The sequence below is a fragment of the Streptomyces vilmorinianum genome (assembly GCF_005517195.1).
Lineage (GTDB): Bacteria > Actinomycetota > Actinomycetes > Streptomycetales > Streptomycetaceae > Streptomyces > Streptomyces vilmorinianum.
In genome coordinates this window covers 2,649,827-2,705,243 of record NZ_CP040244.1, presented here as the reverse complement: position 1 = coordinate 2,705,243, position 55,417 = coordinate 2,649,827, and the positions used below count along the sequence as shown (strand labels likewise).

The following is a 55,417-nucleotide window of genomic DNA, read 5'->3' as shown; positions in this document are numbered from 1 at the left end:
CCTCGGCGTCCTCCGGCAGGGCGACCGCCCCGCCGAGCCCCCGGTCCTCGGTGAGGGCCCGCTTCAGCAGATCGCGCAGGTCGTCGTCGGTGAGCGGTTCGAGCGTGAGCAGCAGGGAGCGGGAGAGCAGGGGGGAGATGATCGAGAAGTACGGGTTCTCCGTCGTCGCGGCGATCAGCGTCACCCAGCGGTTCTCCACCGCCGGGAGCAGCGAGTCCTGCTGGGCCTTGGAGAAGCGGTGGATCTCGTCGAGGAAGAGGACGGTCTCCTTGCCGTAGCCCCCGGCCGCCCGGCGGGCTCCGTCGATGACCGCCCGGACCTCCTTGACGCCCGCCGTGATCGCGGAGAGCTCCACGAAACGCTTGTTGGTCGCCTTGGAGACCACGTACGCGAGGGTCGTCTTGCCGATGCCCGGCGGCCCCCAGAGGATCACGGACGAGGCGCCCGCCGGACCCCCGTCGCCCTCGCCGACGAGCCGGCGCAGCGGCGACCCCGGCTTCAGCAGGTGCTTCTGGCCGAGGACCTCGTCGAGGGTGCGCGGACGCATCCGGACGGCCAGGGGGCTGCTGGACGGGTCCTTCTCCTGGCGTTCTTCGGCGGCTGCGGTAAAGAGGTCGGGCTCCACGGTCATGAAGCCTAGGTCACGCCACTGACAACACGGTCGGCCGCGACGGCGGTCAGCTGGTCCAGAAGTCCCACCAGCGCGTCAGGATCAGCATGCCGATGATCCCGACGTGCAGGACGGGCAGCACCCAGGTGAACTCGTCGAAGAAGGTCTTCAGGCCGCCGGGGGCGGGGATGACACCCTTGCGGACGTTGTGCGAGGTCACGTACCAGAACATGACGATTGTGGCGACCCAGGCCAGGGAGCACCACAGGCAGAGCGCGTTGATCTCGTACAGCGACTGGTACATCAGCCAGGTGCAGAAGCCGACGCCGAACAGCGTGCCGGCGTTCAGCCCCAGCCAGTACCAGCGGCGGTAGCGGGCGCCGGCGAGGAGGCCCACGCCGATGGCGATCACCATCGCGTAGGTGACGAGGCCGAGCATGGGGTTCGGGAAGCCGAAGGCCGAGGCCTGCTCGCTCTTCATGATGTTGCCGCAGGACACGATCGGGTTGAGACTGCAGCCCGGGGTGAAGTTCGGGTCCTCGAGGAGCTTGAACTTGTCGATCGTGATGATCCAGGAGGCGAGCAGTCCGGCGGCCCCGGTGATCACCAGCAGCCAGGCGAGAGCGCGGCTCGCGCCGATCGTGCCGCGTGCCGGGTCGTCCACCGCTGCGTTCGTCATATCGCCGTTCCATCACTCGCTGGCTGCTGGGCACGGTCATTGTGCCGTACAAGGGCCCCCGTCCACCGTTCGATGGACATAAGAACGAGGGCCGCCGGCCACACCTCTGGAGTGATCTGCCTCACATGCTGTCACAGGGATCGATCCTGCGGTGTCTAGAGGTCGAACCCACGTGAAGCGGAGGAGACACCATGACCGGGAACACCGATGTGGTCGTGATCGGCGGCGGTTACGCGGGCGTCATGGCGGCCAACCGTCTGACGCAGCGCGGCGACGTGACCGTGACCCTGATCAACCCGCGCCGGACCTTCGTCGAGCGGATCCGCCTGCACCAGCTGGTGGGCGGGTCCGACGACGCGGTCGTCGACTACCGGGAGGTGCTGCGCGAGGGCGTCCGGCTGGTGGTCGACACCGTGACCTGGATCGACGCCGCCGGGCGCAGCCTGGCGCTGGCGTCGGGCGACACGGTCGGCTACGACTATCTGATCTACGCGGTGGGCAGTGGCAGCGCCGACCCGCAGGTGCCCGGGGCCGCCGAGTTCGCCTACCCGATCGCCACCTTCGAGGAGGCGGAGCGGCTGCGGCCGATCCTCGACGCCGCGCCCGCGACGGCCGCGGTGACGGTCGTCGGAGCCGGTCCGACCGGCATCGAGACCGCCGCCGAGCTGGCGGAGGCGGGCCGTACCGTGACCCTCGTCTGCGGCGGGGTACTCGGCCCGTACCTGCATCCGCGAGGCCGGCGCTCGGTGGCCAAGCGGCTGACCGAACTCGGTGTGACCGTGCTCGACGGTCCCGACACCAAGGTGACGGCCGTGAGCCGCGACACCGTGCGGCTCGGCGACGGCCGCGAGCTGCCGAGCAAGGTGACCATCTGGACCGCCGGATTCGGCGTGCCGGACCTCGCCGTGCGCAGCGGGCTGAGCACCGACGCCCTGGGCCGCCTGCTCACGGACGAGACGCTGACCAGCGTGGACGACGCACGCATCGTCGCGGCCGGCGACTCGGCGGCGCCGTCGGACCTGCCGCTGCGGATGAGCTGCCAGGCCGCGATGCCGCTGGGCGCGCGGGCCGCCGACACGGTGCTCAGCCGGATCGCGGGCGAGCGGCCCTCGACCCTCAACCAGACGTTCGCCGGCCAGTGCATCAGCCTGGGGCGACGCGCCGGCATCTTCCAGTTCGCCCACCGGTACGACGTCGCGGTGTGGTTCCACATCGACGGTCGCCCCGGCGCGAGGCTCAAGGAGTTCGTGTGCAAGGGCATCGTCAAGCATCTGGCCGACGAGGCGCACAAGCCCGGCTCGTACGGCTTGCACCGCGTGTCAGGAGGTGCCAAGCGCCGGCAGATCCTGCAGGCCAGGCGCGGCGAGGCGCCTGCCACCGCTGGACGGACCGCCTAGCCAGGAAAGGGGTCGAGAGATGAGCGACCATCCCACCACTGACCCGGCGACCGAAGCGTTCGTCGCCCACCGCAATCTGCTCTTCACCGTCGCGTACGAGATGCTCGGCTCGGCCGCCGACGCCGAGGACGTCCTCCAGGAGACCTGGCTGCGCTGGGTCAAGGTCGACCTGGAGCAGGTGAGCGACCAGCGCGCCTACCTGGTCCGGATCACGACCCGGCAGTCGCTCAACCGGCTGCGCACCATGAAGCGCCGCAGGGAGGCGTACGTCGGCCAGTGGCTGCCCGAACCGATGCTCACGGCGCCGGACGTGGCCGAGGACGTCGAGCTCGCCGAGAGCGTGTCGATGGCGATGATGCTCGTCCTCGAGACGCTGTCGCCGACCGAGCGCGCCGTCTTCGTGCTGCGCGAGGCCTTCGACGTCGGCTACGACGAGATCGCGGCCGCCGTCGACAAGAGCCCGGCGGCCGTCCGTCAGATCGCGCACCGCGCCCGCCGGCACGTCGACGCCCGGCGCCCTCGTACGGTGGTCTCCCCGAGCGAGACCCGGGCGGCTCTGGAGTCGTTCCACCGGGCGCTCGAGACCGGGAACCCGCAGGACCTCCTCGACGTGCTCGCCCCGGACGTGGTCCTGGTGAGCGACGGCGGCGGCGTCAAGCAGGCGGCGCTGCGGCCGATCACCGGCGCCGAGAAGGTGACCCGCTTCGTGCTCGGCGGTCTCAGCAAGAACAAGCTCCCGATCACCGTCGCTCCCACGGTGGTCAACGGCAGGCCGGCACTCCTCGTACGCCTGGACGGCGAGTTCGACGGCATCATGGCGGTCCATGTCGAGGACGCCCGCATCACCGGCCTCTACTACGTCCGCAACCCCGAGAAGCTGACCCACGTCGCATCCGAGACCCCGCTCACCCTGCGATGAACCCCGGTGGCGGGTCTGGCACTCGGGCCGGACCCGCGGAGCCGGACGGAAAGGGGCCCGGGCCGCTTGTCGCGGTCCGGGCCCCTCCATGCGTACGGACGCGGGTCAGGCCAGCTTCGCCCGGACCGCCTCGACCAGCGCGCCCAGGGCGACCGCCTCCTGCTCGCCGGACTCCATGTCCTTGAGCTGGACGACTCCCTCGGCGAGGTCGCGCTCGCCGGCGACCACGGTGAAGCGCGCTCCCGAGCGGTTGGCGTCCTTCATCGCGCCCTTCAGGCCCTTGCCGCCGAAGGCGAAGTCCGCGGCGATCCCGGCCTTGCGAAGCTCGGTGACCTTGCCGAAGAGGACGCGGCGCGCCTCCTCGCCGATGGCCACCGCGAAGACGCTGGTGGTCGCCGGAATGTCCAGCTCCACGCCCTCGGCCTCCAGGGCGAGGACCGTGCGGTCCACACCGAGCGCCCAGCCGACCGACGGAAGCACCGGGCCGCCGATCATCTCGGAGAGGCCGTCGTAGCGACCGCCGCCGCCGACCGCGGACTGCGAGCCCAGGCCGTCGTGGACGAACTCGAAGGTGGTCCGCGTGTAGTAGTCCAGGCCGCGCACCAGCTTGGGGTCGTCCTCGAAAACCACGCCCGCCGCGGTGATCAGCGCGCGCACCTCCTCGTGGTACGTCTTGCACGCGTCGCACAGGTAGTCGCGCAGCAGCGGCGCGCCGACCAGCTGCTTCTGCACGGACTCGCGCTTGTCGTCGAGGACCCGGAGCGGGTTGATGTCGGCGCGGCGCAGGGTGTCCTCGTCGAGGTCGAGGCCGCGCAGGAAGGTCTGCAGGGCCTCGCGGTAGACGGGGCGGCACTCCTTGTCGCCGAGCGAGTTCAGCAGGATGCGGAAGTTCCGCAGGCCCAGCGAGCGGTACGCCTGGTCGGCCAGGATGATCAGCTCGGCGTCGAGCGCCGGGTCCTCGGCACCGATGGCCTCGGCACCGACCTGGGAGAAGTGCCTGTAGCGGCCCTTCTGCGGACGCTCGTAGCGGTAGTACGAGCCGGAGTACCAGAGCTTGACCGGCAGGTTGCCCTGCTTGTGCAGGCTCGCCTCCAGGGCGGCGCGCAGCACGGAGGCGGTGCCCTCGGGGCGGAGGGCGAGCTCGGAGCCGCCCTTCGTGGTGAGGGTGTACATCTCCTTGGTCACGATGTCGGTGGACTCGCCGACACCGCGCGCGAAGAGGTTGACGTCCTCGAAGCCGGGGGTCTCGATGTAGCCGTAGCCGGACTTCCGCAGCGGTCCGGAGATGGCGTCCCGCACCGCCAGGTACTTCGCGGAGTACGGCGGAATCAGGTCGTACGTGCCCTTGGGGGCCTTGAAGGTGCTCACGGCGTTCTCGTCACATTCCTCGTCGGGGAGCCTTCGTGCTGCCCCGCTCTCGGCGGCCTACGGCCACGTCCCGCAGATACGGGTTGGTGGCGCGCTCCTGGCCGATGGTCGTCTGGGGACCGTGTCCCGACAGCACCACGGTCGAGTCCTCGAGCGGCAGGCACACGCGGGCCAGCGACTCGAGCATCTCGTCCATGTCACCGCCGGGCAGGTCGGTGCGTCCGATGGAGCCGGCGAACAGCAGATCCCCGGAGAAGAACACGGAGGGAATCTCCGGATTCGCGGGCATCCTGAACGTCACCGACCCCTTGGTATGACCGGGCGCATGGGCGACGGAGAACTCCAGTCCGGCGAGGTCCAGCTTCGCGCCGTCGGTGAGCTCGTGCACGTCGTCCGGCTCGCCCACGGTCAGCTCGCCCATGAGGGGCATCCCGATGGAGCGGCCGAGGGCCTTCTCGGGGTCGCTCATCATGTACCGGTCGGCGGGGTGGATCCACGCGGGCACGTCATGGGCGCCGCAGACCGGGACGACGGAGGCGACATGGTCGAGGTGTCCATGGGTGAGGACCACGGCGACGGGCTTGAGCCGATGCTTCTTGAGCGTCTCCTCGACTCCCTGGGCGGCCTGGTGGCCCGGGTCGATGATCACGCACTCCTCGCCTGCGGCGGGGGCGACCAGATAGCAGTTGGTCCCCCAGGCCCCGGCGGGGAACCCGGCAATCAGCACGATCGTCCTTAAATGTCGTCCGGCGCAGGGGTGCGACGGAGCGGAAGCGGCAGATCAGAGCCTACCGGCGCTGCGTATTCCACAGCCAACCCGTATACGGTACGGGCACACCCGGCCAGGACAGGAACAGACGAGCGACAAGGAGCAGACCCGGTGGTCAGCAGCGATCAGCGACGGCGGCAGCTCGCCAGGGAGAAGTACGTACGGCAGCAGCAGCGGCGGCAGGAGGCGCGGCAGAAGGCCCGGCGCCGCAACACGGTCATCGCCGCCTCGCTGGCCGTCGTGCTCGCCGCCGGAGGCGCGGTCTACGCCTCGGTCTCGCTGACCGACGGCGACGGCAAGGGTGCCGACGACGCGGCGGGCACCCCGACGCCCTCGGCGAGCGCGTCGGCGACGCCCGAGCCGGCGATGGCCATCGACCAGAAGGCCACGTACACGATGTCCCTGAAGACGAACGAGGGCGACATCAAGGTCACGATGGACGCGGCGAAGACCCCGCACACCGTCAACTCCTTCAAGTACCTCGCGGACAAGAAGTACTTCGACGGGACGAAGTGCCACCGGCTCACCACGCAGGGCATCTTCGTCCTGCAGTGCGGTGACCCGAAGGGCGACGGCACCGGCGGCCCTGGCTACACCATCCCGGACGAGAACCTGGACGCGCTGGGCAAGGCGGGCGCGGACGGCTCGGTCACCTTCCCGGCGGGGACCGTGGCGATGGCGAACACGATGCAGCCGAACACCGGCGGCAGCCAGTTCTTCCTCGTGTACAAGGACACCAAGCTGCCTCCGCAGTTCACCCCCTTCGGCACGATCGACGCGGCCGGTCTGAAGGCCGTCCAGGAGGTCGCGAAGGGCGGTGTCGAGGGCGGTGCCACCGACGGCGCGCCCAAGAAGGCCGTCACCGTCGAGAAGGCCACGGTCGTCAAGCAGTGATCCGAGGCGCGACCGTCCAATTTCGGTCGCGCTGAGTGCGGACAGCCGGGCGACGGTTCGCCTAGATTGGCGTTGTGGAGGGCGGGCGCTGCCCGCCCCGGAAAACTGTGGACGATGCCCAGGGGGCACAACCCCCTCGTCGGCATCATGTGGAGGAGGCGCTGTGAGCAGCGACCCGTGGGGCCGCGTCGACGAGACGGGCACCGTGTACGTGCGTACTGCCGAGGGCGAGAAGGTCGTCGGATCGTGGCAGGCCGGCACTCCCGAGGAGGCACTGGCCTACTTCGAGCGCAAGTACGAGGGCTTGGTTGTCGAGATCGGCCTCCTCGAGAAGCGGGTGAAGACCACCGACCTCTCGGCGAAGGACGCCACTGCCGCGATCGACCACATCCGGCAGCAGGTCGACGAGCATCACGCCGTGGGCGACCTCGCCGCGCTGAGCGCACGGCTCGACAAGCTGGTCGAGACGGTCGAGTCGCGCCGCGAGGAGCGCAAGGTCCAGAAGGCCAAGCAGACCGACGAGGCGCGCGGCGCCAAGGAGGCTCTGGTCAAGGAGGCCGAGGAGCTGGCGCAGAGCGAGCAGTGGCGGGCCGCCGGCGAGCGGCTGCGCGCGCTCGTGGACACCTGGAAGGGCCTCCCCCGGCTCGACCGGAAGTCCGACGACGAGCTGTGGCACCGCTTCTCGCACGCCCGCTCGGCGTTCTCCAAGCGCCGCAAGGCGCACTTCGCCCAGCTGGACGCGCAGCGCGAGGAGGCCCGCAAGGCCAAGGAGAAGCTGGTCGCGGAGGCCGAGTCGCTCTCGAGCTCCACGGACTGGGGTGGCACGGCGGCCCGCTACCGCGAGCTGATGGCGGAGTGGAAGGCCGTGGGCCGCGCCCAGCGCGAGCACGAGGACGACCTGTGGAACCGCTTCCGCGGCGCCCAGGACGTGTTCTTCGCGGCGCGCGGCGAGGTCTTCGCCGAGCGGGACGCGGAGCAGACCGAGAACCTCAAGCTGAAGGAGGAGCTCGCGGTCGAGGCCGAGAAGCTGGTGCCCGTGGCGGATCTGAAGGCGGCGCGTGCGGCCTTCCGCTCCATCAACGAGCGCTGGGAGGCCATCGGTCACGTTCCGCGCGACGCCCGGCCGAAGGTCGAGGGCCGGATGCACGCGGTGGAGCGGGCGATCCAGGAGGCCGAGGAGTCGGAGTGGCGCCGGACGAACCCGGAGGCACGCGCGCGTGCCGCGGGTCTGACGGGCCAGCTGCAGGACGCGGTCGACAAGCTGCAGAAGCAGATCGACACGGCCCGCGCGGCGGGCAACGACGCCAAGGCCGACAAGCTGGCGCGTGAGCTGGAGGGCCGGCAGGCGCTTCTGGACCAGGCGCTGAAGGGCCTGCAGGAGTTCGGCGGCTGACGTAGTTCCCGTACGTACGAGAAGGGCCCCGGTACCTCCGCACAGGTACCGGGGCCCTTCTCGTACACGCCGTGGGCGCCGTACGCGCCGTACGCGCCGTACGCGCTGTTACGGCCGGCGGGCCGAGGTGACGCGGTAGACGTCGTAGACGCCCTCGACGCCCCGTACGGCCTTCAGGACGTGCCCGAGGTGCTTCGGGTCGCCCATCTCGAAGGTGAAGCGGGACGTGGCCACGCGGTCCCGGGAGGTCTGGACGGCCGCCGACAGGATGTTGACGTGCTGGTCCGAGAGGACCCGGGTGACGTCGGAGAGCAGCCGGGAGCGGTCGAGCGCCTCGACCTGGATGGCGACCAGGAAGACCGAGGACTGGGTGGGCGCCCACTCGACCTCGAGGATGCGCTCCGGCTCGCGCGAGAGCGACTCGACGTTGACGCAGTCGCTGCGGTGAACCGATACGCCACTGCCGCGGGTGACGAAGCCGATGATCGGGTCGCCGGGTACGGGAGTGCAGCAGCGGGCCAGCTTGACCCAGACGTCCTCGACGCCCTTGACGACGACACCGGGGTCGGCGCTGGAGCGGCGCTTGGTGCGGCCGCGCGTGGGCGGGGCGGTCTCGACGAGGTCCTCGTTGGCCGCCTCTTCGCCGCCGAGGGCCTGCACCAGCTTCTGGACGATGGACTGGGCCGTGACATGGCCCTCGCCGATCGCCGCGTACAGCGAGGAGATGTCGGTGTACCGCATCTCGTGGGCGAGCGTCACGAGCGAGTCGCCGGTCAGGATCCGCTGGATCGGCAGGTTCTGCTTGCGCATGGCCCGCGCGATGGCGTCCTTGCCCTGCTCGATCGCCTCGTCGCGGCGCTCCTTGGAGAACCAGGCGCGGATCTTGTTGCGGGCCCGCGGGGACTTGACGAAGCCGAGCCAGTCGCGGGACGGGCCGGCGCCCGCCGCCTTGGAGGTGAAGACCTCCACCAGGTCGCCGTTGTCGAGGGTCGATTCGAGCGGGACGAGCCGCCCGTTGACCCGCGCTCCTATGGTGCGGTGGCCGACCTCGGTGTGGACGGCGTAGGCGAAGTCGACGGGGGTGGCCCCGGCCGGCAGCGCTATGACATCGCCCTTGGGGGTGAAGACGAAGACCTCGTTGCGCGACAGGTCGAAGCGCAGGGACTCCAGGAACTCGCTGGGGTCCTCGGTCTCCTTCTGCCAGTCGAGCAGCTGGCGCAGCCACGCCATGTCGTTGATGTGGTCGTCCTTGCCGGCCTTCTTCGGCACATCCGTGCGCACCTTGGAGGCGCCGGCGACGGCCTCCTGCTTGTACTTCCAGTGCGCGGCGATGCCGTACTCGGCCCGGCGGTGCATGTCGAACGTACGGATCTGCAGCTCGACGGGCTTGCCGTTGGGTCCGATGACCGTCGTGTGCAGCGACTGGTACATGTTGAACTTCGGCATCGCGATGTAGTCCTTGAACCGGCCGGGGACCGGGTTCCATCGCGCGTGGACGGTGCCGAGGGCCGCGTAGCAGTCGCGGACGGTGTCCACGAGGACGCGGATGCCGACCAGGTCGTAGATCTCCGCGAAGTCACGGCCGCGGACGATCATCTTCTGGTAGACGCTGTAGTAGTGCTTGGGCCGGCCGGTGACGGTGGCCTTGATGCGGGCGGCGCGCAGGTCGGACTGGACCTCGTCGGTCACTATGGCGAGGTACTCGTCGCGCTTGGGCGCGCGCTCGGCGACGAGCCGGACGATCTCGTCGTACATCTTGGGGTAGAGGATCGCGAAGGCGAGGTCCTCCAGCTCCCACTTGATGGTGTTCATGCCCAGGCGGTGGGCCAGGGGCGCGTAGATCTCGAGGGTCTCGCGGGCCTTCTTCTCCTGCTTCTCCCGCTTGAGGTAGCGCATGGTGCGCATGTTGTGCAGGCGGTCGGCGAGCTTGATGACCAGGACGCGCGGGTCCTTGGCCATGGCGACGACCATCTTGCGGACGGTCTCGGCCTGCGCGGCCTCGCCGAACCGGACCTTGTCGAGCTTGGTGACGCCGTCGACGAGGAGTGTGACCTGGTCGCCGAAGTCGCGGCGCAGGTCCTCCAGGCCGTACTCGGTGTCCTCGACGGTGTCGTGGAGGAGGCCGGCCATCAGGGTCGCCGGGTCCATGCCGAGCTCGGCGAGGATGGTGGTGACGGCGAGCGGGTGGGTGATGTACGGGTCGCCGCTCTTGCGCTTCTGGCCGCGGTGCCAGCGCTCCGCGACCTGGTAGGCCCGCTCGATCTGGCGCAAAGTGGCCGTTTCGATCTTGGGGTCGTTGGAGCGGACGATCCGCAGGAGCGGTTCGAGGACCGGGTTGTACGGGGAGGAGCGCTGGACGCCCAGGCGGGCGAGGCGGGCGCGCACGCGGTTGGACGAGCCGCCGGAGCGGGTCACGGGGGCGGGCGCGGGCTTGGGCGCGGAGGCGGGTGCCGGGGCCGGTGCGGGGGCGGGCGCCACGGGCGCGGGCGTGCTCTCCGCGGGCTTGTTCTGGGGCGTCGCGGGTCCCGCCGCGGCCTTCTCGGCCTGCGGGTCGGGCTGCGCGGCGGAGAGTGGCTGGGCCTCGTCTGGCAAGAGCGCTCCTCGTGCGGTACCGGGTCCCCCGGTCAGGCCCGGAAAGGCCATCGTATCGACCCGGGAGCCGCCGTGCTCACGCGTGCAGTCGGTGAGACGGGCACCACGCGCGTCAACGGTCCCGTTCCGGGACATACCGGGAAAACGGCCGGGGCGCCCCGGGGATTCCCCGGAGCGCCCCTCACCCCACGCTTCGCGTGTGGTGTCAGACCGTGATCAGCGCCTCCAGCGGAGCGCCGCGCAGGGCGGGCTCCAGGCGGGCCCGCCCGGGCAGGAAGCCGAGCTCCATGAGGACCGCGACACCCGCGACCTCGGCGCCGGCCCGCCGGATGAGCCCGATGGAGGCCTCGGCGGTGCCGCCGGTGGCGAGGACGTCGTCGATGACCATGACGCGGTCGCCCGCGGCCAGGTCCTCGGCGTGCACTTCGATCTCGGCGGTGCCGTACTCCAGCTCGTACGCCTGCTTCAGCGTCGCGCCGGGCAGCTTGCCGGCCTTGCGGACCGGGATGAAGCCCAGCCCCGCGCGGACGGCGACCGGTGCGGCGAGGATGAAGCCGCGCGCCTCCAGGCCGACGATCTTCGTCGCGCCGTGCGTGGTGCACAGCGTGGCGAGGGTGTCGGTCAGGGCCGTGAACGCCACCGGGTCCGCGAGCAGCGGGGTGATGTCCTTGAACAGCACACCCGGCTTCGGGTAGTCGGGGATGTCCCGGATCCGGCTGAGCAGCAGACCGGCGGTGTCCTGCGCCTCCGCGGTCATCCCCGGCGCTCCGAGGGGCGGCCACGACGTGCGCGCTGGCCGACGACGGCGGTCTCCGCCTCGTCCTCGAAGCCCGCGTCACCGTCGGTGCCCTCGTCTCCGTCCAGGGGCTCGCCCTTCGCGGCCGCGGCGGCCCGCTTGGCGAGCACCCGCTTCTTGAGCGCCCGCATCGCCGGCTCGCGCTCCTTGAGGTCGGCGACGAGCGGGGTGGCGATGAAGATCGAGGAGTACGCGCCGGCGGCGAGGCCGACGAACAGCGACAGCGAGATGTCGTTCAGCATGCCGGCGCCCAGGACACCGCCACCGATGAAGAGCAGACCGGCGACCGGCAGCAGGGCGACGACGGTGGTGTTGATCGAACGGATCAGGGTGCCGTTGATCGAGCGGTTGGCGATCTCGCTGTAGGTGAAGCGGGTCTGCTTGGTGATCCCGTTCGTGCCCTCCTTGAGGGAGTCGAAGACGACCACTGTGTCGTAGAGGGAGTAACCGAGGATGGTGAGCAGACCGATCACCGTACCGACGGTGACCTCGAAGCCGACGAGCGAGTAGATGCCGACGGTGATGGTGAGGTCGTGGATCAGTGCGACGAGCGCCGCGGCGGCCATCCGCCACTCGAAGGCGATGGCCAGGTAGATCACCACGAGGAACATGAAGACGCCGAGGCCGGTCCACGCCTTGTTGGCGATCTGCTCACCCCAGCTGGGACCGACCAGCTCCGCCGCGATCTTGCTCTCGGGGAGGTTCAGGTCCTTGGCGAGCTCCGCGCGGACCTGGTCGGACTTCTCGGTGTCGAGACTGCCGACCTGGATGCGCAGGCCGCCGCTGCCGAGCTTCTGGACGACCGCCTCGTGGCCGGAGGCCTCCTCGGCGTACTCCTGGGCCTGCGAGACGGAGACGTCCGACTTCGGGGTGGTGAAGACGGCGCCGCCCTGGAACTCGATGCCCATGTTCAGACCGCGCACGGCGAGGGCCACGATCGCCGTGATGGTGATCAGGATGGACAGGCCGTACCAGAGCTTGCGGTTGCCGATGAAGTCGTAGGCGACCTCACCGCGGTTGAGCCGGGCGCCGAGACTGTCGCGCTTCTTCGCCATCTCACGCCTCCTTCGGGTCGACGGAGCCAGCGGCAGGGGCGGAGACACGGCGGGAACGACGCAGCGGCGGCTTCGCGCCGAGCCGCTTCGGGTCCAGACCGGACCACGCGTGGCCCTCGCCGAAGAACTTGGTGCGCGCGAGCATGGTCATCAGCGGCTTGGTGAAGAGGAACACCACGACCACGTCGAGCAGGGTGGTCAGGCCGAGCGTGAACGCGAAGCCCTGGACCTTGCCGACGGTCACGGCGAAGAGCACCGCGGCGGCGAGGAACGACACGAAGTCGGAGACCAGGATCGTGCGCCGGGCCCGCGGCCAGGCACGCTCGACGGCCGGGCGGAGCGTACGGCCCTCGCGGATCTCGTCGCGGATGCGTTCGAAGTAGACGATGAACGAGTCCGCGGTGATACCGATGGCCACGATGGCGCCACAGACGGCCGGCAGGTTCAGCGCGAAGCCGATCGCCGGGCCGAGCAGGGACATGATCGTGTACGTCAGGATCGCCGAGGCCGCGAGGCTGAGCAGGGCGATCAGCGACAGGCCGCGGTAGTAGACCACGAGGTAGATCACGACCAGGGCCAGACCGATCGCACCGGCGATCAGACCCGCCTCGAGCTGCTCGCTGCCGAGGGCGGGGGTGACGGTGTCGACGCTCTGGGTGTCGAAGGAGAGCGGCAGCGCTCCGTAGGACAGGATGTTGCCGAGGTCCTGGGCCGACTGCTGGGTGAAGCTGCCGGAGATCTCCGCGTTGGCGCTCAGCGTGGTGCGCACGGACGGGGCCGAGACGACCTCGCCGTCCAGCACGATCGCGAACTGGTTCTGCGGCTCCTGCTGCTGCGAGAGCTTGCTGGTGATCTTCGAGAACTTCTTGGCGCCCTCGCTCGTGAACTCCATGTTCACGATCCACATGCCGCGCTGCTGGTCGAAGACGCCCTGGGCGTCGTCGACGTCCTTGCCGTCCACCTCGGCCGGGCCGAGGAGGTACTTGGCGTCACCCTCCTGGCCGCACGCGACGGTCGGCTGCTCCGGCGGAACGGAGCGTGCCGGGTTGGGCACGACCTTCTTGTCGCCGGCCTTCCCGGCCTTGGGAGTGCAGTCGAGCGCGGCGAACTGCTGCTCCAGCTTCGCGTTGGCCGCGTCGGCCGGAGGCGTGGTCGTCGCCGTGGGGTTCGGGGACTTCGAGGCGTCCGGCGAGGTGGTGGCGCCGGGGGTGCCGGTGGCGCCCGGGCTGGGCGCCTTCTTCAGGGCGTCGCTGACGGCGCGGCCCTGCGTGGCACCCGCGGAGGGAGTGGCCGACGCGCCCTGGCCGGCCGACGTCGTGGACGTGGCCGACGGGCTCGCGGAGGAGCCGGCGGACGGCGTCGTGGACCCGGACGGTGTGGGGCTGCCGGACGGCGTCGGGGTCACCGGCCCGCTCGGAGCCCAGGTCAGTACCGGTCGGAAGTGCAGCTGAGCGGTCGTACCGACCTGCTCACGCGCCTGCTTCTCGTCCACGCCCCGGGGGATGTTGACGATGATGTTCTCGCGGCCCTGCGTCTGGACCTCGGCCTCGGAGACACCGAGACCGTTGACACGGCGGTCGATGATGCCGACCGCGGTGTTCATGTTGGTCTCGTTGACGGCGTCTTCCTTGCCCGGCTCGGCCTTCGCCTTGAGCGTGATCGACGTACCACCAGCGAGGTCGATGCCGAGGCGCGGAGTGGTGTGCCCCGACCAGAACATTCCGCCCGTGAGCGCGACCATGGCGATCAGAATCAGTGCCAGGGCACGCCCCGGCCTGCTCTGGCCCCCCGCAGGCCTTCGGCCCTTCTTCGGTGCTGCCACCTTGTCGTTTCTCCCTGTCCAACCGTCCCGCGCCGGGTGTGCGCGGTACGGCCACGAAGTATGTGTGGGGACCCGCCCCCGCAGACGTGGAACCGTGCCGGGGACCGCGGACGCCGGTGGGCGTGCGCGCGGTCCCCGGTGGCGACTACTTGGCCTCGGTCTCGCCGTCGGCCTTGTCGTCCTTCTTGACCTCGACGTCGGCCTCGGCGGCCTCGGCCTTCTTGGTCAGGTTCGGCTTGGCGTCCTCGGAGACCTCGGCGGCCTCGTCCGACTCGGTCAGCGAGGAGGCGTCGTCCGGAACGACGGTGTCGGTGTCCGGCTCGTCACCGTGGACGATGCGGTTGTACTCGTCGTCCGCGAGGACCGCGCCGATGGCGTTCTTCGCGTAGACGGCGTGCACGCCGGGAGCGACCTCGAGGAGGACGGTCTCGTCGCCGATCTCCTTGACGGTGGCGTACATCCCCCCGATCGTGCGCACGCCGGTGCCGGGCTGCATCTCGTCGCGCATCTGCGCGGCCGCCTGCTGCTTCTTCTTCGCAGAGCGGGTCATCAGGAACATGGCCCCGATGAGGACGATGAAGGGGAGGAGGGTCACGATACTCACGGGACGGGTTTCCTTCGCACGGACGCGGAGATCCCGCGGCCTGATCTTCGGGGGTGGGCGTGCCGGCCAGAAAGGTCGGCATCGGCGGAGTCTAGGCGAGTCCGCATCGTTGGAACAACGTCCAGCATCGCACCCTGGTTCCTGCCCCGACGAGTCTCCGCGCCGTCACGCCCTGAAGAGCCCCTGTTGTCCGCTTCCTGGCGCGCCCGGGGCCGCTGCCTGCGGCGGAACGAGTCCGAGGTGTGTCCATGCCGCCGGAGTGGCGACCCGACCACGGGGTGTGCGCGCCAGGAGTCCTTCTCGTACGAGGAAGGGTTCGGCGACCTCCTCGACGGTCTCCCGCTCCTCCCCCACCGCCACCGCGAGGGTCGACAGACCGACCGGGCCGCCGCCGAAGAGCTTGAGCAGGGCCTCCAGGACGGCCCGGTCGAGCCGGTCGAGGCCGCGGCTGTCCACCTCGTAGACGCCGAGCGCGGCAGCGGAGATCTCGCGGGTGATCACGCCGTCGGCCCTGACCTGGGCGTAGTCGCGGACGCGGCGCAGGAGGCGGTTGGCGATGCGGGGGGTGCCGCGGGAGCGGCCGGCGATCTCGGCGGCTCCGGCGGTGTCGATCTCGACGTCGAGGAGTCCGGCGGAGCGGTGGATGACGCGCTCGAGTTCGGCGGGGTCGTAGAACTCCATGTGGCCGGTGAAGCCGAAGCGGTCGCGGAGCGGGGGCGGCAGGAGTCCGGCCCGGGTGGTGGCGCCGACGAGGGTGAAGGGCGGCAGCTCCAGCGGGATGGCGGTGGCGCCGGGGCCCTTGCCGACGATGACGTCGACGCGGAAGTCCTCCATCGCCATGTAGAGCATCTCCTCGGCGGGGCGGGACATGCGGTGGATCTCGTCGAGGAAGAGGATCTCCCCCTCCTGGAGGGAGGAGAGGATCGCGGCCAGGTCGCCGGCGTGCTGGATGGCGGGGCCGGAGGTGATCCGGATCGGGGCGTTCATCTCCGCCGCGATGATCATCGACAGGGTGGTCTTGCCGAGGCCGGGGGCGCCGGAGAGCAGGACGTGATCGGCGGTGGCGCCGCGCTGGCGGGCGGCCTTGAGGACCAGGTCGAGCTGCTGGCGCACCTTCTCCTGCCCGACGAACTCGCTGAGGTCCTTGGGCCGCAGGGCCGCCTCGACGGCCTGGTCGTCGCCCTCGGCGGCGGCACCGACGATGCGCTCCTCGTCGTCCCCGGTGGTCTCGTCGTCCCAGTTCACGGTGTCTGCCTTCGTGGTGTGGTGCGGTGGTCTGTCGGCGGTCGGTCGCGGGCCCTGCGGGGCCTTTCCCCACCCCGCCCCCTTCCCGAACTGGGGCTCCGCCCCAGACCCCGCGCCTCAAGCGCCGGCGGGGCTGAAATTTCGGCCCGTCCGGCGCTTGAGGACACGGCCACAGGCCGTACGGGGGTCCGGGGGCTTGCCCCGGGTTTCAGCAAGGGGCGGGGTGGGGGGCGAGCCCCGCAGGGCTATCTGGCGCGGTTCAAGGTCTGCAGCGCGGCGCGGAGGAGCTGCGGGACCGGGGCCGAGCCGCCGGCGGCGATCGCCGCCTCGGCCTGCGGGGTCACGGCGGAAAGCGCCTCCTCCGCCTCGCGGCTCGCGTAGCCGAGGCCCGTCAAGGCGGCGAACAGCTGCTCGGTCCAGGGGGCGGGTCCCGCGGCCGCGGCACGCTGCGCACCGACCAGGCCGCTGCTGCCCAGCGGGGCGCCGAGCTTGTCCTTCAGCTCGAGGAGCAGCTTCTGCGCGCCCTTCTTGCCGATGCCCGGGACGGCGGTCAGCGCCTTCTCGTCACCGGTGGAGACGGCGAGGCGCAGCGCGTCCGGGGAGTGCACGCCGAGCATCGCCTGGGCCAGCCTCGGTCCGACGCCGCTCGCGGTCTGGAGCAGCTCGAAGACCTGCCGCTCGTCGTCGTCCGCGAATCCGTACAGGGTCAGCGAGTCCTCCCGTACCACCAACGACGTGGCGAGCCGCGCTTCCTGACCGATCCTCAGGTGGGAGAGGGTGTCCGGGGTGCACTGGACGGCCATGCCGATGCCGCCGACTTCGATCACGGCCGTGGTCGGGGCGAGGGCGGCGACGGGGCCGCTCACGAAGGCGATCATGCGGTACGGCCTTTCGGTGTGCGCGGTGCGGGTGATGCATGCGGTAGGCGTGACGCATGCGCGGCCGCGCGGTGGGCGGCGGCGGCCTGCTGGAGACGGTTCTGTGCGGGCGCCCGCCAGATGTGACAGATGGCGAGGGCGAGCGCGTCCGCCGCGTCGGCCGGCTTCGGCGGGGCGGAGAGCCGCAGAAGCCGCGTGACCATCGCGCCGACCTGGGCCTTGTCGGCGCGGCCGCTGCCGGTGACGGCGGCCTTGACCTCGCTGGGGGTGTGCAGGGCGACGGGGATGCCGCGCCGGGACGCGCAGAGCATGGCGACGGCGCTGGCCTGGGCGGTGCCCATCACCGTACGCACGTTGTGCTGGCTGAAGACCCGCTCCACCGCGACCAGTTCGGGTTGGTACTCGTCGATCCAGGCCTCGATGCCCTGTTCGATGAGGACGAGCCGCGCGCCGATCTCCTCGTCCGCGGCGGTGCGTACGACTCCGACGCCGAGCATGGTCAAAGACCGCCCGGCCACGCCGTCGACGACTCCCACGCCGCACCGCGTCAGTCCGGGGTCAACACCCAAGACACGCACAGCTCCTCCATCCTTCGGCAACCGCCTGAAGGCTACCGGCTGCCACTGACACCACGGCCGACGACGCCGGCCGGCGGGCCTGGCGACCCGACGGGGCAGCAACCGAGGGCGGCGTTTCTGCTTTGCCTCCATGATCGACAGTCACTATGATCACCCGAAGTTCGCACGTTTGACCGACGTGTGAACGTTCGATTAGTTCGACCATTTCGACCACACAACTCAGCAGGGGGAAACATGCGTCGCATGTCCAAGATCGGCGTCACGGGCGCCGCGCTCGCTCTCGCCACGGTCGGCCTCAGCTCGCCCGCCCAGGCGGCGACCTCGGAGATCCACCGCGGAAAGACCGGCTGCTTCAGCTGGTCCTGGTCCGAGGGCTGGACCACCACCACGGTCTACTACCGCAACACCTGCTCCTACGAGGCCTCGATCAACATCTGGTGGCAGGACGGCAACACCAGCAGGATGAAGAAGGTCACCGCCAAGGGCGGCGCATCGGGCAGCGTCAAGAACTCGGGCGACTTCAAGCGGATCGACTGACCGTGAGCCCGCATCCCGCTGATCTCTGACGCAGCCGGGATTCCGAAGAGCGGCCCGCCGGTATTCCGGCGGGCCGCTCTTCCATGTGCCGCGGGAACGGGAAGGGGCCCTGGCCTGCGCCTGGGCCTGGGCCCGGGCGGGCCCAGGCCTGAGAAACCGACCGGCCCGACGGAAAGCTCCGTCGGGCCGGTCGTACGCTCGTCAGGTCCGTGATCAGGCGTCGACCTTCTCCATGACCTCGTCGCTGACGTCGAAGTTGGCGAAGACGTTCTGCACGTCGTCGCTGTCCTCCAGCGCGTCGATCAGCTTGAAGATCTTGCGCGCGCCCTCCTCGTCCAGCTCGACCTGCATGGTCGGGACGAAGCTGGAGTCGGCGGAGTCGTAGTCGATACCGGCCTCCTGGAGGGCGGTACGGACGGCGACCATGTCGGTGGCCTCGCTGATGACCTCGAAGCTCTCGCCGAGGTCGTTGACCTCTTCGGCGCCCGCGTCGAGGACGGCGCCGAGGACGTCGTCCTCGGTCAGCTCACCCTTGGGCAGCACGATGACGCCCTTGCGGTTGAACAGGTACGAGACCGAGCCCGGGTCGGCCATGGAGCCGCCGTTGCGGGTCATGGCGACGCGGACGTCGGAGGCGGCACGGTTGCGGTTGTCGGTGAGGCACTCGATGAGCACCGCGACACCGTTGGGGCCGTAGCCCTCGTACATGATCGTCTCGTAGTCGACGCCGCCGGCCTCGAGGCCGCCGCCGCGCTTGACCGCGGAGTCGATGTTCTTGTTCGGGACGGAGCTCTTCTTCGCCTTCTGGATGGCGTCGAAGAGGGTCGGGTTGCCCTCGGGGTCGGCACCGCCGGTGCGGGCGGCGACCTCGATGTTCTTGATCAGCTTCGCGAAGAGCTTGCCGCGCTTGGCGTCGATCACGGCCTTCTTGTGCTTCGTCGTAGCCCATTTAGAGTGGCCGGACATCTGCCTGTCTCCTTCGCGTAACCCATTTCTGAACGAACCCGAGAGATCTTACCGGGACCTCGTCACCGCGCGTCGCGCACCATGTCGACGAACAGGCCGTGCAGGCGGTGGTCGCCGGTGAGCTCGGGGTGGAACGAGGTCGCGAGCGCCCGGCCCTGCCGTACGGCGACGATGTGGCCCTCGTGCTCGGCGAGGATCTCCACCTCCGCGCCGACGGACTCGACCCACGGGGCGCGGATGAAGACGCCCTCGACGGGGCCGTCCTCGATGCCGCTGACGGCGACACCGGCCTCGAAGGACTCGTTCTGCCGCCCGAACGCGTTGCGGCGGACGATCATGTCGATGCCGCCGAAGGTCTCCTGGCCCGAGCGCGGGTCGAGGATCTTGTCGGCGAGCATGATCAGGCCGGCGCAGGTGCCGTACACCGGCATCCCGGCGGCGATGCGCTCGCGCAGCGGCTCCATCAGACCGAAGAGCTCGGCCAGCTTGGAGATGGTGGTGGACTCGCCGCCGGGTATGACGAGGCCGTCGACCTCGGCGAGTTCCTCGGGGCGCCGGACCGGCCTGGCCACGGCGTCAGCCGCGGCCAGGGCGATCAGGTGCTCCCGTACGTCGCCCTGGAGTGCCAGGACACCGATGACGGGTGTGCTCATGAGTGATTACCAGCCGCGGTTGGCGTAGCGCTCGGACTCGGGGAGGGTGTCGCAGTTGATGCCGACCATGGCCTCGCCCAGGTTGCGGGAGGCGTCCGCGATGATCTTCGGGTCGTCGTAGAAGGTGGTGGCCTTCACGATGGCGGCGGCACGCTTGGCCGGGTCGCCCGACTTGAAGATGCCGGAGCCGACGAAGACGCCCTCGGCACCGAGCTGGCGCATCAGCGCGGCGTCGGCCGGGGTGGCGACACCACCGGCGGAGAACAGCACGACCGGCAGCTTGCCGAGCTCGGCGACCTCCTTGACGAGCTCGTACGGGGCGCGGAGCTCCTTGGCGGCGGCGAACAGCTCGTTGTTGTCGAAGCCGCGCAGCTTGGCGATCTCGTTCTTGATCTGGCGCAGGTGGCGGACGGCCTCGACGACGTTGCCGGTGCCGGCCTCGCCCTTGGAGCGGATCATGGCCGCGCCCTCGGCGATGCGGCGCAGGGCCTCGCCCAGGTTGGTGGCGCCACAGACGAAGGGGGTGGTGAAGGCCCACTTGTCGGAGTGGTTGACCTCGTCGGCCGGGGTGAGGACCTCGGACTCGTCGATGTAGTCGACACCGAGGGACTGCAGGACCTGGGCCTCGACGAAGTGGCCGATGCGGGACTTGGCCATGACCGGGATGGAGACCGCGCCGATGATCTCCTCGATCATGTTCGGGTCGGACATACGGGCCACGCCGCCGTCCTTGCGGATGTCGGCGGGGACCCGCTCCAGGGCCATGACGGCCACGGCGCCGGCGTCCTCGGCGATCTTCGCCTGCTCGGCGTTGACCACGTCCATGATCACGCCACCCTTGAGCTGCTCGGCCATGCCGCGCTTGACGCGCGCGGTGCCGGTCTCGGGGGACTGGTTGCTGTTGGGAAGCGTGGTGGACACAGGGACCTCACTCGTGAAAGCGGTGTTGAGACAACAGTGAGGAAACAGGCCACCACCAGTCCACATCAAGGGCCAATAGGGAGCCGGTGGATCGTTTTCGCAGGCTACGGGGCTCAGGCCGGGCGATCGGCAAGGGCCACGGGCGGCTCGTCGTCCATTTCGAAGGCCAGCGGGAACGGGGCGTGACCGGCGAGCCGGAACCAGCGCACCGTGCGGTGGCGACGCAGGGCGCGTGCGGCGCGCACGGCGTCGTTGTGGAACCTGCGGGCCATCGGCACCCTGCGTACGGCCGCCGCGAGCTCTCCCGCGGCCTCCTCGCCGCCGGGGGCCTCCCGTACCGCCTCGACCTGCTCGGGCTCGCCGAACACCGCGCGCAGCGCCTGGCTCAGCTCGCTCTCGGCGACCTCGCGGTGGTCCTCCTCGGCCTGCCGGGCCGCGTGCGCGGCCTCGTAGAGCACGATCGAGGCGGCCGGGTCGAGGATTCCTGAGGTGGCCAGCTCCTGGGCGACCGAGGCCCGGCGCAGCAACTGGGCGTCGAGGGCGGCGCGGGCCGCGTCGATCCGCGCGTGCAGCCGGTCGAGGCGGCCGGCGGTCCAGCTGAGGTACAGGCCGATCGCGATCAGCGCGACGACGGTCCAGATCAGGGTTTCGGTCACGGGCGCACAGGCTACCGTCGCGGGGGCAGCACACCCTCCCAGAGGTCACGGTCGTGGGCGAAGCGGACGTATGCCGTCCGCCCGCGGGCGAGTTCCGCGAGCCGGTCGAGCCAGGGCCGGTACGGAACCCCGAACTCGGCGGCGAAGTCGTAGGCCTGTCCGGCGAGGACGGTGACGTGGTCGCCGTGGTCGATCACGAGGGACTGGTGGCCCTCGGTGTGCCCGGGGGTGGGCACGACGGTGATCCCGGGGGCGATCTCGTACTCGCCGTCGATCTCCTGGTACCGGACGCCGTCGAGCAGCCGGTCGAGGGTGTAGTCGCCGGCCCGTGCGGTGGCGAGTTCCTTGCGCTGGACGAGGACGGGGGTGTCGGGGAAGAGCTGGTTGCCGCCGATGTGGTCGAAGTGGAGGTGGCAGTTGACGACGAGATCGACGTCCTCGGGACTGACGGTCAGCGCTCTGCGCCGCGGCTGATAGTGCGCGTCGGTCTCGGGGGAGCCTGTCCCGATCCCCGTGTCGAAGACGAGGGTGCCGCCCTCGTGGCGTACGAGGTACGCGAGGACCGGCTCCACGCGCGCGTGGGGCCCGCCCCACTCCTCGGCGGGCCGTACGAAGTACCCAAGGTCCAGGAGCTGAACGGTCGTTGAGGTCACCCCTCAAGCCTGCCAGGCACCCACCCTGAACTGACCCTGAACGGGCCGCCCTCGTGGGTTGGGGGGGAGCCCAGGTCCGCCGCCCGCGCAAGGGCTAGTCCCGCGCGAGCCCCAACCTCGCCCGCAGGCCGACGCGTTCGTCCGTCGCCACCGATGCCGCGCCGTCCGTCACCGTCTCGTAGACCGCGAGGATGTCCGCACCCACGGTCGACCAGTCGAAGCGCCGCACATGCGCGCTGCCCCGCTTGCTCAGCTCCGCCCGCCGGGCCTCGTCGCCGAGGAGCCGGATCGCCGCGTCCGCGAGCGCGTCCGCGTCCTCGTTGGCGAACAGCTCGCCCGCCGCGCCCTGGTCCAGGACCTGTGCGAAGGCGTCCAGGTCCGAGGCGAGGACCGGCGCGCCCGCCGACAGCGCCTCGACCAGGATGATCCCGAAGCTCTCGCCGCCGGTGTTCGGCGCCACGTAGACGTCGACGCTGCGCAGCAGCCGCGCCTTGTCCTCGTCGCTGACCATCCCGAGGAACTCGACCCGGGAGCGCATCTCGGGCGGCAGCGAGGCCACCGCCTCCTCCTCGTCGCCGCGCCCGGCGACCAGGAGCCGTGTCCCGGGCCGCTCCGCGAGGATCTTCGGCAGCGCCTTCATCAGGACCGGGAGGCCCTTCCTCGGCTCGTCGATCCGCCCGATGAACCCCAGAGTGCCCCCCTGCCACTCCGCCTTCGACTCGGCCCGCGCGAAGAAGTCGACGTCGACACCGTTGGGGATGACCACCGCGTCGCCGCCCAGGTGCTCGACCAGGGTCCGTCGCGCGTACTCGCTCACCGCGATCCGCGCGCTGATCTTCTCCAGCGCGGGCTGCAGGATCGGGTACGCGGCGATCATCGCCCGCGAGCGCGGGTTCGAGGTGTGGAAGGTGGCGACGATCGGCCCCTGCGCCGCCCAGCAGCTCAGCAGGCCGAGCGAGGGGGAGGCCGGCTCGTGGATGTGGATGACGTCGAACGTGCCTTCGTGCAGCCAGCGCCGTACCCGCGCCGCCGACAGGAAGCCGAAGTTCAGCCGGGCCACGGAGCCGTTGTACGGCACCGGCACGGCGCGTCCCGCCGAGACGACGTACGCCGGCAGGGGCGTCTCGTCGTCGGCGGGGGCGAGCACCGACACCTCGTGCCCCAGCCTGATCAGATGCTCGGCGAGATCCCGGATGTGGAACTGGACGCCGCCCGGCACGTCCCAGGAGTACGGGCAGACGATCCCGATTCTCACGGCCGCCGCTCCTCCAGGTCCTTCAACCACAGTCGTTGCAGCATGTGCCAGTCCTCCGGGTGGTCCGCGATGCCGGTGGCGAAGACGTCCGCCAGCGCCTGTGTCATCACAGACGTCTTCTCGGCCCGCGTACCTGTCTCGGGTACGTCGACGGGCGGGTGCACCCGCCCCTTCATGACCGGGCTGTCGTCGTACCAGAGCGTCACGGGCAGCAGCAGCGCGCCCGTCTGCTGGGCGAGCAGCGCCGGACCGGCCGGCATCCGGGCCGTCTCGCCGAAGAAGGTGACCTCGGTGCCGGAGGCCGACAGGTCGCGGTCCGCGACCAGGCAGATCAGGCCACCGTCGCGCAGCCGACGCGCGAGCGTCCCGAAGGCGGTGCCGCCGGAGTGCGGCAGGACCTCCATGCCGAGGGACTCGCGGTAGGCGACGAACCGGTCGTAGAGCGTCTCCGGCTTGAGCCGCTCGGCGACCGTCGTGAAGGGCACGCCGAGCGAGCGGGTCACCCACACGCCCGCGAGGTCCCAGTTGGCCAGGTGCGGCAGGGCGAGTATGACGCCGCGCCCCGAGGCGAGACCGTCCTTCAGGTAGTGGACGTCCTTGACGTCGAAGCCGCCGTCGACCCGTTCCTTGCTCCAGGTCGGCAGCCGGAAGGACTCCATCCAGTACCGCATGTAGGAGCGCATCCCGGCCTTCGACAGCTCGGCGAGCCGCTCGGGCGTGGCGTCGGGCACCACGCGCGCGAGGTTGGACTCCAGGCGCTGGACGCTCTTGCCGCGCCGTTTCCAGGCGATGTCGGCGATCCGCCGCCCGAGCCCGGCCGCGACCGGCTCCGGCAGCTTCTTCACCGTCGCCCAGCCGAGCCCGTACAGGCTGTCGGTCAGCCGGTCCCGCAGCTCGCTCGCCTCAGTCATGACGTCGCCTCGTTCCCCCGTGCGGCGGCCGCGTCCGCCTCCGCCGACTCCCGTCGTACCGTGACCACCCGCTGTCCCAGCGTCACCGCGGAGCCCACGGCGACGATCCACAGCGCGATCGGCAACAGGACGTCGACCCCGGGTACGCCGAAGGCGTGGAGTCCGGCGAGGCCGGCGGCGACCAGCGAGATCACGAGCCGCTCGGCCCGTTCGACCAGGCCGTTGACCGCGACCGGCAGGCCAATCGATTCGCCTCGTGCCTTGGTGTACGAGACGACCTGACCGCTGGCCAGGCAGAAGATGGAGACGGCGCACAGCACGTTGTCGTTGCCGGTACCCGCGTACCAGAGCGCGAAGCCACCGAAGATGGCGCCGTCGGCGACCCGGTCGAGGGTCGAGTCGAGGAACGCGCCCCAGCGGCTGGAGATGCCGGCCTGCCGGGCCATGTTGCCGTCGACGAGATCGGAGAAGACGAAGAGGGTGATGACGATCGTGCCCCAGAAGAACTCTCCCCTGGGGAAGAAGACCAGCGCACCCGCCATCACTCCGGCCGTGCCGATGAGCGTGACCGCGTCGGGGCTGACACCCCGGCGGAGCAGAAACGCGGCGAACGGTGTGAGGACACGCGTAAAAAATGCACGCGCGTACTTGTTCAGCATGGCCTTCCCGAGGTTCGGTGGGCCGCGGTCCCTACGACCACCGGCTCGCCCATCGTAGCCAGGACCACCCCGCCGCCATGCCGGGCACCCGCCCCGCCGCGTCGTGTACGACGTATGGACGCACTCTGACGTCGGTGCAAAGCTCGAAGGACCACCGCGGGCATCGCCGGAGCTGCACGCGATCGCCTTTCCGCGCCGACTCCCCCGCGCCCGCGCCCCGCCTCACCGTGCAAGCGATCGGGAGGAACATCATGGGCGACAAGGCGAACACACACTCCGGAGCCGCCGGCAGGGCTCCAACGGCCGACCGGCCCTCGGCCGTACGGAACGTGGTGCTGGTCGGCCACAGCGGATCGGGAAAGACGACACTCGTCGAGGCGCTGGCCCTGACCGCGGGGGCGGTCAACCGGGCCGGGCGCGTCGAGGACGGCGGCACCCTCTCCGACTACGACGAGATCGAGCACCGCCAGCAACGTTCCGTACAGCTCTCCCTCGTCCCGCTCGAATGGGACGGGTACAAGATCAATCTCCTCGACACTCCCGGATACGCCGACTTCGTCGGGGAGCTCAGGGCCGGTCTGCGCGCCGCGGACGCGGCCCTTTTCGTCGTCTCGGCAGCTCAGGAGGCCGACGCGATCGCCGGCTCGACCCGCATGGTCTGGGAGGAGTGCGCGGCCGTCGGCATGCCGCGCGCCATCGTCGTCACCCACCTGGACACGGCCCGCACCGGCTTCGACGAGCTGACCTCCGTCTGCTCCGCCATCTTCGGCGGCGACGATCCCGACGCCGTACTCCCCCTCTATCTGCCCGTCCACGGCGCCGAGGCGCCGGACGGGCATGCCCCGGCCACCGGACTGGTCGGTCTGCTCTCGGAGCGGATCTTCGACTACTCCACGGGCGTACGGCAGGAGAATCCGCCGGACGAAGAGCAACGGGCGCTGATCGCGGAGGCCCGCGGCCGGCTGATCGAGGGGATCATCGCCGAGAGCGAGGACGAGACCCTCATGGACCGCTATCTCGGCGGCGAGGAGATCGACATCAAGTCGCTGATCGACGATCTGGAGACGGCCGTCGCCCGCGGCACCTTCCATCCGGTGCTGGCCGCGGCTCCGGCATCGGACGGCGGGAAGCAGGGGCTCGGCACCGTCGAGCTGCTTGAGCTGATCACCGGCGGCTTCCCGACGCCGCTGGAGCGCGAGGCGCCCGCCGTGACCACGCCGGACGGCGTTCCGCGGCCGGCGGTCACCTGCGATCCGGAGGGCCCGCTGGTCGCCGAGGTCGTCAAGACCGCCTCCGACCCGTACGTCGGCCGGATCTCGCTGGTCCGGGTCTTCTCCGGCACCCTGCGTCCCGACGAGACCGTCCATGTCTCGGGGCACGGACTGACCGACCGCGGTCACGAGGACCACGACGTCGACGAGCGGATCGGTGCGCTGACCTCCCCCTTCGGCAAGCAGCAGCGCACGCTCAACCGGTGCATCGCGGGCGACCTCGCCTGTGTCGGCAAGCTCGGCCGCGCGGAGACCGGCGACACCCTCTCCGCCAAGGACGATCCGCTCCTGATGGAGCCGTGGACGATGCCCGATCCGCTGCTCCCGCTCGCGATCGAGGCCCACAGCAAGGCCGACGAGGACCGGCTCTCCCAGGGCCTGGCCCGGCTCGTCGCCGAGGACCCCACCATGCGTCTGGAGCAGAACCAGGACACGCACCAGGTCGTCCTGTGGTGCCTGGGCGAGGCGCATATGGACGTGGCCCTGGAGCGGCTGCGCAAGCGGTACGGGGTGCAGGTCGACGCGGTCCCGCACAAGGTGTCGCTCCGCGAGACCTTCGGCGGACCGTCGGCCGGGCGGGGCCGGCACGTCAAACAGTCCGGCGGCCACGGCCAGTACGCGATCTGCGAGATCGACGTCGAGCCCCTGCCCCCGGGCAGCGGCATCGAGTTCGCCGACAAGGTGGTGGGCGGGGCCGTCCCGCGCCAGTTCATCCCCTCCGTCGAGAAGGGGGTACGGGCCCAGGCCGCGCGCGGGGTCGCCGCCGGATACCCGCTGGTCGACGTACGCATCACGTTGCGCGACGGCAAGGCCCACTCGGTCGACTCCTCCGACGCGGCCTTCCAGACGGCGGGCGCCCTGGCGCTGCGCGAGGCGGCCGCCGACGCGAGCATCCAGCTCCTGGAGCCGGTCGCCGAGGTCCAGGTCCTCGTCCCCGACGAGTACGTGGGCCCGGTGATGAGCGATCTGTCCGGGCGGCGCGGCCGCGTCGTCGGCACCGAACAGGCGGGCCCCGGCCGGACGTTGGTGCGAGCCGAGGTCCCGGAGATCGAGATCGGCCGGTACGCGGTCGACCTCCGTTCCATCTCGCACGGAACCGGCCGTTTCGACCGCACGTACGCCCGTCATGAGGCGATGCCGCCCCACCTCGCGGAGAAGATCCGCGAACAGGCGGAGAAGGGGTCCTAGCCTCCTCGTCCCCTGCGGAACGCCGCCCGTCCGACTCCCCTCCGACGGGCGGCATCCGGCCGACTCGTGACGCATCCACCGGTACCCGGTTACGCTGTGGTGCCCAGCTCAGCAGGTGTGCGGGGCGCGGTAGTTGGGAACAGGCCGCAGAGGGATACGCGGTGAACCACGCGGGCACGCGGCGATGGGGGCATCAGTGACGATCGGCAGTTTCGGACCCGGGGCTCAGATTCCCCTCCAGGGCTCGGACGGACAGACGGCGGCGACGCATGCCCTCGCCTCCGCCGCGTACCGCGACGGCGACGTCAAGGCGATCCTGGACGCCAACAACGACTGGCACAAGTCCAAGGTCACGGAAGGCAAGTGGAACAAGCTCTTCCGTCCGGACCTCGGTGAGGCCTTCTCGCGGGCGGTGCAGGTGCGCATGCTCGGCGGCGCCCGCAAGGCGCTCATCCAGTCCTTCGGCACCGAGCCGCAGCCCGTGGTCGAGCACTGTCTGGCGGCCACGCGCATCCGCAAGCAGCGTGACACCAAGCTGACGCTGATCACCTTGGTCTTCGGCATCCTCTTCCTGCCCGGCCTGCTGCTCTGGCTCGGCGTCATCCAGCTGCGCCGCTTCGTCGCCGGCACGGAGAACAAGCGCACCAGCGCCGTGGGTACCGCGCTTCTCGTCGGCGCCGGCCTGCTCGCCGTCGTCGTCCTGCTCAAGCTTCCGGTCGACGGGGTGCTCTCGATCTACCTCCGGGCGATGATCGTGGCCCCGGTCGCCGGCTGGTTCCTCGCCAAGCGGGCCTGCGAGACCACGGCCAGGGATCTGCGTGAGCGCTGGTCCTCCCTGCTCAGCGGCGGCGGCATCGGCGCCAAGATCCCCGAGGCGGTCCCCCAGGACCCGGGCGAGAAGGCCGCCGAGGACCTGCGCCAGAACCTGGAGAAGCTGACGGCGGAGCAGCAGTCCAACATCGTCTTCTACGCGGGCCCCAAGGGAATACTGGGCATGGGCACGCGCTGGGGCAGCTGGACGCTCGCCGAGGAGCTGGTCCCCAAGGAGGGCAACGAGATCCACGACTTCCGCGCCTGGGACGTCGTACGGAAGATCCACGATCAGCTCACGCTCCTGGAGCGCGGCTCCCTCAAGACCGGTTTCCCCAAGCCGACCGTCAAGCACTGGATCGTCTCCCCCGTCGGCGAGGGCGCCGACGAGGTCGCCCGCCCCGAGGGCGAGAACATCGTGCACTTCCAGGTGAAGCCGCACGAGATACAGCGCATCTGCAACGACCAGCAGTTCGGCAGCGGCAACCGCCACTACCTGGGCGTGCAGTTCACGCTCTGGGACGGCCAGCTGGTCCTGACCATGATGATCACGGTCACCTCACTGCTGCACACGCTGCGGGTCGAGGTCACCGGCCACGCCCTGGGCCCGGTCCACTCCCTCTTCACCACCAAGCCCAAGGCGAAGACCAAGGAGGTCAACAAGACCGTCCGGTTCTGGGAGACCAGGGAGATCCAGCTGCCGCTCGTCGACACCGACGAGGTGGTCCGCCTCGCGGTCCGCGCCCCGCTGACCTGGTTCCCGCCGATCCTGGACTTCCTCGGCGGCAAGCTCGTCCTGCCCGAGCCCTTCGGCCTGCGGCACGCCTGGGCCGCACAGCCCTGGCGGCACCGCTTCATGGCCGACGACGCCATCCGCACGGCGACGCCTGTGATGCGCGCCGTCCACGCCGCGACCATCCAGGTACTCGACGAACACGGCGTGGACACGGAGCGCTTCACCAACCGCTCGCTGATCCTGAGCGGCGCCATCCAGGACCCGGGCCCGAAGAAGGCCGACGTCTACGACGCGTAGCGGTCGGACGCCGAGCGGGCGGGCGGACGCGAAGCGGTTACGCGAGGCTCGACGACGCCGGCCAGGCGTCGGCGAGCATCTTGCGGGTGTCGGCGAGAAGCTGCGGCAGCACCTTCGTATGGCCGACGACCGGCATGAAGTTGGTGTCGCCGCCCCAGCGCGGCACCACGTGCTGGTGCAGATGGGCGGCGATGCCGGCACCGGCGACCGCGCCCTGGTTCATGCCGATGTTGAAGCCGTGCGCACCGGACGCCGTCCGCAGCGCGATCATGGCGCGCTTGGTGAACTCGCCGAGCTCGGCCGTCTCCGCCTCGTTCAGATCCGTGTAGTCGGCGACATGACGGTAGGGCACCACCATCAGGTGTCCGCCGTTGTACGGGTAGAGGTTCAGCACGGAGTACACGTGCTCGCCACGCGCTATCACGAGCCCGTCCTCGTCCGACTTCGCCGGAATCGTGCAGAACGGGCAGCCGTCCTCGGCACCCGGCCCGGTCGGCTTGTTCTCGCCCTGGATGTACGCCATCCGGTGAGGCGTCCACAGGCGCTGGAACGCGTCCTGCGTCCCCACTCCGATCTGCTGCTCCGGCTCAGTCGTCATGCTGTGCAGCATATTGCTTCGCCCGTTCGGACCGTGTCGCCGGGGCGATGCTCACGCGGCCCCGGAGATGCTGATCCGATGAACGAGAGGCCAGAGGCACAGGAGCGCTGGGACCGCCGGATGGAGACCCCGCTGGCGGTGCTTTCCCTGCTGTTCTTCGCCGGGTACGCGGTACAGGTGCTGGCCCCCGGTCTCCCGGACGCCTGGCTGGACTTCTGTCTGGCGGTGGTGTGCGCCGCCTGGGCCGTGTTCGCCGTGGACTACGCGGTACGGCTGCGGCTGAGCGGCCAGCGCCCGCTGCGGTTCGTCCGCACCCACTTCCTGGACACCGTGGTCCTGGTGCTGCCGCTGCTGCGCCCCCTGCGGGTCGTGAACATCTACGAGCGGATCCAGCGCCGCCGCGACCAGCCCCGTCTCACCCTCTACGCCCGGGTCATGGCCTACGCCGGTCTCACGGCCACCCTGCTCGGCTTCGCGGGCGCGCTCACGGTGTACCACTACGAGTACGGGGCGCCGGGCGCCACGATCCGTACCTTCGGGGACGCGGTCTGGTGGGCGTGCTCCACGCTGTCGACGGTGGGCTACGGCGACGTGTCCCCGGTGACGCCCATGGGCCGGGTCACGGCCGTGGGCGTGATGGGGTGCGGGCTGGCACTCCTCGGCGCGGTGACGGGTTCCTTCTCGTCCTGGCTGATCCAGACGTTCGCGCGGGAGGACGAGATGAGGCCCCCGGGGGGCTCCCCGGGGGCCTCATGACCTACGTCCGCGGCGCTCAGACCTGGACGCGCTCCTCGACGACCTTGGCGATCTTGGCGATGGCCTCGTCGACCGGGATGCCGTTCTCCTGCGAACCGTCGCGGTAGCGGAAGGAGACGGCGCCGTTGGCCATGTCCTCGTCACCGGCGATGATCATGAACGGCACCTTCTGCTTCTGGGCGTTCCTGATCTTCTTCTGCATCCGGTCGGAGGAGGCGTCGACCTCGACCCGCAGCCCCTGCTTCTTCGCCTTGGCGGCGAACTCCTGCAGGTACGGGATGTGCGCGTCGCCGATCGGGATGCCGGTCGCCTGGACCGGGGCCAGCCACGGCGGCATGGCGCCCGCGTAGTGCTCGAGGAGGACCGCGAAGAAGCGCTCGATGGAGCCGAACAGCGCGCGGTGGATCATGACCGGACGCTGCTTGGTGCCGTCGGGGCCGGTGTACTCCAGGTCGAAGCGCTCCGGCAGGTTGAAGTCCAGCTGCACGGTCGACATCTGCCAGGTGCGGCCGATGGCGTCGCGCGCCTGCACGGAGATCTTCGGGCCGTAGAAGGCGGCGCCGCCCGGGTCGGGGGTGAGCGGGAGGCCCTGCTTCTCGGCGACCTGCTGGAGGACCGCGGTGGCCTCCTCCCAGACCTCGTCGGAGCCGACGAACTTCTCCGGGTCCTTGGTGGACAGCTCCAGGTAGAAGTCGGTCAGACCGTAGTCGCGCAGCAGGTTCAGGACGAAGGTGAGGGTCTTGTCCAGCTCCTCCGCCATCTGCTCGCGGGTGCAGTAGATGTGCGCGTCGTCCTGGGTGAAGCCGCGGGCACGGGTCAGGCCGTGCACGACGCCGGACTTCTCGTACCGGTACACGGTGCCGAACTCGAAGAGGCGCAGCGGCAGTTCACGGTAGGAACGCCCGCGCGCGTCGAAGATCAGGTTGTGCATCGGGCAGTTCATGGGCTTGAGGTAGTAGTCCACGCCCTCGTCGAGCTGCATGGGGGGGTACATGCCCTCGGCGTACCAGTCGAGGTGGCCCGACTTCTCGAACAGCTTGCCCTTGGTGGCGTGCGGCGAGTAGACGAACTCGTAGCCCTCCTCCTCGTGGCGCTTGCGCGAGTAGTCCTCCATGACCCGGCGGATGATGCCGCCCTTGGGGTGGAAGACGGCGAGGCCGGAGCCGATCTCGTCCGGGACGGAGAAGAGGTCGAGCTCGTTGCCGAGCTTGCGGTGGTCGCGCTTCTCGGCCTCGGCGAGGAAGTCGAGGTGGGCCTTCAGCTCGTCCTTCGACGGCCAGGCGGTGCCGTAGATGCGCTGGAGCATCGGGTTCTTCTCGCTGCCGCGCCAGTAGGCGGCGGCGTTGCGCATGAGCTTGAACGCGGGGATGTTCCGGGTGGTGGGCAGGTGGGGACCGCGGCAGAGGTCCTTCCAGCACAGCTCGCCGGTCTTGGCGTCGAGGTTGTCGTAGATGGTCAGCTCGCCGCCGCCCACCTCGACGTTGGCGCCGTCGTCGGTCGAGGCGGAGCCCTTGATGCCGATGAGCTCCAGCTTGTACGGCTCGCCGGCGAGCTCCTCGCGGGCGGCCTCGTCGGTCACCACGCGGCGGGAGAAGCGCTGGCCCCGCTTCTGGATCTCCTGCATCTTCTTCTCGATGCTCTTGAGGTCCTCGGGGGTGAAGGGCTTCTCGACGTCGAAGTCGTAGTAGAAGCCGTCACGGACCGGCGGGCCGATGCCCAGCTTGGCCTCGGGGAAGAGCTCCTGCACGGCCTGGGCCATGACGTGCGCGGTGGAGTGGCGCAGGATGTCGAGACCGTCCGGGGAGGAGATCTCGACGGGCTCGACGACATCGCCCTCGGCGACGACGTAGGTGAGGTCCTTCAGCTCACCGCCGACGCGGGCGGCGATCACGGACCGGTCGTCGGCGAACAGCGCGCCGGCGGTGGTGCCCGCGCTCACCGCCCGATCCTCGACTCCGGAGGCGGACTGGACGGTCACACGGACATCAGACACAGGTGCTCTTTCCATAGGGGCGCGGGCAGACACGAAGTGCCGACGCCGACGGTGCGCGGCAGAGACGAGGTGCCGCGCCGCCCCCGATCGTACCGACCGGACACCCCCACCCGCGAAACGGTTTCCCCCCACCCGACCCCACGCCATGCGTACCGGGACGCCCCGGCCGGGCCGACTCGACCGGCTCGCCGCCGCCGCCCGAACCCACGCCGGGCCGGACCGAGCAGCCCGGCGTCACCGGACGCCCCAGGCCGGGCCGGCAGCAGGCTCGCAGCAGGCGGAAGCCACCGCCGCGCGGAGCCAGTCGCCGGTGGTGGCGAGAGGGGAGCCCCGCGCCCCGCACTCACCCGGGCCGGGCCCGAGCGGCGGCTCCACCTCACCAGACGTGCCGGGCGCCGCAGGCGGACACCCCGCCGCACGAACCCAGCGGCCGGGGGCGACGGGGGTAAGCCCCGCGCCCGGGCACGGGGCGGCGGCTCGCGTCGCCCGGCTCGCCTGGCCGCGAAGGCCCGCCGCAGGCGGGCTCCCCCGGCCGGGTGCGTGGGCGGCGGCTCCTCTTCGTCAGGAGGGCCGGGTGGATGACCCGACCGCCGTGGGTCCCGCCGGGCGCGGGTGGTGGCACGGCGTCGGCGGTCTGCTAGGCCGGGAAGGCTCGCCGCAGGCGGGGGTCCCCGGCCCGCGGACACGACCGCCCTGGGGCTACGGGGGAACCCGCTGCGCCCGTCCCGCCGGCGCGGGTGGTGGCACGAAGTCGCCGGTCTACCGGGCCGCGGACCCGGCCGCCCGGTGGGGGCGACGGGGGGAACCTCCCCCCGTCACTCGCCCGGGCCGCACGCCTCCTCGAAGAAGTCGAGGTTCTCGTGGAGCGACTTCATCAGGCGGTCCCGTTCCGCCTCGTCGACCTGGACCGGTACGACCCCGGACGCGTCCGTCAGCCGACGGAAGCCGCCCCTGCTCTCCAGGCGGCCCACGACCCGGATCGGCAGGCCCACGAGGTGGGCGTGGCCCGCCGTGCGGTACGACTCCTCGTCCAGGGTCACCCGGACGTGCGGCACCTCCGCGCCGGCCAGGACCCGCAGGCGTACGGTTCCCTCGCCCCGCGGGCCCGAGCGGCGCATGCGGACGACCGCGCCCGTGATCCGGACCGGTACGGACGGCTCGTCGGTCAGATAGCGCGCGCCGGCCTCGCGCAGGGCCGGCAGGTCACCCGCCGAGAACTCGACGGGCTCGGGCCGCGCGGCGCAGCCCGCCGGGGTCCCGGCGGCGGGGGCCCACTCCAGCGCGATCCTCGCCCCCTCCGTGCCCCGCACCAGCGCCACGAGGGCCTCGGTGAGCTCGCGGCTCACCCCCGCCTCGACCGCCGCGTCGAAGGCCTCCATCCCGCCCGTGGCCCGCTGGTAGTCCGCGGCCTCCCGTGCCGCGTACAGCGCGTGGTAGAGCCGTACCGCGATCGCCCGCCCCGCTTCGACGGGGACGAAGGCGGTCAGTCCCCGGCCGCCCTGGGCCGCCCCCACGACCACGCCCTCCAAGGACGCCTGGGCCTGCCGCCGGTGCCGCGCGCCGTAGTACCCGGCGCGGCCGCGCACCGCGAGCGCCCCGGCGAGCAGCAGCTGCCGGGCGGCGGACCTGAGCTGTTCCTGGACGGTCCAGGGCACGGTGCCCGCGGGCCCCGGCGGCACGTCACGCCACCAGCGGATCTCGTCGCTGGGCACGGTCAGCCCGACCAGCACCTCCCGCGCGGAGGGCGCCGCACTGTGGGCGAGCGCGGTGAGCGCCTCGCCGAGGAGGTCCTCGCAGTCCGGGAACGCGCGGCTCTCGGGCACGAGGAGGCTCGTGGCGCCGGTGGAGCCGCCTGCCCCCGGAGGAGTCCAGCGGCTGTAGCGCCCCGCGGCCCCGCCGCGCCGACGCCAGCCGTGGCGGGCCAGGAGCGCGCCGAGGACGAGCGGGTCTACCCGTCCGGGGTCGGGAGACCCGTCGGGGATGTCGCCTGGGACGGGATGGGGGCGGAACGGTGGCAGGACGGGGCCGTATCCGGCCCCGCCTTCCGGTTCGCCGATCGGCCGGTGCATCAAGGTCTCCCTCCCACGCCGACCCGGGTCATGATCTCGCACAGTGCCCGGTCGTCGAAGATCCGCGCCGTCGGTATACGCACGGTCGTCCGGCGCCGGCCGGTCACCGGGTGACCGGCCAGATTGATCCAGTAGCAGCAGTGCCGCAGATCGAGCCGGTCGTGACCGGCCCGCAGCCAGTCCTCCCGGTCCCGCGGCACGATCATCACGACCAGGATCTTGTGCACCGAGACCGGGGTCCGCGCCAGCTTCACCAGATGATCGTTGTCGAGGGTGAAGGAGTACGCGGGCCCGGGCGGCCGCGGCGGTAGCTGGTAGGTGCACTTGAGCTGCACCTTGATGGTCACTTCGTCGTCGACGGTGTGGCCGGGAGCGCTGTGGCTCACGTGCCAGTCGATGCCGTTGTCCGGAAACGGCTGCGACAGCGAGCAGCCCGCCGCCGCCGCGACCGCGTGCAGGTACCCCACCTGAAGGGTCTCCATGCAGGCGGTGGTGGCGAGTGAGCCGCGCTGCGGTGCTGCCCGCTGAGGCGGCAGCCCTCCCGATTCGGGCTGGGCGAGCGCCATGTCAATTCCCTTCCCCGTCATCTGTGTTGTCACCGGCCCGCGTACGGCGCAAACAGCACGGGTATCACCGATTCGGCAGGGGGATCGCCATCTGCCGCACATGTGCGAGGAGTTCGGGGATGACGCACTGGTATGAGGGGCCCCTGGCCGCATTCGACACGGAAACCACGGGAGTTGACGTCGAGCAGGACCGGATCGTCTCGGCCGCGCTCGTCGTCCAGGACATGGCGGGCGGGCGTGCGCGGGTGACGCGCTGGCTGGTCAATCCCGGGATTCCGGTGCCCGCTGCGGCCACGGAGGTCCATGGCCTGACGGACGATCATCTGCAGCGGAACGGGCGCTGGCCCGCGCCCGTGATGGAGGAGTTGGGGCGGGCGCTCGCCGAGCAGTGTGCGGCGGGGCGGCCGTTGGTGGTGATGAACGCGCCGTTCGATCTGACGATCCTGGACCGCGAGCTGCGCCGCCACCGCGCCTCCTCGCTGGGCCGCTATCTGGAGAACGCGCCGCTGTGCGTGCTGGATCCGCGGGTGCTCGACAAGCATCTGGACCGCTATCGCAAGGGCCGCAGGACGCTGACGGATCTGTGCGCCCACTACGACGTGGAGCTGGACGGCGCCCACGACGCCGCCGCGGACGCGACGGCGGCGCTGGATGTCGTACGGGCGGTGGCGCGGCGTTTCGCGTCCCGGCTCGAGCGCCTGTCGCCGGCGGAGCTGCACACCTTGCAAGCGGTGTGGCACGCGGCGCAGGCGCGGGGGCTGCAGGCGTGGTTCACGCGCAACGGGACGCCGGAGACGGTGGATCCGGCGTGGCCGCTCCGTCCGGAGCTGCGGACGGCTGCGTGACCCGCATGACCCCATGGCCGCATGACCGCATGACAAAGGCCGGTTCGTCTTTCGACGGACCGGCCTCTCCCGGTGGGCGATACTGGGATCGAACCAGTGACCCCTTCGGTGTGAACGAAGTGCTCTCCCGCTGAGCTAATCGCCCGGGAACGGGTTGAACCATACAGGCCCGGGCGGGTTTCCTTCAAACCAGCCGCAGCCTGGCGGCGAGGCCGCGTCGCCCGGCGCGCATCATGAGGGCGTGGTTGGCGCGGAAGACGGGCCGGCCCGGGACGGCGAGCCGGCGCATGAGGGGGCTGGTCACCTCCACCTCCTGTTCGTAGAGCGCGCGGGTGCCGGGGCCGTCGGCCGCGACGAGGGTCCAGCGCGCCCAGCCCTCCAGGTCGCCGCGGAGCGCGACCTCCAGGACGCGGGCCACGGGGTCGCGGCGCCGGGCCTCGGCGGTGACGACGAGGTCGTACGGGAGGAGCGAGCGGAAGCGAGCCGTGCCGGTGAGCTCGTCGACGGGGACGACCTCGCGGACCTGGGGCCACCACTGGGGGTAGTCCTCGGCGCGCTCGAGCACGGCGAAGACCGCGTCGGGCGGGGCGGCCAACGGCCAGACGCTGCGGAAGCGGTAGCGGCACCAGTCCATGTCCCCAGTGTGTACGTACTCAGGACGGGATATGAGTACGTCCGCGCATGACCCGGACTGTGTCCGGCGCCACACTCCGGGTATGGAGAACGCCCTGTCACCCGCGGACGAGCTGGTGCTCGTCGACCGCGAGTTGACTCAACTAGACGCTCGCAGATCTCAGTTGCTGGCCCGCCGGGCCTGGTTGCTGCAGGTGCTGCACCAGCCGCTGGCACCGTCGCGTGCGGCGACGGGCCCCCGCCCCGTGACGGACTCGACGCCGCGGAGCGCGCAGAACGTGCTGCTGACGCTGGGCGGAGTGCTGCTGACGATCGCGGCGCTCGCGTTCACGCTGGTGAGCTGGGGCTCGATGGGCATCGGCGGCCGTGCGGCCGTGCTGGCGCTGGTGACGTCGGCGGCGCTCGCCGCCCCGGTGGTGCTGCTGCGCCGCGGCCTGGTCTCCACGGCGGAGTCCGTGGCGGCCCTGGCCCTGGTGCTGATGGTGCTCGACGCGTACGCGCTGCACCGGGTGGCGCTCGCGGACACGGACGGTCTCGCGTTCGCCGCGGTGGCCTCGGCGGTCCTCGCGGGCGCGTGGACGGCGTACGGCTCGGCGCTCGGACAGCTGCGCATTCCCCTTCCGGTGGCGCTGGTGACGGCCCAACTGCCTCTGCCGCTGGGGGTGCTCGCGGCCGACGGCGGCACGCTCGCGCTGGCCTGGGCGCTGCTGGTGACCGCCGTCCTCGACCTGGCGGTGGCGCTCCGGTCGACCCCTGCGGCGGTACGGGGCATCGCCGGCTCCCTGGCCGGTGTGCTCGGCGGCTGGGCGCTGCTGTCGGGCGGCTTCCTCTCGCTGACCTCGCCGATCCCGGCGGGTGCGCTGCTGCTGGCCTGCGCCGCGGTGGCGCTGTACGTGGCGTGGCGGGTGGCCTCGGCGGCCGTGGCCACGTCCGTGGCGGCGGGCCTCGCGGTGGTCGCGGCGGCGGGCGGCGTGCTGCGCCCGGTGGTGCCGGGTGACTGGGAGGTGCTTGCGTACGCGCTGTGCGCGGTGGCCCTGGCGGGGGTCCTGCGCTCGGCGGCGCCGCGCGCGGTGAAGCTGGGCCTGTCGGGCGCGGGCGCCGGTGTGCTGGCGCTGTGCGTGGCGTGGGCGCTGCCGCCGGTGGCGACGGCGCTGCTGTCCCCGGCGGCCCGGACGACCCCGGTCTGGTCGGGCGACCACGCGACCCGCGCGCTCACCTCGTACCCGTCGACGGCCCCGCTCGTCCTGCTCCTCGCGGCGACCACCCTCGCGGCCGTTCCCCGCCTCTGGGCCCGCTGCGTCGCGCTCCTCCTGGCGTGGGCCCTGCTGACGGCGCTCCCGCTCTCCCTGGAGCTCCCTTTCGCGGCGACGCTGACGCTGCAGCTCCTGACGACGGCGGCGGCACTGTCCGTCGCGGTACGCCCGGAGACGCTGACCCGGGGAATCCCGGCTCCGGCCGCGGCCACGGCCGGCCCTGAACCCGCCGCGCCACGGGCAGCCGGCGGCAAGCTGCCGGGTTCGGAACGACGGGGTGCCGAGGCCTCCGACGCGGGTGGCCCGGCGCCGGGCGCGGCGAAGCCCACGCCGGATGCGGTCGGTGGACCGCTTCCCGACTCGGCTCGACCCGCGGCCGGTGAGGGCCGCACCGCCGACGAAGCCGGATCGCAGCCCGCCCCAGGCCCCGTCGGCACGGGCGACGCGCTGCCCGCCGCCGAGGCGGCTCGCCCCGGCGGCGAGGCCGGCGGGCCGGTGCCGGATGCTTCCGGCACCACCGAGACCGCCGGGCAGGCGGGCCAAGGTGCCGCGTCCGGCCTCCGGGCGAGTGCGGCCGAGGCGGGACCGGCTCGGGAGGCCGCAGCTGCCCCCGAGGTCAGGGCGCAGTGGGCCGGGTGGAGCCCCGCTCGCGCGCCGAAGGCGGTCGCCGCGCCCGTGTCGCCGCGGGAAGCGCTCGGCTGGAGCGCGCTGGGCTGTGGGCTCGCCTCTGCGGCGAGCGCGGTCGCCGTGGCGCTGGACACGCGGGGGGCGACGTTCGCCGCGCTGGGGGTGCTGCTCGGGCTCTTCGTCGCGGTCGCGTTCCTCGCGGAGGGCGCGCGGCAGGTCGTGGCGGCGTGCGGGGCCGTCGTCGTGGCGACCGGGCTCGTGTACGCCGGGGCGGCTGCGGCGTCGTTCCCCGGTCACGGCACGGCTCTCGCCCTGCTCGTGGTCCCGGCGGCCACCGCCGTGGCCGGTGCGCGGCTGAGGCGCCATCCGGTCGCGCTTCCCGTGGAGATCACCGGCGCCGCCGTGGGGCTGCTCGCCATCGGCGGCGCGGTCTCCCGTCCGGCGGTTCTGGCGCTCGTCCTCGCGCTGGGCGGGGTGATCGCGGCTGCCACGGCCCTGCGGCCGGAGCGGCGCCCGTTCGCCTCCTGGACGGCCGCCGCACTGTTCCTGACGGCGACCTGGGTGCGGCTCGCGGTGTGGGACGTCGAGACCCCGGAGGCGTACACCCTGCCGGTCACCGTGCCCGCCCTGGTCGTCGGCGTGCTGCGCCGGCGCCGGGACCCGGAGACCTCGTCCTGGGTGGCGTACGGCCCCGGTCTCGCGGCGACGCTGGTGCCGAGCCTCTTCGCCGCCTGGGCGGACCCCGACTGGCTGCGGCCGCTCCTCCTCGGTCTCGCCGCGCTCGCGGTGACCTTGCTGGGGGCCCGGTTCCGGCTGCAGGCGCTGCTCGTGCTCGGCGGCTCGGTCCTCGCCCTCGACGGGCTGCACGAGCTGGCCCCGTACGTGGTCCAGGTCGTCGGAGCGCTGCCCCGCTGGCTGCCGCCGGCGCTGGCAGGCCTGCTGCTCCTCGCGGTCGGTGCGACGTACGAGCAGCGGCTGCGGGACGCGCGCCGGCTGCGGGAGCGACTGGCCCGCATGCGGTGACGCCGAAGGCCCGGAGACTGGATCGTCTCCGGGCCTTCGGTCCGGGTGGTGGGCGATACTGGGTTCGAACCAGTGACCTCTTCGGTGTGAACGAAGCGCTCTCCCACTGAGCTAATCGCCCGGGCGCACCGCAAACATTACCGCATGTCAGAGGGTGCCCCCGACCGCCGTCGGGTCAGTCGTTGATCTTCCACGGCATGACGAAGCCGTACTTCCAGAGGTAGAAACCGAGCAGCACGGCGATGATCACCAGACCGACCGTGGTCAGGATGATGTTGCGGCGCCTGACCTTCGGATCGAGCGCCCGCTGGGCCGCCTCGGTGACTTTCCGCTTCGTCCAGCGGAGCACGAGCTGTGCCCAGACGAACTCGGTGGCCCAGATCGCCATTCCACCGAAGATCACCAGCCAGCCGGGACCGGGCAGGGGCAGCATCACGATGCCGCCGCCCACGACCGCGAGACCCACGATGAAGACGCCGACCTGCCAGCTCAGGTGCAGGGTCCGCCGTGCCTTGATGAACTCGGGGGCCCGGGATCCCAGCTCGGATTCCCCGTCGGCCGCGGACTCCCCGGTGCGCTCGTCACTCTCCGCATTCATGGTCTCCAACTTACCCGACGGGGAGCCGTCACCGGTATGGCGGTATTACCCAAAGTTACACACCCCCATACGAGCTACCTGAACGATCACAAAACAGACAGAGGGGTTTACAACGGCACCGTAGGTGGCATGTCGATTTCGCCGACGTGCGAATCCCCGAGCGCACACTGAGCGAAAGGCCCTGGCGCTTATGAACACCACGGTCAGCTGCGAGCTGCACCTGCGCCTCGTTGTGTCGAGCGAGTCCTCACTGCCTGTACCCGCGGGCCTGCGGTATGACACGGCCGATCCCTATGCCGTGCACGCCACCTTCCACACCGGAGCCGAAGAGACGGTCGAGTGGGTCTTCGCCCGCGACCTTCTCGCCGAGGGGCTGCACCGGCCCACCGGCACGGGCGACGTCAGAGTCTGGCCGTCCCGCAGTCACGGTCAGGGCGTCGTCTGCATCGCGTTGAGTTCCCCCGAGGGCGAAGCCCTGCTCGAGGCCCCGGCGAGGGCCCTGGAGTCGTTCCTGAAGCGGACCGACGCCGCGGTGCCACCGGGCACCGAGCACCGTCACTTCGATCTCGACACGGAGCTCTCCCACATCCTGGCCGACAGCTGAGCCAGGCCGAGAGCCGCACGGCGCCGTCCGACTCGGGGAGACGGCGCCGCGCGGACAACGACATACGGCAGACATCGGCGTCCTCACCGCGCAGCCGGCGCGGAGGAGGGCGCCGATGCCCGTTTCGCGGGTCAGGAGGGCGAGCCGGGGTCCGGTTTCGGCCCCGTCCCTGCCCGCTTCCGGACCGCTTCCGGACCGCTCCCGGCAGCTCGCGGCGAAGCCGCTAGAGTCAGCGGAATTCCGCGGGCGCCCGCCCGCGGCCGGCCAGGGAGCGAAGCGTGCTGATCCCCCACGACACCCGGATCGCCCTCGATACCGTCGTCGATCTGATGAACACCGCGCCGCAGGGCGACCGTGACGACGAGCTCGGGGACCTCCCGTCGCTGCGCACCTTCGTGCGGGCCCACGACATCAGCGACGTGGGCGAGCTCGACGAGCACGACCTGCGGGCCGTGCGGGAGGTCCGCGCGAGGTTCGCGGCCGTCTTCGCCGCCCCGGACGCCCGGATCGCGGCCACGCTGATCAACCAGCTGGTGGCGGCCGCGGGCACGACCCCGCAGCTCACCGACCACGACGGCTACGACTGGCACGTGCACTACTTCGCGCCGGGCGCCTCGGTCGCCGACCACCTCGGCGCGGACTGCGGCATGGCCCTGGCGTTCATCGTGGTGGCGGGCGAGCAGGAGCGGCTGCGGCGCTGCGAGGCCCCGGACTGCGGACGCGCCTTCGTGGACCTCTCCCGCAATCGCTCGCGGCGCTACTGCGACAGCCGCACCTGCGGTAACCGGCTCCACGTGGCCGCGTACCGGGCACGACGCAAGGAAGCCGCCGGCTGAGCCGGCGCAGGCTCGGGCACGGACCCGCCCCTCACAGCAGGAAGAGGTCGTGCACGGCGGAGATCAGAAGCAGACAGCCGATCACCGCGAGGAAGATCATCAGCGGCGGCTGGGAGAGCGCGAACAGACAACCGCGCGGCTCTTCGGTGGGGGCGGGGACGTGATCCCGCGAGGTATCCAGCATCTCGGGGGCGATCATGGCGCAGCGCACGCCGACACCGCTCGCAACAGGCCCCTGACGGACGGCAGTTCATCACATCCCGTGGATGCTCCGACTGTCAGATCCCGTGCTTCTTCAAGATCGCCTCGATGTCGCTGAAGTCGTCCGAGGCGGCCGTGGCCTGCGGCTTCGGGGTCGTGCCGCGCTCGCCCCGGCCGAGCGAGGGCGCGGAGGCACCCGGTGCGACGGCGTCCGGCGCATCACCCGTGAGTGTCTTCTCCTCGCGGCCTCCCCTGCGCCGCTCGACGGCCCGGGCGGACATGAAGAGCAGCCAGGCCACGCCGAGGACGCCGAAGCCGGCCCAGGCGGTCGGGCTGAAGGCCGTGTCGAAGGCCCACTCCACCGCGCCGGTCATGACGAGGCCGAGCGGCACCAGGGAGTAGGCGGCGATCCGGGTCGCCGCGAGGAAGCGCTTGCGGTACGCCGTGATCGCGGCGATGCCCAGGCCCGCCGCGGACACCGCGGAAAAGATGGTCTCGGCAAGCATGCGATCCTCCTGATCCCGGGCTATACGTCCCTTCCATCCTGCACCGGCGGGGCGGTTCCCGGCCATGGCCCGGCGCGGACCTCAGGGAGATCTCCGGGTCGCCCCGTCCGGATCTCCTCCCCAGGTCCCGGTTGGGGCGTGCCGCCGGGGGCTGGGAGACTGCTCCCATGAGTGACTCCACCACCCCGTCCGCCTCCCCCGTCGTCGTGGAGGCCTGGTTCGACCTCCAGTGCCCCGACTGCTTCCGCGCCCTCGACGACGTGCGCGCGCTCCGCGAGAAGTACGGCGACCGGATCGACGTACAGCTGCGGCACTTCCCGCTGGAGAAGCACAAGCACGCCTACGCCGCCGCCCAGGCCGCGGAGGAGGCCGCCGAGCAGGGCAAGGGCTGGCCGTACGTGGAGGCGCTGCTGGCCAGGACCGCCGAGCTGGGCGACCGGGGCGAGCCGGTGCTCCTGGAGGTCGCGGGCGAACTGGGTCTGGACGCGGAGGAGTTCGACACCGCCCTGATCGACGGCCGGCACCTGCTGACCGTCGACGCCGACCAGGCGGAGGGCAAGGCGGTCAAGGTCACCGGCACGCCCACCTACATCGTCGGCGGCGAGCGTCTGGACGGCGGCCAGAGCCAGGACGGGCTGCGCGAGCGCGTCGAGCAGATCGCCGACCGCCTGCTCGCCGGCTAGAGCAGGGCCTTCCAGCTGTTGACGTACGTCGTCCGGTAGCCGAGCGACTCGTAGAGCCGGATCGCCGGGGTGTTGCCCGCGAAGACATGCAGTCCGAGCAGGCTCTCCCCGGCGCCGAGCGCGACCCGCTCGGCGAGCAGCATCAGCGCACGGCCGTAGCCCTGGCCGCGATGAGCCTCGGCGACCTCGATGTCGTACACGAACGCCCCGTGGAGTCCCGGTTCGAGTTCGATCCGGCCGGTCCACAGGTGGCCCGCCACCTCCCCGTCCCGTACGGCGACGTCGAGGGCGACCCCGGGGGTCGCCAGGCCCTGCGGGAGGTGTGTGCGGTGGCTTGCCTCCGCCTTGGCCCGCGCCTGGTCCTCCGGTACGCCCCGGGCGATCCAGCTCTGCGCGAAGTCTTCCCTGGCCTTCGTCTCCCACTCCGCGAACTCAGCCTCGGTCATGGGACGGACCTCGATGCCGGGCGGCAGCTCCGGGGGCTCCCCCGGCAGTTCCTTGACCATGTTCCGGCTGCGCTCGGTGTAGCCGAGGGCGTCGGCCATCCGCAGCGCCGCCTCGGCCCCGGCCGGTACGGAGATCTGGACCTGGCCGCAGCCCCAGCCGCGCAGCACCTCCTCGGCGGCGAGCGCGGCGACCGTGCCGCGTCCGCGGCGGCGGTCCTTCTCGTCGATGCCCAGGGCCTCGATCACACCGGAGCCCGCTCCGAAGCCGGGCGCGGTGGCGAGACGTACGGAACCGACGCGGCGGCTGTTCACGCAGACGTCGTAGGTGCGCGTTCGGCTGCCGTCGGGGGTCTGCTGAAGCGGCCCGGACGGCCGCAGGGTGGTGGTCATCACGGGTGTTGTACCCATGCTGCGGCCGTCCGTCATCCGGTTTTACAAGCGCGGGTCTCTGGCCGCCGCCGCGCGCTCGTCGAAGATGCGCATCGCCTTGGCGGTCACCGGCCCCGGCGCCCCGGCCGGCTCGCGGCCGTCGACCCGGTGCACGGCCTGGATGTCACGGAGCGTCGAGGTCAGGAAGATCTCGTCGGCGCTCTCCAGGACGTCCAGCGGCAGGTCGGTCTCCTCCGCGCCGGTCCACTCGACCGCGAGGGCGCGGGTGATGCCGGCCAGGCAGCCGGAGGAGACGGGCGGGGTGTGGATCCGGCCGTCGATCACGACGAAGACGTTGGAGCCGGTGCCCTCGCAGAGCTGTCCGACCGTGTTGGCGAACAGCGCCTCGGAGGCGCCCTGTTCGCGTGCCCGGGCGAGGGCGACGACGTTCTCCGCGTACGAGGTGGTCTTCAGGCCCGTGAGCGCGCCGCGCTCGTTGCGGGTCCAGGGGACCGTGATCACGGCGGTGGAGTCGGGGCGGCGGCCCGTCTCGCCGAGGGCCACGACGAGGCTGGTGCCGGCGTCGCCGCGCTCGGAGCCGAGCGGGGAGAGCCCGCCGGTGTACGTGATCCGGAGCCGGCCGAGCTCCATCGGGTTGGCCTCCAGGACCGCGGCGCAGGCGCGGCGGACCTCGTCGAGGTCCGGGTCGGGCAGGCCCAGGCCGCGGGCGGAGCGGGTGAGGCGCTCCAGGTGGAGGGTGAGGGCGAAGGTCTCGCCGCGCTCGGCCTTGACCGTTTCGAAGATGCCGTCACCGACGGTCAGCCCGTGGTCCAGTACGGACACCCGGGCTTCCTCCGCGTCGTGCAGCCCGCCGTTGACCCAGAGTTTCATCGAGAAATGGCCTTTCCGCTCGCCTCGTACGTGCCCGACGCTACCGCCAGCAGGCGGGAGGCCTTCAATTCGGTCTCCGCCCACTCGCGATCGGGGTCGGAGCCCCAGGTGATGCCGGCGCCGGTGCCGAAGCGGAGGACGCCCTCCGGGCGGTCGATCCAGAAGGTGCGTATGCCGACGGCGAGCTCGGCGGTACGGCGGTCGGCGTCGACCCAGCCGATCCCTCCGCAGTACGGGCCGCGGGGCGCGGTCTCCAGGGCCTCGATGATCCGCAGGGCGCTGGACTTCGGGGCGCCCGTGACGGAGCCGGGCGGGAAGGTGGCGGCCAGGAGCTCGGGCCAGCCCGCCTTCTCGGCGAGCTCGCCGCGCACGGTGGAGACGAGGTGGACCAGGCCGGGGTGGGCTTCGACGGCGCAGAGCTCGGGGACGGTGACCGAGCCGGTCGCGCAGACCCGGCCGAGGTCGTTGCGTACGAGGTCCACGATCATCACGTTCTCGGCGTGGTCCTTCTCGAGCAGGTCCTCGGCGGTGCGTCCGGTGCCCTTGATCGGGCCTGACTCGACGGTGTCGCCGTCGCGGCGCAGATAGAGCTCGGGAGACGCGGTGGCGATCTCCACCCCGTGCGCGGGGAGGCGAATCGTTCCCGCGTACGGGGCGGGGTTGCCGCGGGCCAGGAGCGCGGTGAGGGCGTCGACGTCGGCGGCGTCCGGGTCGGGCAGCGGCGCGGACATCACCCGGCAGAGGTTCGCCTGGTAGACCTCGCCGCGGGCGATGTGCTCGCGGATGCGGCGGACGCCGGCGGTGTACGCGGCGCGGTCGAGGGACGACGTCCAGTCACCGGCGGCGGGGCCGAGCCAGCCGCCCGGGGCGGGCGGGGGGACGGCGGCCGGCCGCACGTCGCCGAAGCGGGCGCAGGTCAGTCGGCCCTCGAAGTCCGCGCAGACGGCCCAGAAGCCGGCGGAGTCCAGGGCCTCGGGGTCACTGGTGACATCCCGCAGGTCGGTCGCGACGAGGCCGCCGAAGCGGGCCAGAGGAGCAAGGTCGTGCACGGATGTGAGTCTATGGCCGGTGGGGGCGCGGTGACGGGGCGCGCGGCTGGGGGTCCTCGTGCTCCCGCCGGGGCGGCTGCGTGCCAGCGGGGGAACACGGGGAGTGAACGCCGCGCGAACGCTCTCCGCCGCCCGGCTCCGTGCGCAGCTCAGCACGCTGCGGAAACGCGTTTTTGTGCTGGCCCAGGAATCCGCTAGAGTTCAACACGTCGCCGGGACGCGCAAGCGGAACGGAAACGACAAGCGGACGTGGCTCAGTTGGTAGAGCATCACCTTGCCAAGGTGAGGGTCGCGAGTTCGAATCTCGTCGTCCGCTCGATGTGGGGGATCTTCCCGAACCCCCGTTTCACTCCTGGTGGAGTGGCCGAGAGGCGAGGCAACGGCCTGCAAAGCCGTCTACACGGGTTCAAATCCCGTCTCCACCTCCAAGGACGATTAGCTCAGCGGGAGAGCGCTTCCCTGACACGGAAGAGGTCACTGGTTCAATCCCAGTATCGTCCACTGGTCCGTAAGGATCTGGTCCGCAAGGATCCCCGCGCGATTAGCTCAGCGGGAGAGCGCTTCCCTGACACGGAAGAGGTCACTGGTTCAATCCCAGTATCGCGCACGCAGTAACCCCTGGTCCTGTATGGTTTGGGACCGACCCGCGCGATTAGCTCAGCGGGAGAGCGCTTCCCTGACACGGAAGAGGTCACTGGTTCAATCCCAGTATCGCGCACCACCCGGAACCCCCGGCCGCCTCTCGCGGCCGGGGGTTCCGTCGTTCCTGCCGGAGCCGGATCAGGAGGAGAAGAGCATCCGGCCGAAGCCACGCTGGCGGTAGTGACCGCCGTGGTGGCCTCCGTGCTGCGGGGCGCCCCACGCGGGGGCGGCGGGGGCGGGCTGGGCCGGGTAGGCCTGCGGGGCGGGCGTGGGCGGGGCCTGCTGCACCCACTGGGACTCGAGCCGGGTCAGGGCCTCCAGCTCGCCGTAGTCCAGGAATATCCCGCGGCAGCCGCTGCACTGCTCGATCTGGACGCCGTTGCGGTTGTACGTGTGCATCGCTGCGTGGCACTTGGGACACTGCATGGTCGGCTCAACTCCCTGCCGTTCGAATGGTGCTCTCAGCTTATGGGGACGCAGGTGGGGCCAACTCGGTTCGGAGCGAACCGATTCGCGCGCAGGTGTCGATCATCACTTCCTCGACCTCGTCGAGGGGGCGCTTCTCGGCCGTGGACTTGGCGAGGGCGAGCGCCGCGGTCTGGACGGTCAGGGCGCGGGCGGGGCCGTCGAGTTGGGCCCAGGGGTCTGCGGGGCCGGTGGCCGGGCCGCCCGCCGCTCGGTACGCGTCCAGGAAGCGGGACCAGACGTCCGGGGGCAGGATGCCGGCGGCGAACCAGGCGGCGGGACGGGCCAGGTCCCAGGCGGGGTCGCCGAGGCCGAGGTCGTCGACGTCGATGAGGAGCCAGCGGCCGTCGGGGGTGCGGGGGTCGCGCACGAGCTGACCGAGGTGGAAGTCGCCGTGGCAGAGGAGACGCGGGCGTCCGAGCGCCGGCTCCTGCGGGAGGGTGCGCCAGGCGCGCAGCACGGTCTCGACGGCTGGGCGGGCCGCGTCGGCGCGTCGCATCCGCTCGACGGCGAGGGCGGCCTTGGCGGGGGCGCGCATGGCCGGGAGGCCAGGGGGCGGCGGGGTGCGGTGGAGCCGGGCGAGGAGCCGCGCCGCGTCCTCCCAGGGGGCGGCGTCGGGGTCGGCGGGGTCGACGGGGGTGCCGTAGGGCCAGGCGGTGAGGGGGCGGCCGTCCAGGGTGGGGGTGGGGTGTGGGTGGGGCGGCAGGAGGACGTCGTCCAGCGCGGCGAGGGCGGCGACGGCGATCCGGGCCGCGTGCGCGCCGGGGTCGATGCCGGGGGCGTGGGCCTTGACGACGACGGCGCCGTGCCGGACGACGGTGCCGTCGTCCCGGTCGGCGAGCACGCCCGTGGCGCGCGGGGCGCACGGACAGGCGTCGTCGGCGCGGTGGGCGGCGTCTCGCGCGAGGGCGCTGAGCTGTTCGAGTTGGGCGTGCTCCACGCGGGGAGCGTACGCGCTACGGCCGCAGACGCCGGCCGTGGCCACGGAGGGGCCTCCCCGAAACCCTGCCGGGGGCAGATGGGCGCTGGGGTCCCTTCCCGGGGGCTCCGCCCCCGACCCCCTAGTCGGCAGCTTCGCGCCGCAGGTGCGGTCGGGCGGGGCCTTGCGGGGGTGGAAAGCGCGAGGGCCGGTCAGCTCCCCAGCTGACCGGCCGCACGCTGCCGTCCGCCGCACCCCCGTCCCCACGGGGCTGTTGGCCGGATGTCCCCGACCCGGGCCGCTCTCCCGGGTCCGGGGCGCTGTTCAGCGCCCCAGCATCACGCCCACGGACGACGCCTGTGTGACCACTGCGTCCCAGCCGCCGAAGACGACGACCAGCAGGGTCGCGAGAGGGAGGACCATGGCGGTCGCCACCAGGGGGTGGCGGCGGCCCGAAGGACGGGTGGTGATCCGCGGTACCGGGTACGCCATGGTTCCTCTCCTGTCGTGTCTGGCAGCGGCGGGTGTCTGACCTCGGGGGACGAGTGCTGCACCCGCCGCTTGCCTTCAACACTAGGGACCGGGAGCCGCCCGGACGTCATGCCCGCGTACCGATTCCCGGGCCTCCCGGAGGATGACGCGTCGCCTCCAGGCGTACTCCCCTGGGTGGAGACGGAGGCCTAGGACTGAGGGTCTTCCCGGAGGGGTACCGGCTGCTCGACCAGGGCGAGGACCCGGCTCGCCATGAAACGGGCCGTCCGGACGACCACCCCGGTGCGCGTGACTTCGCTCACTTCCACCACCCCTCGCCGTACCGCCGTCTCCACCCTCCGGCCCGCCCGGCTTGCCACTACTTCGTACGTCCGAGTCGTGTCCCCCGCGTCCACGACTATCTCCACGCGATCACCCTTCATGGATCCAATCCCCCTTCTGCGACCGGACATTGGAAAATCCCGCGGTCCGGACGGCCGCCGGCGGCGGCGTCCTGACCACCCCTCAAGTGTCCCCCTCAGCACTGACAATCGATCCTTCGGCGAGGGCGCGGCCTATGAGCACACCGGGGCGCCAATACGTAAGCTGTGCCACGTCGAACGGACGAGGGGACGGACATGGCGATGATGCGGCTCCGGCGCGAGGATCCGCGGATCGTCGGGTCGTTCCGCCTTCACCGGCGGCTCGGGGCCGGCGGGATGGGGGTCGTGTACCTGGGATCCGACCGGCGCGGGCAGCGCGTGGCGCTGAAGGTGATCCGGCCGGATCTGGCCGAGGACCAGGAGTTCCGCTCGCGCTTCGCGCGCGAGGTCTCCGCGGCCCGGCGGATCCGGGGCGGCTGTACGGCCCGGCTGGTCGCCGCCGACCTGGAGGCCGACCGCCCGTGGTTCGCCACCCAGTACGTACCCGGCCCCTCGCTGCACGACCGGGTCGCCGAGGAGGGTCCGCTGCGGGCCGCCGACGTGGCCGCCATCGGTGCCGCGCTCTCGGAGGGCCTGGTCGCCGTCCACGAGGCCGGTGTGGTGCACCGGGACCTCAAGCCGTCGAACATCCTGCTGTCCCCCAAGGGGCCCCGGATCATCGACTTCGGCATCGCCTGGGCCACCGGAGCCAGCACCCTCACCCACGTGGGCACGGCCGTCGGCTCCCCCGGCTTCCTCGCGCCCGAGCAGGTGCGCGGCGCGGCCGTCACCCCGGCCACGGACGTGTTCTCGCTCGGTGCCACCCTCGCGTACGCGGCGATGGCGGACTCGCCCTTCGGGCACGGCAGTTCCGAGGTCATGCTTTACCGGGTGGTGCACGAGGAACCGCAGCTGAACGGCGTACCGGACGCGCTGGCCCCGCTCGTCCGGGCCTGTCTGGCGAAGGACCCCGAGGACCGTCCCAGCACCCTGCAACTGTCCATGCGGCTCAAGGAGATCGCCGCGCGCGAGGCGCAGGGGCTGCCGGCCTCCCGTCCGCCGGCGCAGCGGGAGCGTACGGAGCAGGCCACGGGCAGCCGGCCGACGGAGCGGTACACCGAACGCAGTACGCAGGGGCGTGCCCAGGGTCCGGCCTCGCGGCCGGCCGCGTCACGTACCGGCGGCCGCCCCGCCCCGCAGTCGCGGCCGAACGGGCGTCCCGTGCCGTCCCGGACCGGCGCCCGCACCACCTCGACCGGCCGTCGCCCCGCCAATCCGCGGCTGCTGCGTCAGCGGTTGTTCGTCTTCGTCGTGGTGACGCTGGTGGTGGCGCTGGGTATCGCGGCCGCCCAGGCTCTGCAGGGTTAGGCCCGGGAGTCAGTCCTGCGGGCGGCCGCTCGCCACCGCGTAGAACGCCACGGCCGCGGCCGCGCCCACGTTGAGCGAGTCGACGCCGTGCGCCATGGGGATGCGGACCCACTCGTCGGCGGCGCGCAGGGCCTGGGTGGAGAGGCCCTCGCCCTCGGCGCCGAGCATCAGCGCCGCCCGCTCCAGGCGGTGCGGGGCCGCCACGTCGATCGGGGAGGCCTTCTCGTCGGGGGTGAGGGCGAGCAGCCTGAAACCGGCCTCCCGCACCGCCTCCAGGCCTCGCGGCCAGGTGTCGAGACGGGCGTACGGGACCGAGAAGACCGCACCCATGGAGACCTTGACCGAGCGGCGGTAGAGCGGGTCCGCGCAGTCCGGGGAGAGCAGCACCGCGTCCATGCCGAGGGCGGCCGCGCTGCGGAAGATGGCGCCGATGTTGGTGTGGTCGTTGACCGACTCCATCACGGCGACCCGGCGGGCGGTACGGAGCAGGTCCTCGGCGCTCGGCAGCGGCTTGCGCTGCATGGAGGCGAGCGCACCCCGGTGCACGTGGTAGCCGGTGACGCGCTCGGCGAGGTCCGGCTGCACCGCGTACACGGGCGCCGGGACCTCGTCGATGACATCGCGCATCACGTCGATCCACTTGGCGGAGAGCAGCATCGAGCGCATCTCGTACCCCGCTTGCCGGGCCCGGCGGATGACCTTCTCGCCCTCGGCGATGAACAGGCCCTCGGCGGGCTCGCGTCTGCGGCGGAGCTCCACGTCGGTCAGCCCGGTGTAGTCGCCCAGGCGCGGGTCGTCGGGGTCGTCGATGGTGATGAGTTCGGCCACGTGGTGATACTGCCTTGTCCGGGGTGCGGTGCCAATGTGTGCGGCGGGGTTCGGTTACCCCTGGTTACTTACTTCACGAGCTTCTCGGGGCTCTCGCCGACGACCTCGCCGATGACGATGACGGCCGGCGGGCGGACCTCCTGCGCCTTGACCGTCTCCGCGACCGTGGCCAGCGTGGCGTCCACCCTGCGCTGGGTGGCCGTGGTGCCCTCCTGGACCAGGGCGAGCGGCGTCTCGGGGGACTTGCCGTGGGCGATGAGCGCCTCGGCGATCTTCCCGATCTTGTCCACGCCCATGAGGATCACGAGCGTGCCGGTGAGCTTGGCGAGGGACGCCCAGTCGACCAGCGAGCGCGGGTCGTCGGGCGCGACATGGCCGCTGACGACGGTGAACTCGTGCGCGACACCCCGGTGGGTGACCGGGATGCCGGCGGCGCCGGGGACCGAGATCGAGCTGGAGATGCCGGGGACGACCGTGCAGGCGATGCCCTCCGCCGCCAGCGCCTGGGCCTCCTCCATGCCGCGGCCGAAGACGAACGGGTCGCCGCCCTTGAGCCGGACGACGGACTTGCCGGCCTTGGCGTGCTCGATCAGCGCGTTGTTGATGGCCTCCTGGGCCATGAAGCGGCCGTACGGGATCTTCGCCGCGTCGATGACCTCGACGTGCGGGGGCAGCTCGTTGAGCAGGTCGCGGGGGCCGAGACGGTCGGCGATGACGACGTCGGCCTCGGCGAGCAGCCGGCGGCCGCGGACGGTGATCAGGTCGGGGTCGCCGGGACCGCCGCCGACCAGGGCGACGAAGGGGGTACGGGAGCGGTGCTGCGGGGCCGCGATCGAACCGTCCCGCAGGCCCTCGACGATCGCGTCCCGCACGGCGGCGGAACGGCGGGGGTCGTGGCCGGTGAGCACGGCGACGGTCACGCCCTCGCTGCGGCCGGTGGCCGGGGTCCAGGCGGTGGCCGCGTCGGCGTCGTCGGAGCGCACGCACCACGTCTTGGTCCGCTCGGCCTCTGCGGAGGCGGCCGCGTTGGCGACGGGGTCGCTGGTGGCGACGAGCGCGTACCAGGCGTCGGCGATGTCCCCGTCCTCGTAACGGCGCTTGACCCAGGTGATCTCCCCTGCCTCGGCCATCGCCTCGACGGACGGGGTCGCGGACGGGGAGATCAGGGTGACGTCGGCGCCGGCCGCGATCAGGGCGGGGAGGCGGCGCTGGGCGACCTGGCCGCCGCCGAAGACGACGACGCGGCGACCGGAGAGGCGGAGTCCGACGGGGTAGGCGGGGTACTCGGCGTGCTCGGCCATGGGTGTGCGGCTCCTCGGAGGGGGAGGGGTGTGCGGGGCCGCGTCGGCGCTGAAGCGGCTGGTGGGGACCGGTGCCCACGATATCGGTCACCTGGCGTGCGTGGCCTGTGACCCATGTCCCTCAGGGACGGCCCCCATGGGGTGGACGGACCCGAAACGGCACCGCCCCCGTGGGCACAACAGGTACGGGAGGGGGACGGGGTCGTAGGTGGGGGTGTTCGGACGTAAAGCGTCGGAACTCGCGCGGAGCGCGGTGAGACGCAGTCCGGACACCCCCCACCGGAGGCCCCGGCACCCGGACCCACCCACGGGTGAGCCCGGGGCCCGGAGGCTACTTCTCCGTGACGCCCGCGGAGTCGAACGTCGCCACCTCGTGCATCGCGCGGGCCGCGCTCTGGACCACCGGGAGGGCCAGGAGGGCGCCCGTGCCCTCGCCGAGGCGGAGGTCGAGGTCGACCAGGGGGCGCAGGCCCAGCTTGTTGAGGGCCGCCACGTGGCCCGGCTCCGCGCTGCGGTGGCCCGCGATGCAGGCCGCCAGGGACTCGGGCGCGATCGCCCTCGCCACCAGGGCCGCCGCGCCCGTCGAGACACCGTCCAGGATGACCGGCGTACGCAGCGACGCGCCGCCCAGGATCAGGCCCACCAGCGCCGCGTGCTCCAGGCCGCCGATGGCGGAGAGGACGCCGATCGGGTCCGCGGGGTCCGGCTTGTGGAGGTCCAGCGCGCGGCGGACCACGTCCACCTTCCGCGCGTGCATCTCGTCGTTGATGCCGGTGCCCCGCCCGGTGACCTCGACCGGGTCGACCCCCGTGTACACGGAGATCAGCGCCGCGGACGCGGTCGTGTTGGCGATGCCCATCTCACCGGTCAGCAGGGCCTTGTTGCCGGCCGCCACGAGGTCCCGCGCGGTCTCGATGCCCACCTCGATCGCGGCGAGCACCTCCTCGCGCGTCATCGCGGGACCGGTCGTGAAGTCGCCCGTACCGGGGCGGACCTTGCGGGGCAGCAGGCCCGGCGTGGAGGGCAGGTCGGAGGCGACGCCGACGTCGACGACGCAGACCTCGGCACCGACCTGGTTCGCGAAGGCGTTGCAGACCGCTCCCCCGCCGAGGAAGTTGGCGACCATCTGGCCGGTCACCTCCTGGGGCCAGGCGGTGACGCCCTGGGCGTGCACACCGTGGTCGCCGGCGAAGATCGCGACGGCCGCGGGCTCCGGGATCGGCGGCGGGCACATCCGGGAGAGTCCGGAGAGCTGCGCGGAGATGATCTCCAGCATGCCGAGGGCCCCCGCGGGCTTCGTCATGCGCTTCTGCCGCTCCCACGCCTCGCCGAGCGCCTTGGCGTCCAGCGGGCGGATGTTGGAGACGGTCTCCTGGAGCAGGTCGTGCGGCTCCTCGCCGGGCAGGGCGCGGCGGCCGTACGTCTCCTCGTGGACGACCCAGGACAGCGGGCGGCGCTTGGACCAGCCCGCCTGCATCAGCTCGGGCTCCTCGGGGAACTCGTCGACGTATCCGACGCAGAGGTACGCGACGACCTCCAGGTGCTCCGGGAGGCCGAGCGCGCGGACCATCTCGCGCTCGTCGAAGAAGCTGACCCAGCCGACGCCGAGGCCCTCGGCGCGGGCGGCGAGCCACAGGTTCTCGACGGCGAGGGCCGAGGAGTACGGCGCCATCTGCGGCTGCGTGTAGCGGCCCAGGGTGTGCCGGCCGCCGCGCGTGGGGTCGGCGGTGACGACGATGTTGACCGGGGTGTCGAGGATGGCCTCGATCTTCAGTTCCTTGAACTGCTTCGCCCGGGCCTTGGGCAGCGACTTGGCGTAGGCCTCGCGCTGGCGCTGGGCGAGTTCGTGCATGCTCCGGCGGGTCTCGGCGGAGCGGATGACGACGAAGTCCCAGGGCTGGGAATGGCCGACGCTGGGGGCCGTGTGCGCGGCCTCCAGGACCCGGAGCAGCACCTCGTGCGGGATCGGGTCGGAGCGGAAGCCGTTGCGGATGTCGCGGCGCTCGCGCATCACGCGCAGCACGGCCTCGCGCTCGGCGTCGTCGTACCCGGGCGCGGGGGCACCGACGGCCCCCTCGGCGGAGACCTCCTCGACGGCGGCCTCTTCGACGGCGGCCTCTTCGACGGGGACCTCCTCCGCGGCCGGCTCCTCGCTCACCGGCTCCTCGGCAGCGGGCTGTTCGGGCGCCGGCTGCTCGGCGGCAGGCTGGTCGGCGACGGGCTGCGCGGCGGCCGGCTCCTCGATCGACTCGGGCTCAGGCTCGGGCTGCGGCTCGGCGGCGGGCTCGGGCTGCTCCTGCGCGGGCGTCTCCTCGGCGGCGGGCGCCTCAGGGGCGACCGGCTCAGCGGCCAAGACCTCGGCGACCGGCTCGGCAACGACGGGCTCGGCCTGCGGCTCCACGACGGGCTCCGGCTCCACGACCGGCTCCGGCTGCGCCTCGGCCACCACGGCCTCCGGCTCGGCCGGCGGTACGGGAACGGCCGCGGCCGGGCCGCCGTCGCGCGGGGCGGGTACGGCCGCGGGGGCCTCCTCCGCCGGGACCTCGACGGCGGGTGCGACGACCTCGACGGCCTGCGCCGGCTCCGGCTCGGTCACGGGCTCCTGGGCCGGAGCGGGTTCCTCCACCGCCTCGGCCACCGGCGTCGGCGCCAGATGCGGGGTCGTCGGGACCGTGCCCTCGACCTGGACGAACTGGCCGACCGTTTCTGCGGGGACGGCCTGCGGCTGCATCTGCGGCGCGACGGGTCCCTGGGGCTGCGGGTCCCACGGCACGGCGCCCTGCGGCGGGATCTCGCCGAGTTGGGGCGCGGCCGGCGCGGCGGGCTGCTCCTGCGGGATGTCGAGGTACTCCGGGCCGGTGGTCGGCGGACCCTGCACATGGGCCGGCATCGGGGTCGCCTTCGGGGCGGGGGCGGGCGCCGGGGCGGGAACGGGGGCGGGGGCCGGTGCGCCGGCCGGGCCGCGGTCGGCGAGCGAGCGCACGACTCCCCCGGTGCTCTCCGGCACGGGCGGGCCCATGTGCAGCGGGCGCCGGGCGGGCGGCGGGGTCGGGGCGGTGGCGGGCGGCGGCACCCGTACCCCGCTGAGGTCCACGGAGCCGGAGTCGCGGCCGGCGGCCTCGTGGGCACCGGTGTCCAGGATTCCGGGCTCGTACCCGTGGTCGGTGACGACCGGCTCCTGCGGCGCGACGGGCACACCGTGGGCGGGGGTGGAGAGGGCCTGGCCGGGGGCCGGGACCGTCGGCACACCGTGCGCGGGGGTGGAGACGGCCTCGTGCACGGCCGGGGCGGCCGGGGCGGCGGGGGCCATCGGCGTCTGCGCGGCGAGGGCGTCGGCGAGCGG

General features: G+C 71.8%; 52 protein-coding genes and 7 tRNA genes (2 of these 59 cut by a window edge). 19 read left to right on the top strand and 40 right to left on the bottom strand.

What is annotated here, in order from left to right; genetic code table 11:
* Nucleotides 1–625: the 5' end (the start) of a replication-associated recombination protein A gene (locus tag FDM97_RS12690; RefSeq protein ID WP_137994786.1), read on the bottom strand. The gene continues 731 nt to the left of window position 1, outside the view; only the first 625 of its 1,356 coding nucleotides appear in the window; the start codon lies at nt 623–625; its stop codon lies beyond the left edge, outside the window.
* Nucleotides 626–677: 52 nt separating this feature from the next.
* Complete coding sequence (locus tag FDM97_RS12685; protein WP_137990518.1) at nt 678–1,289, bottom strand: vitamin K epoxide reductase family protein; 612 nt, start codon at nt 1,287–1,289, stop codon at nt 678–680.
* Between the two features lie 191 nt (nt 1,290–1,480).
* Here FDM97_RS12685 and FDM97_RS12680 point away from each other — a divergent pair, with 191 nt between their 5' ends.
* Nucleotides 1,481–2,686, top strand: coding sequence for an NAD(P)/FAD-dependent oxidoreductase (locus FDM97_RS12680; protein WP_137990517.1), 1,206 nt, complete (start codon nt 1,481–1,483; stop codon nt 2,684–2,686).
* A 19-nt stretch (nt 2,687–2,705) separates the two neighbouring features.
* Nucleotides 2,706–3,605, top strand: a complete 900-nt coding sequence (locus FDM97_RS12675) for an RNA polymerase sigma-70 factor (RefSeq protein ID WP_137990516.1) — start codon at nt 2,706–2,708, stop codon at nt 3,603–3,605.
* A gap of 105 nt (nt 3,606–3,710) precedes the next feature.
* Here FDM97_RS12675 and hisS read toward each other — a convergent pair whose 3' ends face one another.
* On the bottom strand, nt 3,711–4,973 hold the full coding sequence (gene hisS, locus FDM97_RS12670) for a histidine--tRNA ligase (protein WP_137990515.1): 1,263 nt from the start codon (nt 4,971–4,973) through the stop codon (nt 3,711–3,713).
* Nucleotides 4,974–4,983: 10 nt separating this feature from the next.
* Nucleotides 4,984–5,700: an MBL fold metallo-hydrolase gene (locus tag FDM97_RS12665; protein WP_137990514.1), complete on the bottom strand. Its 717-nt coding sequence runs from the start codon at nt 5,698–5,700 to the stop codon at nt 4,984–4,986.
* A gap of 153 nt (nt 5,701–5,853) precedes the next feature.
* Here FDM97_RS12665 and FDM97_RS12660 point away from each other — a divergent pair, with 153 nt between their 5' ends.
* Together FDM97_RS12660 and FDM97_RS12655 are read left to right on the top strand one after the other, a co-directional pair.
* A complete protein-coding gene (locus FDM97_RS12660) occupies nt 5,854–6,636 on the top strand; it encodes a peptidylprolyl isomerase (RefSeq protein ID WP_137990513.1) in 783 nt (260 codons plus the stop codon).
* A gap of 163 nt (nt 6,637–6,799) precedes the next feature.
* Nucleotides 6,800–8,029, top strand: coding sequence for a DUF349 domain-containing protein (locus tag FDM97_RS12655; protein WP_137990512.1), 1,230 nt, complete (start codon nt 6,800–6,802; stop codon nt 8,027–8,029).
* 108 nt (nt 8,030–8,137) lie between these two features.
* Here FDM97_RS12655 and FDM97_RS12650 read toward each other — a convergent pair whose 3' ends face one another.
* From FDM97_RS12650 to ruvC, 8 genes are all read right to left on the bottom strand, one after another.
* Nucleotides 8,138–10,621 (bottom strand): RelA/SpoT family protein, encoded by a 2,484-nt coding sequence (locus tag FDM97_RS12650; protein WP_137990511.1) that lies wholly within the window; start codon nt 10,619–10,621, stop codon nt 8,138–8,140.
* Nucleotides 10,622–10,826: 205 nt separating this feature from the next.
* Complete coding sequence (locus FDM97_RS12645) at nt 10,827–11,378, bottom strand: adenine phosphoribosyltransferase (protein ID WP_137990510.1); 552 nt, start codon at nt 11,376–11,378, stop codon at nt 10,827–10,829.
* Entirely contained in the window at nt 11,375–12,472 is a 1,098-nt protein-coding gene (gene secF, locus FDM97_RS12640) for a protein translocase subunit SecF (protein WP_137990509.1), read from the bottom strand. Before secF ends, FDM97_RS12645 begins: the two co-directional genes overlap by 4 nt.
* Before the next feature lies 1 nt (nt 12,473).
* A complete protein-coding gene (gene secD, locus FDM97_RS12635) occupies nt 12,474–14,294 on the bottom strand; it encodes a protein translocase subunit SecD (protein WP_137990508.1) in 1,821 nt (606 codons plus the stop codon).
* A 145-nt stretch (nt 14,295–14,439) separates the two neighbouring features.
* Nucleotides 14,440–14,898, bottom strand: coding sequence for a preprotein translocase subunit YajC (yajC, locus tag FDM97_RS12630; RefSeq protein ID WP_137990507.1), 459 nt, complete (start codon nt 14,896–14,898; stop codon nt 14,440–14,442).
* Between the two features lie 165 nt (nt 14,899–15,063).
* Nucleotides 15,064–16,143 carry a Holliday junction branch migration DNA helicase RuvB gene (gene ruvB / locus FDM97_RS12625; protein ID WP_137990506.1) on the bottom strand — a complete coding sequence of 360 codons (1,080 nt, stop codon included), beginning with the start codon at nt 16,141–16,143 and terminating at the stop codon, nt 15,064–15,066.
* Between the two features lie 245 nt (nt 16,144–16,388).
* On the bottom strand, nt 16,389–17,021 hold the full coding sequence (gene ruvA, locus FDM97_RS12620) for a Holliday junction branch migration protein RuvA (protein WP_137990505.1): 633 nt from the start codon (nt 17,019–17,021) through the stop codon (nt 16,389–16,391).
* Complete coding sequence (gene ruvC, locus FDM97_RS12615; RefSeq protein WP_137990504.1) at nt 17,018–17,599, bottom strand: crossover junction endodeoxyribonuclease RuvC; 582 nt, start codon at nt 17,597–17,599, stop codon at nt 17,018–17,020. Before ruvC ends, ruvA begins: the two co-directional genes overlap by 4 nt.
* Before the next feature lie 243 nt (nt 17,600–17,842).
* Between ruvC and FDM97_RS12610 the strand changes: the two genes are divergently transcribed.
* Nucleotides 17,843–18,136, top strand: a complete 294-nt coding sequence (locus FDM97_RS12610; RefSeq protein ID WP_137990503.1) for a hypothetical protein — start codon at nt 17,843–17,845, stop codon at nt 18,134–18,136.
* Nucleotides 18,137–18,349: 213 nt separating this feature from the next.
* Here FDM97_RS12610 and FDM97_RS12605 read toward each other — a convergent pair whose 3' ends face one another.
* The 8 genes from FDM97_RS12605 to pgsA all read right to left on the bottom strand — a co-directional run bounded on the left by FDM97_RS12605 (nt 18,350) and on the right by pgsA (nt 24,810).
* Nucleotides 18,350–19,102: a YebC/PmpR family DNA-binding transcriptional regulator gene (locus FDM97_RS12605; protein WP_137990502.1), complete on the bottom strand. Its 753-nt coding sequence runs from the start codon at nt 19,100–19,102 to the stop codon at nt 18,350–18,352.
* Nucleotides 19,103–19,164: 62 nt separating this feature from the next.
* On the bottom strand, nt 19,165–19,755 hold the full coding sequence (pdxT, locus tag FDM97_RS12600) for a pyridoxal 5'-phosphate synthase glutaminase subunit PdxT (RefSeq protein WP_137990501.1): 591 nt from the start codon (nt 19,753–19,755) through the stop codon (nt 19,165–19,167).
* 6 nt (nt 19,756–19,761) lie between these two features.
* The gene (gene pdxS, locus FDM97_RS12595; RefSeq protein ID WP_242427736.1) at nt 19,762–20,610 is read right to left on the bottom strand and encodes a pyridoxal 5'-phosphate synthase lyase subunit PdxS; all 849 of its coding nucleotides are present in this window, start codon (nt 20,608–20,610) and stop codon (nt 19,762–19,764) included.
* Nucleotides 20,611–20,789: 179 nt separating this feature from the next.
* A complete protein-coding gene (locus FDM97_RS12590) occupies nt 20,790–21,332 on the bottom strand; it encodes a hypothetical protein (RefSeq protein ID WP_137990499.1) in 543 nt (180 codons plus the stop codon).
* Nucleotides 21,333–21,343: 11 nt separating this feature from the next.
* A complete protein-coding gene (locus FDM97_RS12585; RefSeq protein ID WP_137990498.1) occupies nt 21,344–21,985 on the bottom strand; it encodes an N-acyl homoserine lactonase family protein in 642 nt (213 codons plus the stop codon).
* A 94-nt stretch (nt 21,986–22,079) separates the two neighbouring features.
* On the bottom strand, nt 22,080–23,240 hold the full coding sequence (locus tag FDM97_RS12580) for a glycosyltransferase family 4 protein (RefSeq protein WP_137990497.1): 1,161 nt from the start codon (nt 23,238–23,240) through the stop codon (nt 22,080–22,082).
* Nucleotides 23,237–24,151, bottom strand: a complete 915-nt coding sequence (locus FDM97_RS12575; RefSeq protein WP_137990496.1) for a phosphatidylinositol mannoside acyltransferase — start codon at nt 24,149–24,151, stop codon at nt 23,237–23,239. Before FDM97_RS12575 ends, FDM97_RS12580 begins: the two co-directional genes overlap by 4 nt.
* On the bottom strand, nt 24,148–24,810 hold the full coding sequence (gene pgsA / locus FDM97_RS12570; RefSeq protein WP_137990495.1) for a phosphatidylinositol phosphate synthase: 663 nt from the start codon (nt 24,808–24,810) through the stop codon (nt 24,148–24,150). The genes FDM97_RS12575 and pgsA overlap by 4 nt, the downstream gene beginning before the upstream one ends.
* A 251-nt stretch (nt 24,811–25,061) precedes the next feature.
* Here pgsA and FDM97_RS12565 point away from each other — a divergent pair, with 251 nt between their 5' ends.
* Entirely contained in the window at nt 25,062–27,269 is a 2,208-nt protein-coding gene (locus FDM97_RS12565) for an elongation factor G-like protein EF-G2 (protein ID WP_137990494.1), read from the top strand.
* A 184-nt stretch (nt 27,270–27,453) separates the two neighbouring features.
* On the top strand, nt 27,454–29,112 hold the full coding sequence (locus FDM97_RS12560) for a hypothetical protein (RefSeq protein ID WP_137990493.1): 1,659 nt from the start codon (nt 27,454–27,456) through the stop codon (nt 29,110–29,112).
* Between the two features lie 37 nt (nt 29,113–29,149).
* Here the strand turns inward: FDM97_RS12560 and FDM97_RS12555 are convergent, their stop codons facing one another.
* The gene (locus FDM97_RS12555; RefSeq protein WP_137990492.1) at nt 29,150–29,722 is read right to left on the bottom strand and encodes an HIT family protein; all 573 of its coding nucleotides are present in this window, start codon (nt 29,720–29,722) and stop codon (nt 29,150–29,152) included.
* Nucleotides 29,723–29,788: 66 nt separating this feature from the next.
* Here FDM97_RS12555 and FDM97_RS12550 point away from each other — a divergent pair, with 66 nt between their 5' ends.
* Nucleotides 29,789–30,466, top strand: coding sequence for a potassium channel family protein (locus tag FDM97_RS12550; RefSeq protein ID WP_137990491.1), 678 nt, complete (start codon nt 29,789–29,791; stop codon nt 30,464–30,466).
* A 16-nt stretch (nt 30,467–30,482) separates the two neighbouring features.
* On the opposite strand, the gene thrS is transcribed toward FDM97_RS12550, so the two are convergent.
* From thrS to FDM97_RS12535, 3 genes are all read right to left on the bottom strand, one after another.
* A complete protein-coding gene (thrS, locus tag FDM97_RS12545) occupies nt 30,483–32,459 on the bottom strand; it encodes a threonine--tRNA ligase (RefSeq protein WP_137990490.1) in 1,977 nt (658 codons plus the stop codon).
* 815 nt (nt 32,460–33,274) lie between these two features.
* A complete protein-coding gene (locus FDM97_RS12540) occupies nt 33,275–34,528 on the bottom strand; it encodes a hypothetical protein (RefSeq protein WP_137990489.1) in 1,254 nt (417 codons plus the stop codon).
* Nucleotides 34,528–35,094: a DUF4365 domain-containing protein gene (locus tag FDM97_RS12535; protein WP_137990488.1), complete on the bottom strand. Its 567-nt coding sequence runs from the start codon at nt 35,092–35,094 to the stop codon at nt 34,528–34,530. The genes FDM97_RS12540 and FDM97_RS12535 overlap by 1 nt, the downstream gene beginning before the upstream one ends.
* Before the next feature lie 119 nt (nt 35,095–35,213).
* On the opposite strand from FDM97_RS12535, the gene FDM97_RS12530 reads away from it, so the two are divergent.
* Nucleotides 35,214–35,939: a 3'-5' exonuclease gene (locus FDM97_RS12530; protein WP_137990487.1), complete on the top strand. Its 726-nt coding sequence runs from the start codon at nt 35,214–35,216 to the stop codon at nt 35,937–35,939.
* Nucleotides 35,940–36,012: 73 nt separating this feature from the next.
* Here the strand turns inward: FDM97_RS12530 and FDM97_RS12525 are convergent.
* Nucleotides 36,013–36,084: transfer RNA gene (locus tag FDM97_RS12525), tRNA-Val, on the bottom strand.
* Between the two features lie 39 nt (nt 36,085–36,123).
* Nucleotides 36,124–36,573, bottom strand: coding sequence for an SRPBCC family protein (locus tag FDM97_RS12520; RefSeq protein WP_137990486.1), 450 nt, complete (start codon nt 36,571–36,573; stop codon nt 36,124–36,126).
* A gap of 82 nt (nt 36,574–36,655) precedes the next feature.
* Between FDM97_RS12520 and FDM97_RS12515 the strand changes: the two genes are divergently transcribed.
* The gene (locus FDM97_RS12515; protein WP_137990485.1) at nt 36,656–39,475 is read left to right on the top strand and encodes an SCO7613 C-terminal domain-containing membrane protein; all 2,820 of its coding nucleotides are present in this window, start codon (nt 36,656–36,658) and stop codon (nt 39,473–39,475) included.
* A 46-nt stretch (nt 39,476–39,521) separates the two neighbouring features.
* On the opposite strand, the gene FDM97_RS12510 is transcribed toward FDM97_RS12515, so the two are convergent.
* Both FDM97_RS12510 and FDM97_RS12505 read right to left on the bottom strand, forming a co-directional pair.
* Nucleotides 39,522–39,596, bottom strand: a tRNA-Val gene (locus tag FDM97_RS12510).
* A gap of 54 nt (nt 39,597–39,650) precedes the next feature.
* Nucleotides 39,651–40,073, bottom strand: a complete 423-nt coding sequence (locus tag FDM97_RS12505; protein WP_137990484.1) for a TIGR02611 family protein — start codon at nt 40,071–40,073, stop codon at nt 39,651–39,653.
* A gap of 190 nt (nt 40,074–40,263) precedes the next feature.
* On the opposite strand from FDM97_RS12505, the gene FDM97_RS12500 reads away from it, so the two are divergent.
* Both FDM97_RS12500 and FDM97_RS12495 read left to right on the top strand, forming a co-directional pair.
* The gene (locus FDM97_RS12500) at nt 40,264–40,677 is read left to right on the top strand and encodes an SsgA family sporulation/cell division regulator (protein ID WP_015032345.1); all 414 of its coding nucleotides are present in this window, start codon (nt 40,264–40,266) and stop codon (nt 40,675–40,677) included.
* A gap of 278 nt (nt 40,678–40,955) precedes the next feature.
* Nucleotides 40,956–41,513 (top strand): CGNR zinc finger domain-containing protein, encoded by a 558-nt coding sequence (locus tag FDM97_RS12495; RefSeq protein WP_137990483.1) that lies wholly within the window; start codon nt 40,956–40,958, stop codon nt 41,511–41,513.
* 31 nt (nt 41,514–41,544) lie between these two features.
* On the opposite strand, the gene FDM97_RS35765 is transcribed toward FDM97_RS12495, so the two are convergent.
* Together FDM97_RS35765 and FDM97_RS12490 are read right to left on the bottom strand one after the other, a co-directional pair.
* Nucleotides 41,545–41,697 carry a hypothetical protein gene (locus FDM97_RS35765; RefSeq protein ID WP_175439104.1) on the bottom strand — a complete coding sequence of 51 codons (153 nt, stop codon included), beginning with the start codon at nt 41,695–41,697 and terminating at the stop codon, nt 41,545–41,547.
* 94 nt (nt 41,698–41,791) lie between these two features.
* The gene (locus FDM97_RS12490; RefSeq protein ID WP_137990482.1) at nt 41,792–42,220 is read right to left on the bottom strand and encodes a hypothetical protein; all 429 of its coding nucleotides are present in this window, start codon (nt 42,218–42,220) and stop codon (nt 41,792–41,794) included.
* A gap of 167 nt (nt 42,221–42,387) precedes the next feature.
* On the opposite strand from FDM97_RS12490, the gene FDM97_RS12485 reads away from it, so the two are divergent.
* A complete protein-coding gene (locus FDM97_RS12485) occupies nt 42,388–42,903 on the top strand; it encodes a DsbA family protein (protein WP_137990481.1) in 516 nt (171 codons plus the stop codon).
* Here FDM97_RS12485 and FDM97_RS12480 read toward each other — a convergent pair.
* Genes FDM97_RS12480 through FDM97_RS12470 form a run of 3 tightly spaced genes read right to left on the bottom strand, consistent with a single transcriptional unit; the run spans nt 42,900 to nt 45,658 of the window.
* Nucleotides 42,900–43,739: a GNAT family N-acetyltransferase gene (locus tag FDM97_RS12480; RefSeq protein WP_137990480.1), complete on the bottom strand. Its 840-nt coding sequence runs from the start codon at nt 43,737–43,739 to the stop codon at nt 42,900–42,902. The two genes, FDM97_RS12485 and FDM97_RS12480, sit on opposite strands and share 4 nt — an antisense overlap.
* A gap of 42 nt (nt 43,740–43,781) precedes the next feature.
* On the bottom strand, nt 43,782–44,609 hold the full coding sequence (locus tag FDM97_RS12475) for an aminotransferase class IV (protein ID WP_137990479.1): 828 nt from the start codon (nt 44,607–44,609) through the stop codon (nt 43,782–43,784).
* Nucleotides 44,606–45,658, bottom strand: coding sequence for a chorismate-binding protein (locus FDM97_RS12470; RefSeq protein WP_137990478.1), 1,053 nt, complete (start codon nt 45,656–45,658; stop codon nt 44,606–44,608). The genes FDM97_RS12475 and FDM97_RS12470 overlap by 4 nt, the downstream gene beginning before the upstream one ends.
* Before the next feature lie 243 nt (nt 45,659–45,901).
* Between FDM97_RS12470 and FDM97_RS12465 the strand changes: the two genes are divergently transcribed.
* The 5 genes from FDM97_RS12465 to FDM97_RS12445 all read left to right on the top strand — a co-directional run bounded on the left by FDM97_RS12465 (nt 45,902) and on the right by FDM97_RS12445 (nt 46,379).
* A tRNA-Gly gene (locus FDM97_RS12465) sits at nt 45,902–45,974 on the top strand.
* Nucleotides 45,975–46,012: 38 nt separating this feature from the next.
* Nucleotides 46,013–46,086 (top strand) — tRNA-Cys (locus FDM97_RS12460).
* Nucleotide 46,087: 1 nt separating this feature from the next.
* A tRNA-Val gene (locus FDM97_RS12455) sits at nt 46,088–46,159 on the top strand.
* A 34-nt stretch (nt 46,160–46,193) separates the two neighbouring features.
* A tRNA-Val gene (locus FDM97_RS12450) sits at nt 46,194–46,265 on the top strand.
* Between the two features lie 39 nt (nt 46,266–46,304).
* A tRNA-Val gene (locus FDM97_RS12445) sits at nt 46,305–46,379 on the top strand.
* A 59-nt stretch (nt 46,380–46,438) separates the two neighbouring features.
* Here FDM97_RS12445 and FDM97_RS12440 read toward each other — a convergent pair.
* The 4 genes from FDM97_RS12440 to FDM97_RS12430 all read right to left on the bottom strand — a co-directional run bounded on the left by FDM97_RS12440 (nt 46,439) and on the right by FDM97_RS12430 (nt 48,598).
* The gene (locus FDM97_RS12440; protein WP_137990477.1) at nt 46,439–46,726 is read right to left on the bottom strand and encodes a TFIIB-type zinc ribbon-containing protein; all 288 of its coding nucleotides are present in this window, start codon (nt 46,724–46,726) and stop codon (nt 46,439–46,441) included.
* Nucleotides 46,727–46,766: 40 nt separating this feature from the next.
* Nucleotides 46,767–47,705, bottom strand: coding sequence for a phosphotransferase family protein (locus tag FDM97_RS12435; protein WP_254705569.1), 939 nt, complete (start codon nt 47,703–47,705; stop codon nt 46,767–46,769).
* 303 nt (nt 47,706–48,008) lie between these two features.
* Nucleotides 48,009–48,176, bottom strand: coding sequence for a hypothetical protein (locus FDM97_RS35760; RefSeq protein ID WP_175439103.1), 168 nt, complete (start codon nt 48,174–48,176; stop codon nt 48,009–48,011).
* A 188-nt stretch (nt 48,177–48,364) separates the two neighbouring features.
* Complete coding sequence (locus FDM97_RS12430; protein ID WP_137990476.1) at nt 48,365–48,598, bottom strand: hypothetical protein; 234 nt, start codon at nt 48,596–48,598, stop codon at nt 48,365–48,367.
* A gap of 195 nt (nt 48,599–48,793) precedes the next feature.
* Between FDM97_RS12430 and FDM97_RS12425 the strand changes: the two genes are divergently transcribed.
* Nucleotides 48,794–49,945 carry a serine/threonine-protein kinase gene (locus tag FDM97_RS12425; RefSeq protein ID WP_137990475.1) on the top strand — a complete coding sequence of 384 codons (1,152 nt, stop codon included), beginning with the start codon at nt 48,794–48,796 and terminating at the stop codon, nt 49,943–49,945.
* Nucleotides 49,946–49,954: 9 nt separating this feature from the next.
* Here the strand turns inward: FDM97_RS12425 and FDM97_RS12420 are convergent, their stop codons facing one another.
* From FDM97_RS12420 to cobT, 3 genes are all read right to left on the bottom strand, one after another.
* On the bottom strand, nt 49,955–50,773 hold the full coding sequence (locus FDM97_RS12420) for a TrmH family RNA methyltransferase (protein WP_137990474.1): 819 nt from the start codon (nt 50,771–50,773) through the stop codon (nt 49,955–49,957).
* 68 nt (nt 50,774–50,841) lie between these two features.
* Nucleotides 50,842–52,074 carry a uroporphyrinogen-III C-methyltransferase gene (cobA, locus tag FDM97_RS12415; protein ID WP_137990473.1) on the bottom strand — a complete coding sequence of 411 codons (1,233 nt, stop codon included), beginning with the start codon at nt 52,072–52,074 and terminating at the stop codon, nt 50,842–50,844.
* A gap of 331 nt (nt 52,075–52,405) precedes the next feature.
* Nucleotides 52,406–55,417, bottom strand: partial view of a nicotinate-nucleotide--dimethylbenzimidazole phosphoribosyltransferase gene (gene cobT / locus FDM97_RS12410; protein WP_137990472.1) — the 3' portion only. Its footprint extends 279 nt past the window's final position; only the last 3,012 of its 3,291 coding nucleotides appear in the window; the start codon falls outside the window, past its right edge; its stop codon occupies nt 52,406–52,408.

What these genes read in the sequence shown, in the direction of transcription:
- FDM97_RS12575 (WP_137990496.1), bottom strand. Translation starts at nt 24,151, where the DNA reads ATGACTGAGGCGAGCGAGCTGCGGGACCGGCTGACCGACAGCCTGTAC.
- FDM97_RS12610 (WP_137990503.1), top strand. Translation starts at nt 17,843, where the DNA reads ATGTCCAAGATCGGCGTCACGGGCGCCGCGCTCGCTCTCGCCACGGTC.
- FDM97_RS12675 (WP_137990516.1), top strand. Translation starts at nt 2,706, where the DNA reads ATGAGCGACCATCCCACCACTGACCCGGCGACCGAAGCGTTCGTCGCC.
- secF (WP_137990509.1), bottom strand. Translation starts at nt 12,472, where the DNA reads ATGGCGAAGAAGCGCGACAGTCTCGGCGCCCGGCTCAACCGCGGTGAG.
- FDM97_RS12555 (WP_137990492.1), bottom strand. Translation starts at nt 29,722, where the DNA reads ATGCTGCACAGCATGACGACTGAGCCGGAGCAGCAGATCGGAGTGGGG.
- ruvA (WP_137990505.1), bottom strand. Translation starts at nt 17,021, where the DNA reads ATGATCGCCTTCGTGAGCGGCCCCGTCGCCGCCCTCGCCCCGACCACG.
- FDM97_RS12480 (WP_137990480.1), bottom strand. Translation starts at nt 43,739, where the DNA reads ATGACCACCACCCTGCGGCCGTCCGGGCCGCTTCAGCAGACCCCCGAC.
- FDM97_RS12540 (WP_137990489.1), bottom strand. Translation starts at nt 34,528, where the DNA reads ATGCACCGGCCGATCGGCGAACCGGAAGGCGGGGCCGGATACGGCCCC.
- FDM97_RS12550 (WP_137990491.1), top strand. Translation starts at nt 29,789, where the DNA reads ATGAACGAGAGGCCAGAGGCACAGGAGCGCTGGGACCGCCGGATGGAG.
- pdxT (WP_137990501.1), bottom strand. Translation starts at nt 19,755, where the DNA reads ATGAGCACACCCGTCATCGGTGTCCTGGCACTCCAGGGCGACGTACGG.
- FDM97_RS12500 (WP_015032345.1), top strand. Translation starts at nt 40,264, where the DNA reads ATGAACACCACGGTCAGCTGCGAGCTGCACCTGCGCCTCGTTGTGTCG.
- FDM97_RS12565 (WP_137990494.1), top strand. Translation starts at nt 25,062, where the DNA reads ATGGGCGACAAGGCGAACACACACTCCGGAGCCGCCGGCAGGGCTCCA.
- pgsA (WP_137990495.1), bottom strand. Translation starts at nt 24,810, where the DNA reads ATGCTGAACAAGTACGCGCGTGCATTTTTTACGCGTGTCCTCACACCG.
- FDM97_RS12685 (WP_137990518.1), bottom strand. Translation starts at nt 1,289, where the DNA reads ATGACGAACGCAGCGGTGGACGACCCGGCACGCGGCACGATCGGCGCG.
- FDM97_RS12425 (WP_137990475.1), top strand. Translation starts at nt 48,794, where the DNA reads ATGGCGATGATGCGGCTCCGGCGCGAGGATCCGCGGATCGTCGGGTCG.
- FDM97_RS12560 (WP_137990493.1), top strand. Translation starts at nt 27,454, where the DNA reads ATGGGGGCATCAGTGACGATCGGCAGTTTCGGACCCGGGGCTCAGATT.
- FDM97_RS12530 (WP_137990487.1), top strand. Translation starts at nt 35,214, where the DNA reads ATGACGCACTGGTATGAGGGGCCCCTGGCCGCATTCGACACGGAAACC.
- FDM97_RS35760 (WP_175439103.1), bottom strand. Translation starts at nt 48,176, where the DNA reads ATGGCGTACCCGGTACCGCGGATCACCACCCGTCCTTCGGGCCGCCGC.
- FDM97_RS12520 (WP_137990486.1), bottom strand. Translation starts at nt 36,573, where the DNA reads ATGGACTGGTGCCGCTACCGCTTCCGCAGCGTCTGGCCGTTGGCCGCC.
- FDM97_RS35765 (WP_175439104.1), bottom strand. Translation starts at nt 41,697, where the DNA reads ATGCTGGATACCTCGCGGGATCACGTCCCCGCCCCCACCGAAGAGCCG.
- FDM97_RS12680 (WP_137990517.1), top strand. Translation starts at nt 1,481, where the DNA reads ATGACCGGGAACACCGATGTGGTCGTGATCGGCGGCGGTTACGCGGGC.
- FDM97_RS12515 (WP_137990485.1), top strand. Translation starts at nt 36,656, where the DNA reads ATGGAGAACGCCCTGTCACCCGCGGACGAGCTGGTGCTCGTCGACCGC.
- cobA (WP_137990473.1), bottom strand. Translation starts at nt 52,074, where the DNA reads ATGGCCGAGCACGCCGAGTACCCCGCCTACCCCGTCGGACTCCGCCTC.
- FDM97_RS12440 (WP_137990477.1), bottom strand. Translation starts at nt 46,726, where the DNA reads ATGCAGTGTCCCAAGTGCCACGCAGCGATGCACACGTACAACCGCAAC.
- FDM97_RS12475 (WP_137990479.1), bottom strand. Translation starts at nt 44,609, where the DNA reads ATGAAACTCTGGGTCAACGGCGGGCTGCACGACGCGGAGGAAGCCCGG.
- FDM97_RS12430 (WP_137990476.1), bottom strand. Translation starts at nt 48,598, where the DNA reads ATGAAGGGTGATCGCGTGGAGATAGTCGTGGACGCGGGGGACACGACT.
- pdxS (WP_242427736.1), bottom strand. Translation starts at nt 20,610, where the DNA reads ATGGCCGAGCAGCTCAAGGGTGGCGTGATCATGGACGTGGTCAACGCC.
- FDM97_RS12605 (WP_137990502.1), bottom strand. Translation starts at nt 19,102, where the DNA reads ATGTCCGGCCACTCTAAATGGGCTACGACGAAGCACAAGAAGGCCGTG.
- FDM97_RS12645 (WP_137990510.1), bottom strand. Translation starts at nt 11,378, where the DNA reads ATGACCGCGGAGGCGCAGGACACCGCCGGTCTGCTGCTCAGCCGGATC.
- FDM97_RS12485 (WP_137990481.1), top strand. Translation starts at nt 42,388, where the DNA reads ATGAGTGACTCCACCACCCCGTCCGCCTCCCCCGTCGTCGTGGAGGCC.
- FDM97_RS12535 (WP_137990488.1), bottom strand. Translation starts at nt 35,094, where the DNA reads ATGGCGCTCGCCCAGCCCGAATCGGGAGGGCTGCCGCCTCAGCGGGCA.
- FDM97_RS12490 (WP_137990482.1), bottom strand. Translation starts at nt 42,220, where the DNA reads ATGCTTGCCGAGACCATCTTTTCCGCGGTGTCCGCGGCGGGCCTGGGC.
- FDM97_RS12505 (WP_137990484.1), bottom strand. Translation starts at nt 40,073, where the DNA reads ATGAATGCGGAGAGTGACGAGCGCACCGGGGAGTCCGCGGCCGACGGG.